Source organism: Corynebacterium sp. Marseille-Q2823, from assembly GCF_903645345.1.
GTDB classification, from domain to species: Bacteria; Actinomycetota; Actinomycetes; order Mycobacteriales; family Mycobacteriaceae; genus Corynebacterium; species Corynebacterium hiratae.
Genome location: NZ_CAHJXS010000009.1, coordinates 1 through 57671, shown reverse-complemented (window position 1 = coordinate 57671; position 57671 = coordinate 1). Strand labels below are relative to the sequence as shown.

Genomic DNA, 57671 nt, shown 5'->3' with positions numbered 1-57671 from the left:
GCCAGGGAACCTGAGCCTTCCTTGGGCAAGCCCATTGTTTGCCCAGGCCACTGCCCGTTCTCAAAGCCATCGTTGTTATCAGCCATGCCCACCAATCTAGCCGTCGTCTCTGCTAAGCAGAAAATTTGCCTCCACGTGCCCCAGACACCCCAGCGACAAAGCCAATACCTGTAAACTAGTCGGGAGTACTACACGTCAACCAACAGGAGACCACCGTGTCCTTTGAGACAATCCAGGACGTCATCGCATTCATCAAGGAAGAGGACGTCAAGTTCGTTGACATCCGGTTTACGGACGTCCCCGGCACTGAGCACCACTTCTCTATTCCGGCCGAGGAATTTACTGAAGACGCAGCTGCCGAAGGCCTCGCCTTTGATGGTTCTTCCATCCGCGGATTTACCACCATCGATGAGTCCGATATGACGCTGCTGCCGGATCCGAAGACCGCCTTCGTGGATCCTTTCCGCACCGCGAAGACCCTGAACATCAAGTTCTTCGTCCACGACCCGTTTACCTTGGAGCCCTTTAGCCGCGACCCGCGCAACATCGCTCGCAAGGCTGAGGAGTACCTCGCTTCCACCGGCATCGCGGATACCTGTAACTTCGGCGCTGAAGCTGAGTTCTATATTTTCGACTCCGTGCGCTACAGCACCGACGTTAACCACGGCTTCTACGAGGTTGATACCGATGAAGGCTGGTGGAACCGCGGTTCCGAGACCAACTTCGATGGCACCCCGAACACCGGTTTTAAGACTCGCGTGAAGGGCGGCTACTTCCCTACGGCGCCCGTCGACAAGCACGGCGAAGTTCGCGACGCCATGGTGGAGCAGCTGCAGAAGGCAGGCTTTGTCATCGAGCGTTTCCACCACGAGGTGGGCAGCGGCCAGAACGAGATCAACTACCGCTTCAACTCCCTGCTGCACGCGGCGGATGATATTCAGACCTTCAAGTACATCATCAAGAACACCGCGGAGCAGTTCGGCAAGACCGTGACCTTCATGCCTAAGCCGCTGGCCGGCGATAACGGCTCCGGCATGCACGCCCACATGTCGCTGTGGCAGGATGGCAAGCCGCTCTTCCACGATGAGGCCGGCTATGCAGGCCTGTCTGACATTGCTCGCTACTACATCGGCGGCATCCTGGCCCACGCACCGGCGGTTCTGGCGTTCACGAACGCAACCCTGAACTCCTACCACCGCCTGGTTCCGGGCTTTGAGGCACCGATCAACCTGGTGTACTCGCAGCGCAACCGCTCGGCTGCCATCCGCATCCCGATTACCGGCTCCAACCCGAAGGCAAAGCGCATCGAGTTCCGCGCGCCGGATCCGTCCGGCAACCCCTACTTCGGTTTCGCCGCCATGATGATGGCAGGCCTCGACGGCATCAAGAACCGCATCGAGCCGCACGCCCCGGTGGACAAGGACCTCTACGAGCTGCCGCCGGCAGAGGCTGCGTCCATCCCGCAGGCACCGACCTCCCTGGAAGCGTCCATCGCGGCACTTGAGGAGGACAATGACTTCCTCACCGAAGGCGATGTCTTCTCCGAGGACCTCATCGAGACCTACATCAACTACAAGCGCGAGAACGAGATTGCGCCGGTGCGCCTGCGCCCGACTCCGCAGGAATTTGAGATGTACTACGACTGCTAGAGGTAAGCTGCCTTAGCTGCACTGCTTTGACAGGTATGACAGGCTTCGACGTTTCGCTTGATTCGTCGGAGCCTGTCGTCGTGTCAGCACCTAATGCAACACCCACACTGTGCTCTCCCCTACTGACGCGCTCACGATGGCGCAATCTCACGTGCTGAACAAGCACAGTACAAGGGACATGTGCGCAGTAAATGGTTACTATTCCCCTCTGTGACTGATAGATTCCGCCAATTGCCCCCGCCCGGCCCCGCATGGGGCGGCAGCCTCATGGGAACGTCCATCGTCTCCCGGCTGCTCGTTGAGGAAGGCATGCTCACTGGCTCTGCCATCTTCGCAGCGCTATCCTGCGTCATCCTTCTCGTACTGACGGTGGGTTTCGCGGTGTATCGGCAGCCCAGCTTCGCGCGGACTTCAATGGCTGAGTGGTCGATGTACTTCATCGGCATCCTGGCGCTCGGCGCAGCACTGTCCGGGTTGACGGATATCGGAACCTTCCGCCTAGTGGGCTTCTGGATCGGTGGCCCGGTCACCGTTATCACGTGGGCTATTCAGCTCACCCGCTTCGACGGTCAGCCGCGGTTTACCTGGGGCCTGCCGCTGGTCGGCCCCATGATTTCCTCTTCCGTCGCCGGCTTCCTCGCCCTCGACTACGGGCGCGCCTACCACGTGATGGGCACCGTTTTATTCATCATGTCTATCTCCACTGCGGTCCCCATCTTCATCCGCGTGTATTGGGCTGCCTGGCACGGCAAAGTCAATCTCACCGGCGCCAACTCCGCGACGGCCTGGGTTCCGTTAGGCGTGGTGGGCCAATCCACTACCGCCATGCAGATCCTTTACCCCGGTAGTTTCTCTGTCTACTACGGGCTCACCGCTATGGTGATTGCCATCCCCCTCGCGCTTTATGCCATGGTCACCTTCTACCCCAACGTGGCTCGCTGGGTGGATTACTCGCCCGCGTGGTGGGCGTGTACTTTCCCGCCCGGAACCGTCAGCATGGGCGGGCACCAGGTAGCGCTGGTGAATGGCTCGGAGCTTCTCGACGTCATCGCGCTCAGCATCCCGGTGCTGCTTGTCGCACACTGGTCTGCCTGCTCCTGCCGCTTCATTGGCTGGCTCGTCGAGGGCCGGCGCGCACGCACAAGCGGGGCCAGCCCACTCTCGGACTAGCCCCGCCACGTGAAATGCTGGACGCTTAGGAAGCCTTAGTTCTCGGCCTTCTCAAACTGGATGACCTGGCCCTGGCTACCCAGTGCGTAGTTGTTTCCCTCCAGGGGGAAGACAACGGGCTTGGCCGAGAGGATAGCCTTGAGCGCATCGGCGTCGGCCATGGCATCCGGGGAGCATGCGCGCAACGTAGAGTTCAGGTTCTCCACCACAATGGCATCGGTCTGATCCAGCTTGTAGCTAGCGCCACCGGAGTTGCAGCCATCGTTGTAAGCGAGGGTTCCATCGGAATTGAAGGTCACGGAAATCTCTGGGTTCTTCTTTGCGGTGAAGGTACCGTTGAGAACCTTCTGGGCCTCATCGGCCGGCAGCTTGTCTTGCAGACCGTCGACGTCCTCGTACTTCTCAATCAGCCCGGAGCCTTCCGGCGCCTCGGAGTCCTCCGGGGTGCCCGGACCGCCAAAGAGGCGGGAGCTCAGCTCCTGGATCTGGCTGGACTGCAGGGAATCGACGGAGGACAGCTCTTGCGCACCGGCAGTACCGGCGCCCAGGACGCCGCCTGCGAGGGCGACGAACGCAGTTGCTGTGGTTACTTTCTTCAGTGTGCGTGAAATCATGGCCCCGAAGCTATCGGCCGCGGCCTCCAACATCAACCCATTTCATGCGTTTCCGATGATATTTTGAGGCAACTCTACAACTCCCCCATCCCCTTACAGGCCGCAGACTAAAACACAGAAAGTGGCCAACCTCCTGCTGGGGGTTGACCACTGATAAGGAAAGGTCACTTACTTCTCTTCAGGGGTATCGACCTTGACGAACTGAATTGCCTGCCCATCTTTGACCAATGCGATGGTGGTGTCATCGATGGAATAGACCTGTGGCTTCTTCGGAACGATGACGTTGAAATCGTGAACATCGACCATCACGTCCGGCTCGCAAGCCTTCATAGTGGTTATGACGTCTTTGATCTCTAGGGCGCCGGTGTCCTCCGCGATAGCGTATGTACCGTTACCGAGGTTACAACCATCAGAAACTCCTACGGTTCCATCCGGTTGGAAGGAAAGCCCGATCTTATCGTTCTTCTTCGCAACGAAGCTGCCGTTGAGAACCTCCTTGGCTTGCTCTGCCGTCAGCGGTTCCGTGAGGCCCTCCACGTCCTCTGCCTTTTCAATCAGGCCAGAACCTTCCGGCGCTTCTGGGTTTTCGGGGTTTTCCGGAGCAGGCTTCGAGCTTCCAAACAGTGTGGAGCTCAGCTGTGCCAGCTCACCGGAGCTGGAGCCGAAGGAGATTCCAGAAGAAGGCTCTGCCGCGGAGGCAACCCCGGTTCCGAGTGCCGTGCCAGCGAATGCGGCGAAGGTTGTGGCGATGGTTACTTTCTTGAATCTGAGTGACAACATGACCCTGAAGCTATGCGGGATAGTTTCATATAGCAATGTTTTTTATGCATTTCACATGACATTGACACGTTCTCCCAATGTCGCCGGAGGCCAGTTTTCCCGCTTGCCACAGCCATGCTGGTAGCAGAAAAGGCCTGGTTGAACCACTAAAACCAGATTAAGACGTGCGCTTGACGTAGCCCATCCGCGGGCGGAAGCCCTGCGGATGCTTCATCTGCGCCACGGCGTCCCCGATGATCATGCGGTGGCGGGCGCTGACAGACGTCGGCATCTGCGCCACCGAAAACCACTGCGCGGCCAGGTTCTCTTCGTCGGAGATAACCGGCTCCGCATCGTCCGGCACGGAGACCCGGATGGAGGTATCCATGTAGAGACACTTATCCCCATTGGGGCAGACTACTGGGCCCACCTGGCCCACGCCGAGAAGTGCTTCGATGCGGCCATCGAGGCCCACTTCCTCCTTGACCTCGCGCAGCGCGGTCGTCGTAATCTCCTCACCCGGCTCACAGATACCGGAGACGGGAGCCCACGTGCCATTATCGGCACGCTGGGCAAGCAGCACCGAGGGCAACTCCCAGATAGCGGAACCCGTGGGCACGGCCCGCACGATAACCGCGGTCACGCTGGGTAAAAAGAGCTGGTCGTGACCAATTTTCTCACGCAGGGACACAATAAAATCAGGAGTGGGCATGGGCACCATCTTAGCGCCTTAGACCTGCGCCAGAATCTCCGGCAGAAGTTCCTCGATCTTGGAGGCAGGTGTAAACGACATCTGTGCTTCCGAACCATCCGCGCACCCCTCACTGCTGGCTGCCGCATCAGTGGTGCCCGACAGCACCCCCACAATCACGTCCTCATAAGGGCTGCCCGGCGCACCATATACCGGAGCCCCGGAATCGCCGTGCGTGGAGCACACCTGGGCGCGCGCCGCGACGGTCTCCACCGTGCGGTCATTAAACTGGAGTTTGCCCTGCCCCTCACGATGTGTCAGCGGGCCGCAGGTCTCACCGGTGATGCGGCCCAGCTTGCAGACGCTGTCAGGCAACATGTGTTCATCCGCTGCGACAACGGTGGTGGGCATGTCCCGCGGGACATAAAACTCAGCCTCCCTGGTGATTTCCACCAAAGCGAAATCCAGCTGGTGCGTCTTCGGCGCGCTGAGATCGGAGTAGATAATGGTGCCGACGGGCTCTGCCGGGTAGACAAATTCACCGTCGGCAGCGCCTGCCCACACGGTATCCCCCGGCTCACCGCAATGGGAAGCGGTGACGGCGATGGTGCGGGCGTCGTCAAGCACGAAGCTCCACGCAACCGTGCACAGGTTGAAGTCAAAGGCTTCGCCGGGCACGGGCTGCGTGGTCGAAATATCCAACGCCGCGCCCGGTGGCACCGGGGAGGAATCCGGCGAATGCACCTGCGGCTCAGCTGGCGCCACGGTGGAGTAGACAGCTGAGCTGGAGGCTGCCTTCTGTACGGGTCCGGCTCCCATCGGCACGGTGCACCCGGCCAGCGCCAACCCCGCTGTGCTCAGTATCCCAAGGAGGCGCCGGCTAGTCTTCCGTCGCGGATGCAGCCTCACCCGAGTCCGCCTTATTCTCCTTATTTTCTTTCTCCATCTCAGCGACCTGCTTCATGTCGCGGATGAACTTCTCCGGATCAAACTCGGTGAAGTACTCCGGGCCCGAGAATTGTTCCTGTCCCATTGTCTTAAACGTCCGTGTTGCTGATGTACTGCGTGATGTAGTCCTTCACCGCCGCTGCATCATTGGGCAGATCCGTGACGTAGCGCTCGGCCTCCAGGATGCCGGCGAAACGCTCCGGCACCTCCGGCTCGCTGCCGATGGCCTCTTTGATGGTCTCCGCAAACTTCACCGGCAGGGCGGTCTCTAGGCAGATGATGGGGGTGTCGACCCCATATTCTTCCTGTACCGCGCGGGCGACCTTGATGCCGTCCGCGGTGTGCGGATCCACCAGCACGCCGTAGCGCTCGTGGACATCCTTGATGGTGGCGAGGCGATCCGCGTGGGTGGAGGAACCGGACAGGAAACCGTACTCCGCGTGGGCGGCCTCAAGCGCCTGCTTATCGACGTTAAAGCCGCCTTCCTTCACCTTCGTCCCGAACAGCTCCTTGATCTGTGCGGCATCGCGGCCCAGCAGATCGAAGGCGAAGCGCTCGAAGTTCGACGCACGGGAAATATCCATCGACGGCGACGAGGTCTTGTGGGTTTGCTCCGAGGAGCGCGGACGGTAGCTGCCGGTGCGGAAGAACTCATCGAGCACGTCGTTTTCATTGGTTGCCACAATGAGGCGGTCGATGGGCAGCCCCATCTGGCGAGCGATGTGGCCGGCGCAGATATCGCCGAAGTTGCCGGTAGGCACGCTGAAGGAGACTTTTTCGGTGTTTTCCGTAGTGACCTTGAGGTAGCAGTTGATGTAGTAGACCACCTGCGCCATGAGGCGGGCCCAGTTAATGGAGTTGACCGCACCGATGCGGTTCTCGGCTTTGAAGTTGGCGTCGGCCGATACCGCCTTGACCACGTCCTGGCAATCATCAAACACACCATCCAGGGCGATGTTGCAGATATTCGGATCATCCAGCCCGAACATCTGGGCCTGCTGGAACGGCGTCATACGCCCGGCCGGGGTCAGCATGAAGACGCGGATACCCTTGCGCCCGCGCATCGCGTACTCCGCCGAGGAACCGGTGTCACCCGAGGTTGCACCCAGAATGTTGAGGGTTTCGCCGCGGCGGGCCAACTCGTATTCGAAGAGCTCGCCCAACATCTGCATGGCCATGTCCTTGAAGGCGGCCGTTGGCCCCTCAGAGAGGTGGCCAATGTAGAGGCCCTCCCCCAGTTCGCTAACGGGGACGATTTCCTCGTGGTCAAACTTGGGGTAGGTGTAGGCGCGCTGGGCAATTCCTTCGAGGTCTTCTGCGGGAATATCATCCACAAAAAGCTTGAGCACTTCCGCGGCCAAGGCCGCGTAGCCACCCTCCGCCAGCGTCTGGCGCCAGTTAGTCAGGGTGGCGTCATCGATGCGGGGGTAAGTTTCCGGCAGGTAGAGGCCGCCATCAGGGGCCAGACCTCCGAGGAGGATATCCGTAAAGGAGGCGGGCTGGCGGTCGGTATCGCGGGTCGAAATGTACTTCACCCCCTGCATCTTAGTTGGTGACGCGTAAAGTATCAGCCATGTCGGTTCCTCATCCTCGCAATGTAATTACCACTAAGGCTCTCTCCGTGTGGGTAGCTGCGGTGTTGGTCTACATCGTGGCAATTACCGGCCGCACATCTTTTGGCGTCGCGGGGCTTGAGGCCATTGATCGCTTCGAGGTCGATGCCTCGCGCATTGCTGTTTTCACCTCTGTACAACTGGGCATTTATTCACTGGCGCAGATCCCGACGGGCATGCTCATCGATAAGTTCGGCCCACGGCGCTTGCTCGTCATTGGCTCCATCATTATGGGTCTCGGCCAGGTACTTCTCGGTTTCACGAGTAATTATTGGGTAGCCATCGCCGCCCGCCTGCTCATCGGCGCGGGTGATGCCACCGCCTTCCTGTCGGTGATGCGCATCCTTCCCTACTGGTTCCCGCTGCACCGCACCCCCATGTTCACGCAGGTCACCTCCTCCCTGGGACAGCTGGGTCAGTTTATCTCTGCCCTACCTTTTGCCATGCTTCTGGGCTGGGGCGGATGGACCTTGGCCTTCGTTACCTTGGGCGCGGTGGGCATTCTCATCGCTGTCGCCGCCGCGGTGGCAGTTGCTGATTCCCCGGAAACGCTCGGAATCGTAAAGAAGCCGAAGGAAAAGCCGAACGCGCAGCCAGAAAGCATGGGCGCGCTGCTCTCCCAGGTTTTCCGTTCACCCGTAGCCTGGCAGGCATTCTTCATTCACTGGGTCGGTCTTGCCGCCACCAACGTGTTTGTCATGCTGTGGGGCATGCCCATGATGACGGCGGGCATGGGATTTTCCAAGACCAGCGCCGGTTGGGCCCTGACGTGGTTTACCGTGTGCATGGTTCTGGTGGGCCCTGTACACGGCAGGCTATCTTCTAGGACGCGAGGTTTCCGCCCCTGGCTCGCCTTGGGGTTTGTGGCTATCCACTGCGCGGTGTGGGTCCTGTTCTTCCTCTTCGGCGGCAGCTACCTCTCACTGATCATCCTCATCAGCGTGGTGTCCTTGTGCACACCGGTGGCAAATTATGGATTCGACATTGTCCGCGAAAACCTCGACCGTAAGGTCGTCGCCACGGCAACGGGCCTGGGCAACATGGGCGGCTTCCTGGCCACAGTCATCGGCGCCCAGTTGGTCGGCGTAGTACTGGACCACTTGGGCAATGGGCCGGATTATCCGTTCTCTGATTTCCAGCTAGCCGCCTGGGCAGTCTTCGGCGTGTGGTGCATCGGCATCGCAGGTGTCCTCATCACGCACGTCCTGCGCTGCCGAGGCGAGGAGGACGGCCCGCACGCCAAAATCATCCAGGTGAGCTAGTACAAGGCTGGGCTACTGGAGGGACAGGGCACTCAACGACGCCCCAAGGGGCACCCCGTTGGCCACTTCGAAGACGCCTAGCCCACCGCCGATGGGAACGAGGATGGCAATACTCACTCCCACTACGGTCCTGAGAAGTTCGCGTAGTTTTCGTCGTTTCTCCACCTCAACGCACCAACCTTTATCGTTTCGTTATCTGTGCGTGTGAGCTTAAGAGCCATGGCTGCAAGGCAAATCCTCATTGACTGCGCATCTCCTGCCAGTCCCTGTGACTTCAGTGCCAGCGTTGCCAGCTGGGACTATTCAGCCGGGGTCGACTCCACGAAGATCGGTCCCTCCACCGGGGCGACGATGCCAGCGTCGAAGGCAGAAAGCGCCCCCTTGGCCTCTTCCTTGGTGATGGCGCCCGCCTCAACGGCCTTGTCCAGATCGGCTTCGAGGACCTGGCGGGACCTGTACCTATCCGACGCCACTGAAAGCAGGCCACGCGGGACCGATTCCGACGGGATCCCCAGCGCCTCCGCCAGGGCCACGATACGGTCATTTTCGGTGGGGTCGAGGTGGGCATTCACCGACTGATCCTGCGGCACGCCACCATTGACGACCTGCTCCACCGTCAGTGCTCCCTCCGGTACGTGATTCCTCTCCGTGACCCACCAGCCTGCGCCGACGACGGTGATGACGGCCGCCACCACGAGGACCCATACGGCGATGATCTGCTTGGACTTCACGGGCATAATTCTAGGCTTCCCTATAGCTCATCGGATTAATCCACGCTCGGCCCAAACGTCCCAAAGGAAGTCCCGTGCGGAGGGTGCGGTGGATCAAGGCGCTCAGAGAGGGCATCGATGATGGAACGGATGGTGGACTCCGCTGCGGAGCGGTCAAGGTTGGTGCGACGTGGCGTATCAGGTTTCGAAACGTCGGGGCGGACGCGGGGCTTGGCGACGTCCACGTGCATCACCGTCCCCTCCACGCTCAGCGCGGCTGCGGGATCACACCCAGCAGCGCGGGCCGCGGCAAGGAAGGCTTCAAGGTCCGCGAGGGTGGCATCGCTCAAGTCGAGGGATAGGTTGAGGCTCATAGTGTGCTCCTTAGAAGGCTGGGAAAGTAACTGCTGCCCAGGCTATCGGCTTAGCACCGGTATGAACAGGGCACGGAACCAAGATCAGGGATAGATCCGGGTAGGCTCAGGGCCCGGCTAAGGGGGTAGGACAGCTGCTTTTAGTCGTGCTCGAAGGATTCCGCCTCCCCCCAGAACACCTCGTCGACCACCTTGCGGGCGTGGCGGGTGATCTTGAGGTAATGGTCGAGAAAATCCTGGTTATGTTCGGGATCCCACCCTGCAGCGCCAGCCACCTGCGCCAGCTGCGGCCCCGGTGCTGGCAGCTGGTCCACGCGCTTGCCGCGAACCAATACCAAAGCGTTTCGGGCATCGGTAGCCAGGAGCCAGGCTTCCCGCAGCTCCTGTACTTGGTGCACGGGTATGACTTCATTGTCTTCGAGGGCATCGAGGACGCGCAGCGTGGACGGCTCATGCAGCGCCGGTACCTCGTGGGCATGCATCATTTGGAGCAGTTGGACTGTCCATTCAATATCCGTCAACCCACCGCGCCCCAGCTTGGTGTGGGTATTGCGGTCCGCGCCACGCGGTAGGCGCTCGTTGTCAACGCGCGCCTTCATGCGGCGGATGTCACGAATGGTCTTCTCGCTCACGCCCTTCGGCGGGTAACGGAAAGCATCCACCATGGTGAGGAAACGCTGGCCAACGTCCTCATCACCCGCCACAAAGGCAGCGCGGAGCAGCGCTTGCATCTCCCACGGCTCGCCCCACTGTGAGTAGTAACGCTCATAGGACTCAATGGAGCGCGCGACCGCTCCCGAGCGTCCCTCTGGCCGCAAACCTAGGTCAACGTCCAAGGGCGGATCTCCGGACGGTTTTGCCAGGCGGCGGCGCAGCTTCTCAATGATGCCGATGGCCCAGGGCAGCGCCTCCTCTTCGGGGTTGCCTGCAACTGGCTCCGCTACCACGATGACATCGGCATCCGAACCGAAACCCAGCTCCATGCCACCGAGCCGCCCCATGCCGATCACGGCGATGCGAGCCGGTGGTTCGTCATTGTCGTTCTCCAGCCGCCATGCCCTGACCTCGGCGCGGAGCGCTGCCTCCAACACCGCATTCCAGATGGTGGACAGCTCGTAACAGACTTGCTGAACCGGCAGGAATCCCAGAAGATCCGCTGCGGCAATTCGTGCCAACTCCGCGCGGCGAAGAGACCGCGCGACCGAGACGGCCTTGTCCGGATCCGCATGACGCTTGGTGGAATTGACCAAAGCAGAGGACACTTGCTCGGGTTTGGTTTCCAGAAGCTTGGGCCCCGCCGCGCCGTCGGAGAGCTGCTTGACGACGTCTGGCGCCCGAATGATGAGCTCCGACGTAAACGGCGAGGTGCCCAGAATTTTCATGAGGCGCTGGCCGACGACGCCTTCGTCGCGAAGCATGCGCAGGAACCAGGTTCGGTCGTAGGCTGCTTCCGAAAGCTTGCGGTAGTTCAACAAGCCCATGTCTGGATCCGCGGTGTTCGAGAGCCACTCCATCAACGTGGGCAGCAAAATGGCCTGGATGCGGGCCTTGCGCGACTGGCCCGCGGCCAAAGAAGTGAGATGCTCGAAGGCTCTGTCCGGATGGCGATAGCCCAGCGCTGCCAGCTGCAGGAGGGCCGCCTCGCGTGACAGCTTGAGCTCGTCCGCCGACATCGATGCCACGGAATTGAGCAGCGGGCGGTAGAACAAGCGCGAGTGGAGCTCAGAGATAAGCAGGCGAATCTTCCGGAGATGGATGTTCATCCGATCTGCCGCCGACTGGTGGCCCTGCGGGTGGAAACCCGAGTTGATGGCCAGCCACTCGAGCGCCGTGTTGTCATCCTTCGCCGGCAACGTATGTGTTCGGCGGAAGCGCTCCAATTGGAGGCGGTGCTCCAGCAGACGCAGAAACTCGTAGGCCTCAATGAGCTGGGTGCCATCCTCGCGCCCTACGTACCCGGCGCGCACGAGAGCGGCGAGCGCATCGACCGTCGCGAGCGTGCGCAACGATTCATCCGAGCGACCGTGCACCAACTGGAGCAATTGGACTGCGAACTCTACATCGCGCAGACCGCCCTCCCCCAGTTTGAGCTCTCGAAGGCGCATCTCTTCCGGGACGTTCTCGAGCACGCGGCGGCGCATAGCCTGTACGTCTTCAACAAAGGACTCCCGTTGCGAGGCAGTCCACACCATGGGCCCGATCTGGCTCACGTAGTCCTTACCTAGGGGCAGGTAGCCGGTCTGCGGTCGCGCCTTCAGTTGTGCCTGAAACTCCCAGGTCTCCGCCCACCGCTTGTAGTAGGCCACGTGCGAATCCAGAGTTCGGACGAGAGCGCCGGATTTTCCTTCCGGACGCAGGTTGGCGTCGACCTCGAAGAAGCAGGCAGAGCCGATTCGATTGAATTCCGATGCTAGGCGCGTAACCTTCGGCGTCGCCTCCGAGCCCACGAAGATAACGTCCACATCGGAGATATAGTTCAACTCCCCCGCGCCACACTTGCCCATCGCGATAACTGCCAGCTGCGCATCGAGGGGCTCATCGCCATAGACCACACGGACCGCACCCGCGAGTGCGGCCGTCAAGGCGGCATCTGCGAGAGCCGTCGTCAGCCTGGTGACTTCACGAAACCCCACTCGTGGTTGCGGCCGCGACTGCCCCTTGCGGGAGTGGAAGGTACCGGCGAGGTCATGCGCGGCGATGCGCATCATCAGCGTCCGGTATGCCACCTTGAGAGATGCTTTGTGGTCACCAGGGGATGCGCGGTAGGTGCCGGGCGATGTCAGCTCGGGGTTCGCCGTGTCTGGGCGGTCTGGTTGCTCTGCGTACGTCGCCGGTTCCGCCCCCACCTCGCCCAATAGTGTGTTCAGCATTTCCGTTGGGGTAGGCAACGGGCGCTGCAGTTCTTGCCAGGTCTCCGGGTGGGCGGCGAGGTGATCACCGAACGCCGAGGAGCCGCCCAATAGGGCAAGCAGCCGAACTCGAAGGGTTTCGTCTTCACGCATCGCCGGCCCAATCTCGGGCGCTCCCTCGAAAATCCTCATCAAGGTATTGAGGGCCATGTCGGGATCACCGGTTCCGGCCAGTGTCCACAGCAGCTCCAGGGATTCTGGATTATCCCACTCGAGACGGGAAAGATCCTCCGCAGCAGTTGGCCGGGTAAGGCCGAGAGTCGCCGGGGACGGTACTGACGCTGGACGCATGCTTCTCCTAGAAATCCAGGTTGTTGCGCAATTCGAATGCGGTGATCTGTTGCTGATACTCATGCCACTCGTCCCACTTTGCGCGCAGGAAGTATTCAAAGACGTGCTCGCCGAGGACCTCTGCCATGAATTCGGAGCGTTCAAACTCCCGGAGTGCTTGGTCCAAGCTGCTGGGCAGGTCCTTGTACCCCATTGCACGGCGCTCACGGCGGGTCAACTGATGGACATCGTCCTCGGCAGGATCACCGAGCTCATAGCCTTCCCTGATACCGCGCAATCCGGCGGCCAGCAGAACCGCATATCCCAGGTAGGGGTTCATCGCTGAGTCTAGAGAGCGGATCTCCACCCGTCGCGACATTTCCTTGGACAGGCGGTAGGTCGGTACTCGGACGAGGGCCGAGCGGTTGGACACGCCCCAGGTCACCGACCCCGGGGCTTCGCTGCCAAACATCAGGCGCTTGTAAGAGTTGGTCCACTGGTTGGTGATCGCCGTCATTTCCACTGCATGCTCAAGAATGCCGGCGATGAACTGCCGTCCCGTACTGGAGAGGGAAATCTCATCGTCGGGGTCGTGGAAGGCGTTGGAATCGCCTTCAAACAGGCTGAGGTGGGTGTGCATTCCCGATCCCGAGCGGTCTTCGAAAGGCTTGGGCATGAATGTGGCATGCACGCCCTGCTGGGAAGCCACCTCCTTGATGAGGTAGCGGAACGTCATGATGTGGTCTGCCATGGACAGCACATCAGCATGGCGCAAGTCGATCTCCTGCTGCCCGGGTGAGGTTTCATGGTGGCTAAATTCCGTAGCGATGCCCATGGATTCCAGCGCATACATCGACCGGCGGCGAAAACTCGGGGCGTTATCGTGGGTGGCTTGGTCGAAGTAACCGCCGTTGTCGGTGGCAATGAGGTTGTTGATATCGCGCGCATCCTCAAGGAGATAAAACTCGATCTCCGGTGAGGCCTTACACGTGAACCCTTCATTGGCCGCCTCTGTAACCTGCCGGCGCAGGATATGGCGTGGATCCACCAGGGAAGGGTGCCCATCGGGCTGGGTGATGTCGCAGAACATGCGCGCTGACAACAGCTCTGGCTCTTCCTTATCGAAGGGCATGATTTGGAACGTTGAGGGATCCGGCATGGCGATAGTATCGGCCTCTGAGATACGGGAGAATCCCTCCACCGAGGAGCCATCGAAGCCAACACCTTCCTCGAAGGCAGATTCCAATTCGGAGGGGCTCATCACCACAGATTTCAACGCCCCCAGGATGTCAGTGAACCAGAGGCGAATGAAGCGGATATCGCGTTCTTCAACTGTACGAAGGACGAATTCGTGTTGGCTGTTCATGTTTTAAACCCTACCGCCGCGCACCGAAGCCGCGGCTGGGCGTTTGCTCTTTTGCCCCCGCAGCGTCACCTATCGACCCAGTTGGCAAGAGTAACTCGGGGGCAATTTTTTTCGACCTTCCAAACCCTTGTCGCTGTAACATGCTTGAATGGCCCCATATCCAAACTGATGTACGAACAAAGATAGGAATGTGATTTCCATGAACACCAACCACGCAACACTGAGCGAGCGAGGACTCGACCTCATTATCCAGGCGGCCCAGCGAGGATGGTCTCCTAAGGATCTTCTTCACGTCGTGGGCGACTTTTGCCACCCACTCATTTATCGTGCCGCCGGCCAGGTGCCCGCACAGATTAGTTCCACTGCGTTGCGCAAAGAGTGGTTGAGCCTCACTCCGCCTGCTTCGATGACCATGTCCACCGATGAACTGACGCGACTCATCGAAGCAACCATGTTGCTTCCCTTACTTCGTGACGTTGACGTGCTCGTGCCTGAGAGAAATAGCTCCCAGTCAGCGCATGGCAGCAAGGAGGATAAAATCCGCACCAAAATCTCCCACCTTCTGCGGAAGGCCGAATCCACTCCCTACGAGGAAGAAGCCAGTGCGCTCATTGCCAAGGCACAAAGCCTGCGGCAACGACACCGGATCGATGGTGCTCTCGACGCTTCGCCCAGCTCCGTAGTTTCCACGCGCCTTCATATCAGCGCCCCCTATATCAAGCACAAGACCACACTTCTTAGCGTCATCGCGGATCGCAATGGATGCACTGTGCTGCAACTTCACCCCAAAGGGATCATCACAGTCTTCGGCGCTAAAGAGGACGTCCACCATGTCGCCGACCTCTTCGCTTCACTTCTTCGGCAGTGTGAGTGGCACATGCACCACGGAGAACACGCGAAAAGCGCACGCCAGATCGGCAATGTTGCAGCTTTCCGCCGAAGCTTCATTTTGTCCTTTGCCACCCGAATCGGTCAGCTCTTAGATGAGGCAAACACCACGCTGGGGCCGCAAAGTACAGACGCGACATGTTCCGCAGCACGCAATCCGGGGGTTGGGCATGATGCAGTAGTCCTTGCCCACCAATCTTTATCAGCGGTGGAAGATCGCCGGCGTAGCGCAGAAGCGGTAGTAGATCAGCTCTTTCCCAACGCCCGCACCATATCTTTAGCTATGGGGAGCCGAGCAGGCGTGTCCGCCGGGGCATCCGCTGCGGAAAGGTCTCATTTAAGTGGTGATTCCTCAGGGCTGGCAGGACGTGCCCAACTCACTCGTTAGGGCGGGCTCAAAGGCTGGCACAAGTGCTCTAATGACTAGGTAAACTAGTTGGAAGTGTAGAGGTTTTGTGCCTCCTCTTTAAATTTTCGCTCCCCGACGAAGGTGTGTACATGTCTCCGAAGACGTTCCTTGAAATCGAAGCCAAGTTCGCCGTGGATGAAGCCACGCCGGCGCCCGATCTCACCAACCTCGACGAGGTTGCCCGAGTAGCAGAAACCCGCCACCAATCGTTGTCGGCAATCTATTACGACACGGAGGACCTTCGCCTTACCCACGCCAAGATCACGCTGCGCCGCCGCACCGGTGGAAATGATGACGGTTGGCACATCAAGATCCCCGGTGCCGAAGGCCGCACCGAAATTCGTGCCGAACTCGGCGAACCAATTGATGGCAAGTACGAGGTTCCGGCCGAGCTTCTCCACCAGGTTCGCTCAGTGATCCGCAATCATCCGCTGGAGCCCATTGCGCAGGTCGACAACAACCGCACCGAATTGCTCCTTGTCAACGCCGATGACCAGCCGGTCGCTGAGTTCTGTGATGACCATGTCACCGCCTTCTCCTTTCTTCCGGGTGGCTCCCAGAGCACCTGGCGTGAGTGGGAAGTCGAGCTCGCTGGGGAGCTCCCTGGATCCAAGGAAGGCAGCGCTCTACTGCGGCACGCCACTTCCCTACTCATTAGCTCTGGGGCTCGGGTTTCTTCCTCGCCGTCCAAGTTGAAGTCGGCATTGGGTGAATCCGTCAACAATGTCGAGCTTCCCCCGTCACTTGCCACGTCCAACGTGGAGCCGGGCTCGCCCGCGGCAGCGGTTGTGGACGCATTGAAAGCCAACCGCGACAAGCTCGTCGAATATGATCCACGGGTTCGCCGCGATGAGTGGGATTCGGTTCACCAGATGCGCGTTGCTACCCGTGAACTGCGCAGCCACTTGCAGACCTTCCACGGCATTGTGGTGGGCCCCGAAATCGAGCGCATTGAGTCAGATCTGAAGGAACTTGCGGCCATGTTGGGCGTCGCCCGTGACGCCGAGGTCGTGGAGGAACGTTGGCAGAACCTCCTCGCGTCCGAGGATTCCGACGTCCTCGATGAAGCCACCCGCGAACACATTGCACACGACATGGGCCGCGCATACCGCCGAGCACACCGTCGAGTCATCGCGGCGCTCGATTCCGATCAATACTTGGCTCTGCTCGATGCATTGGATGCCTTCCTCTCCGACCCGCCGGTTGCTGGTGAAGACACGCCCGCTGACGCCGACAGCACCTCTGCCAGCGGCGAGGCGGAAGACTCTGCGGTCGACGATTCGGCGTCTGCTGCCCCCACTGAAGAAAAAGAGGAAGAACAAGAGTCAGCAAAGGTCTACGAGCCGAAGCACGCCAAGCCAGATGAGGACGAAGAGCCCCACGATCTTGATACGGTGATGGCCCTGCACCTCAAGCAGGCTTATGACAAGCTGGTCAAGCGCCACAAGAAGGCAGTCTCCAACTGGGATAATACCGAGCTGACGCTACATGAACGTGAAGAGTACTTCCACGATATGCGCAAGGCAGCAAAGAAACTGCGCTATGCGGCGGAGGCAGCTGGTTCCGCAACCTCGTTGAAGACGAAGAGCCTCTACAAGGCCTGCAAGCAGATGCAGTCAGGCTTGGGAGACTTCCAGGATTCGGTGACCTCTCGCGACAAGCTGCTCGAACTGGCAGAGACCGCACGACGCCGAGGCGAGGACACCTTTGGCTATGGTCTGCTCTACCAGCGTGAGCGCGCCATCGGTTTGGAAGCGCTCAACGCCTACTCGGAGAGCTTCAAGGCCATCAAGTCTGCGTTCAAGCCGCTGCGCAAGAAGCTGCGCTAATTCCTCCCCGCTGGGCGCGCTGCAACGCCCGGCAGGTGGAACAAACATTTCAACGGCCCACTCCGTCGCGTTTCTCGCGAGGGGGTGGGCCGTTGGCTTTGAGTTACCGCCGCTCAATGGGGCGTCCTGCAGGAGTCCTGCAGGACTTTAGTAATCGTCCTCAGCGGCGTCCTCGGCATCAGCCGCAGCAGTGCGGGCTTGCGCGATTTCGATGGCGCGCTCGGCTTCCTCGCGGGAATCATAGGGGCCCATGCGGTTCTCCCAACCAGACACCTTGCCCTGGGTCACCTCACCGGTGGACGGGTCGTAGAACCACTTGTTATCAGCCTCGGCCATTGTTTTCTCCATTCTTTTAGGCGCTCGATCAGTGCACCCCACACTACAGACCGCCCATCGACTACGCCCGTTAGAATAGATAGGTCACCTACCTCCTGCCCCGTTTACGGGCAGGATCTCGCCACCAGCAAAGGAGAACCTTCCCGATGCCCCTGTGGACTGCCCCTTCGACCCCGGCCGTCGACCGCGTTCGCGCCGCGCACAGCGACAACATCGGCGCCGAGCCGGCGCATGTCGCCAGCGCCCCAGCCACCTGGGCACTCATCGGCGAGCACATTGACCACTACGGCGGCATCACCATCATGGGCCTGGCTGATCTCCGCGCTGCAGTAGCTGTGAGCCCTCGCAACGATGGCATCGTCAACGTTCGCCTCGAGCACACCAACGGCGAGACCGTTGAGGACCAGATTTCGCTAGAGAAAGTCTCCTCCCTCGCCGCGGAACAGCAGCCCGGCGTCGATTCCGAAGGCCAGCCCATCGAGCCCCCGGCGCCCGAGGGCGCCATCGCAGCGCGCCTCGGCGGCATCATCTACACCATGATCAACCGCCAGCTCCTCACCCGCGAGACCGCCGGCGCCGACATCACCGTGGTCAACGACATCCCAGATTCGGCCGGGCTCGGAGCCGCCGCAGCCATTGATATCGCGACCGCTTTGGCGTTGCTCGGCGGCGCGGACGATCTCCACGACGCGCCTCTTCGCGCCCGGATCGCAGAGGTATGCTCCCAAGCTGTCGGCACCTTCGCCCGCTTCCCTGCGCTGCGCGCCCGCCACTCCGCCGCACTGCGTGGCGCGGGTGACTCCATTACCATCATCGACTACGCCGACGGTTCCGTCACCCAGGCACCGCACGTGGTCAACAAGGACATTGCAGCTTTTGCCCTCGCCGTCCCCGGTGACTTCGATTCCGCTGAGGCTGTTGCCGAGATCCGCGCCCGCGAGCGTTTCATTGACGCCGCCTGCCGCGCCTTCGGCACTGCATCGCTGCGCCTCCTGCCGGATGCGCCCCAGCGTGTCCTCGAGTGGCTCGCCGCCGTCCACAAGGTGCACGGCCCCGAAAACCAGCCCACCATCGACCAAGCCACAGCATGGCTGACTTTCTACTCGGAAGAAACCGAGCGAGCCGAGAGAATTGCCCGCGCCTTGCGCTCACGCCGCGGCACCGAGCTCTTCCCGCTGCTGACCCAATCGCAGTCGCTCGATGGCCACTCTCGAAACTACGCAACTGCCAACACGTCGTGGCTGCCGCGCTCCGCCACCGGGATTCAACCGCGGTCATCGCTACTGCCAAGCACCAGGCCCGAACTTGCGGCCGACTCGACGGCTGCTTCGTCCTATCGGCCTGCCCGCCATTACCGAGGATTAATCCGCCGGCCACGCAAAGAGCACATCGCGCTCGGCAACATCGGCCTTAACCAGCGAGACGGTAGTCTCGCTGCCGGTGGGCGGTTGCCCCACGGCCACTCCAATCACCGGCGGATCCAGCACGACGAGACGCGCTTTCTCGCGCTTTTCTCCGCCGTCGACAACCACGGCTTCAAAATTGGTGCCGACCCACGGTGCCAAGACCGTAGCCTCTGTCAGGTTGAGACACGCCTTATCCACTTGGGAGGCGAGCTGCGAGGTCGAGCGCATTGTGGAAATGACATCCCCGGCGCGTTCGCGTACCCACTCCGGCACCTCATAGCCGCCGCTCAGCGCCAAGCACACCTCCGTGGCAAATCGGTCGATGAGGCGGCGCAGCGGGGCGGTCACGTGCGCATAGTATCCGCCGATCCCCGCATGTACGTCCGCCTCACCGTCCTCCAGCCACACGTAGTCCGCCCCGCGCAAAAGGCGCTGGGCCTCGCGCATCACCGCCATGCCACGCGGTGAATCCGCGTCCACGGAATGGAGGAATTCCGAGATGCTGCTCTCCCCCAACTCAAAGCCCAGAGCCTCAGCCTCGGTGCGAAACGTTGCCTCAGCTTCCGGCGTGGCCGCGGACAGCGTGCGCAGGAACCCCACTCCGTGTTCTTCCATGAGGCGCCCGGCACACATGCCGGTAAGCAACGAGATTTCGGAGTTATAGTCCATCACCTCATAGCGCGGCTCCATCACCAGCTCGTAGTGCCCCTTCTCCGCATCTTTCGTCTCGGATACGCGCTGCGAGGGAAGGCGCAGGTTGATCGCCTCGCGGCGCAACGAGGAGGCCTGGCGCAGCTTGCCCACCTCCGGCAGCAGGGCGATAGAAGAATGCAAAGTGCCATTCTCCAAGTCCGCATGGGCCTGGTCGTAATCCAGCCGGGCGCGGCTGCGCACGAGTGCGCGCTCCACCGAGAAGTCCTCCACCTCACCCGCAGTGTCGAGGTCGAAGGTCCAGAGGACGGCGGGGCGGTCGACGTCGGCAAGCAGCGAGGCCCTATCCTCGGAGAGCTCCGCCGGGTGTAACCGCGCCGGCTCATCGGGTAGGTAGATGGTCTGGCCGCGCTTCAGGGATTCGGTCTCCAGCTCGGAGCCCGGTTCGATGAAAGCGGCAACATCGGCAATGGCGTACAGCACGCGGTAGCCGCCATCGCGGGCTTCGATGAAGACGGCCTGGTCCAAGTCCATGGAGCCGGCCGGATCAATAGTCACCAGCGGGATGTCGCGGGCATCGCGGCGCTGCTCGGCGTAACGATCCTGCGCGGACGCGGCCTGCGCGGTGACTTCTCCTGGGAAGTCGGTGGGAACGGAGAATTCCTCGGCGATGGGGCGAAAGTCCAGGGGCGCGGCATACAGCTTCATGCCGTCCCATTGTTCCAAAAAATAAAGATATGGGCGCGAATGAGCCAACCTATAAGCCGGATTCTGTGCCGCGCACCAAGGCGCGGTGGTAAACATCCATCCAGGCCAACCGTTGCCAGTTGGCTCAAGCAGCTACCTTCAGGCTTCGGCGAGCAACCTACTAACGCCTGATCGGGCCCGCAAGCGTGGCGGGCCGTGATGCCTTGCTCCCAGTGGGGTTTACCCAGCCACCGCCATCGCTGACGGTGCTGGTGCGCTCTTACCGCACCCTTTCACCCTTACCGCTTGCCTATCGCCACACCGAAGCGAAGCGAAAGGCGCGGCGGTCTACTTTCTGTTGCACTTTCCCGCGGGTCACCCCGGGTTGCTGTTAGCAACCACCGTGCTCTGTGGAGTCCGGACTTTCCTCGGCCCGCGCCTAGCCCCAGAAAGGGGCCGGTTCGACGGAACGCGTTTACCCGGTCGGCTCATTCGCGCCTGTTAGTTTATCGCAGCGCGCCCAGATGCCCCACATCGTTAAATCGGTGCAGGGTGCTACCGCCATCGAAGAACTCAACTTCGCTCAGCGAAGCCAGCTCCAGGAACAGGTGGTTGGGGGTCTGCGGTCCAGAGTCGAGCGCTTGGCGCACGAAGGACTTGATGGGGTTGACGTGGGAGACTACGAGCACGGTTTGCCCCGCATAGCGCTGCTGCAGCTGGCGGCGCGCGGCGCTGACGCGGCGGTGCACCGCGCGCAGGGACTCCCCGCCCGGGCAGGCCACGGACGTATCCTTCAGCCAGCGCGCGTGGAGCTCGGGGTCGGCGGCGTCGGCCTCGGCAAAGGTCTTGCCTTCCCAGCGTCCGAAGTCCACTTCGATGAGGGCCTCGACGGTCTCCACCCGCAGGTCCCGGCCCTCCACCACGGCCGCGGCCGTTTGCTGGCAGCGGCGCAGTGGCGAGCACACCACGGCATCGATGTGGGTATCCATCAGCGCTTGCGCGGCGGCGAGCGCTTGCTTCTTGCCTAGCTCGGTGAGCTCGGGGTTCGCCCGCCCGGAGTACTGCTTGGCTGCGGACATCGCTGTCTGACCGTGGCGCAGCAGGATGAAGCGGGTGGCCGGGCCACACTCAGGGCGCCAGTCGGCCGCGGTCGATGACGCCGTGCTTGGCGACGCCTCCCCGGCCTCCCCGCCGGCTTCAGCGGCGTCGCCGGCCCCCATATCGAGGATGCCCACGGGCTCGCCCTTCGCGGCGGCGTCCATAGCGACGTTGGAGAGCTCATCGGCCACCGAGTTCTTGGCGCGCGGGACCCACTCGAGGCTGAAGCGCGGAATCTGGTTGAGTAGGCGGCGCGCCTCGATGGCGAGCTTCTGCATGTCCGGATGCTTGATCTTCCAGCGCCCGTTCATCTGCTCCACCACGAGCTTGGAGTCCATGTAAAACTCCACCTCGTCCGCGCCCAGTTCCACCGCGGCCTCGAGGCCGCGCAGCAGGCCGTGGTATTCGGCCACGTTATTAGTGGACTTCTGCCCCACCACGTAGGCGATTTCCCTAAGCAGCTGCGAGCGGTCCTCGTTGTAGACCGCCGTTCCAGAACCGGCTATCCCGGGGTTGCCGCGGGAGCCGCCGTCAGCGAAGATGACGAGCTTCATGAGGCCGGGCGTACCAGGTAGGAGCCGCAGTCACTGCACTGCGGGACCTCGTCGGCCGCCGCGTTGCGCACCGCGTTCTGCTCGGCCGGCGGCAGCACGATGAAGCAGCCGCCGCAACCGCGCCCGGTGAAGGCCGCCGCACCCACACCGTTTTCTTCGCGCACGGTCTCGTACTCCGCCACGATGTCCGCGGGCAGCTGCTCGCGCAGCTCGCCGATGCGCACCTGCGGATCCGGTCGGTTCGCCGCGGCCTCCTGGGCGGCTTCGGCCGCGCGCTTGAGCACTTCGAGCTTGCGCTCGGAATCGGAGACCTTCGCGCCGTGGACATCCAGGTTGGCACGCAGGGCGTGAATTTCGTTGTGGGCTTCTTGCAGCTCGCTCATGAGATCCGCGATGCGGGACTTAGCCGCATAGAGATCGTGTTCCAAGTCCTTGCGGGTCTCCGGGTCGGTCGCGGCACCGAGCTGGGCCTTATCGTCGCGCTCGCGCTGGCGCAGCTTGCGCTCGTCGGCCTGGATGCGCAGGATCTCCATCTCCATATCGTCGACGGCGAGCTGGGCGGAGCCGGAGGCGTCGAGAAGCCGGGCGTGTGCGGCCTGTGCCTTCTCGTATTCCTCTTGCTCCGGGATGGTGGGGGTTCCACCGTGCGCCTGGGAGCGCTCCAGGGTCGCCAGCTCCAGCAAGATGCTCTGCAGATCCTGTGACAGTTTCATTTAGTTCTCCTTATGCGCAGAAATCGTCCATGGGTCGGTGCGGACATCGATGATCTCGGTGTTCACGCGCAATGCGTTCTCCACAATATCGCGCGCCTGGGTGGTCCAGGGAAACTCGCTGGCCCAGTGAGCGGTGTCCACCACGGCTGGGCCTTCAGGTTGGGCCAGGTGCGCAGCGCGCAGATGTTCATCTACCGGGTGGTGGCGCAGATCGGAGGTGACGTAGACGTCCACGCCGAGCGCTGCTGCTTGGTCCAGGAAGGAGTCACCCGAGCCACTGGAGACGGCCACGCGCTTCACCACGCGCTCCGGATCACCGGCCGCACGCACTCCCCACTCGGTTTCTGGGAGGGCATCGGCCACGCGCTGGGTGAATTCGCGCAGCGTCATTGGTTGCTCAAGCTCACCCACGCGCCCCAGGCCCAGCGCCTCGTCGAGGTTCTCATAGGGCTCGACAGGGACGATGGGGCGGCCGGGCGTGATGCCGACGAGTTCGGCCAGCTTGTCGTTGACACCCGGGCGCGCTTTATCCGCGTTGGTGTGCGCGGCCAGGAGGGCCACACCGTTGCGGATAAGAGTGTGAATGACCTTGCCCTTCGGGGTATCCGCCGCCACCGAGGTCACCCCGCGAAGCAGCAGCGGGTGATGCACCACAAGCATCTGCGCGCCGAGCTCCACGGCCTTGTCTGCCACCTCCTGGGTGCAGTCCAGAGCGAAGGCCACGGTGCGCACCTCGTCCGCGGGGTCACCGCACACCAGGCCGACTGCATCCCACGACTCAGCGAGCTGCGGCGGGTAGGCCTCGTGGATAACGCGGCGGATCTCGCCAACGGTCGTGTGTTCTGCCATCTCGTTTGCTCCTTATACGGCTTCAGGTTTCACGTCAGTCGCGTCGCTGCTATATCCTAGCTTTCGTTCGTCAGCGCACCCCTCTAGCTTAAGGAGCCTTTGCATGACGCCTCCGGAGAACGACAACCAGCTCCACATCGTCTTCGTGTGCACGGGCAATATTTGCCGCTCACCAATGGCGGAAATCATTACCCGTGATGCCATGGAGACCGATATGCTCGATCTCCTCGCCCGCGTGGACTCCTGCGGCCTCGGCGGCTGGCACGTGGGCCAGGGCGCAGACGAGCGCGCTGTGGCTGAGCTGCGCCGCGGCGGGCACGATGGCGCTGGCCACCAGGCCGCCCAGCTGGGTCCGGAGCACATGGACGCGGACCTGTTCGTGGCCATGGATACCGGCCACCGCGATGCCCTTATCGAGCGCGGCATCCCGAAGGACAAGGTGCGCCTCATGCGCAGTTTCGACCCGAATTCTCCGGAGGACGCCATCGTGGAGGATCCGTTCTACGGCACGGAGGAGGACTTCGCCCGTACCCGCGAAGAGATCGACGCCGCCGTTCCAGGTCTGCTCGAGTGGATTAAGACGAACCACGGCTAGATAATCTTTTGCGGCTACTAGACTGGTCAACATGCTCAAGACATTCCTCAAGCCTGGGTGGGTGCTCTTTCTCATCTTCATCGTCGCCTTTTCCTATTTGTCTTTCACGGTGCTCGCACCGTGGCAGCTGAATAAAGACGACCAGATTGTGGAGCGCAACCACCTCATTGAGGAGGCCTATGACGCCGACCCCCAGCCGGTCACCGAAGTCTTTTCCACCGATGGCTCCCTGCGCAAGGAGTGGGAACGCGCGGAGCTGACCGGCCACTACCTTCCGGAGGATGAGGTGCTGCTGCGCCTGCGCCCGGTGGAGTCCGCTCCGGGCTTCCAGTCGCTGGTTCCCTTTGAGACCGACTCCGGCGAGACTTTCCTGGTCAACCGCGGCTGGGTACCCACGGATGAGGGCAATTCCGTTCCCCACATCGATCCGGCCCCCTCGGAGAAGGTGACCATCGTGGGCATGGCGCGCTACAACGAGCGCGAGCACACCTCCGCCCCCATTGAGGAGCAGGGCTACACACAGGTCTACTCCATCAATACGGAGCAGATCGCAGAGCTTGTCGACGTCCCCCTCGCCCACGACTACCTCCAACTCTCCCCCGATCAGCCAGGTGAGCTGCATGCGCTGCCGGTGCCGAAGCTGGACCGCGGCAACCACCTCTCCTACGGCTACCAGTGGATTGCCTTCGGCGTGATGGCGCCACTGGGCTTTGCGTATTTCGTGTGGTCCGAGATTCGGGAGCGCCGCCGCGCCCGTGAGGAAGAGGCCCTGATGGCTGAGGCCACTGCGGCAGCTATTGGCACCGGCGCCGGCTCCCCCGATGCGACTGCGGACACTGACGTCTCGGAGCTTGATCACGGAGACCCCTCCGGCGAGCACTCCGACGCCACAGCGCCTTCTGCCCCGCCTTCGACGCCAGCAACTACCTCGCAGCCTTCGCGCCGCTCCCGCTCGCGCTATGGCTCTGCCAAGCCGGACTTCTACGAGAAGATCCGTGAGCGCGGTCAGGAGCGCTACTAGCCTCGGCCCCCAAAGGGGACGATCATGAGCGCGGTTGCGTGGGCGCGAGAAGCGACCGAAACCGAGATTGCCGACTTTCTTAACATGGAGATTGCCGACAGTATTCTTGAAGCAGCTAGCTGCACCGCTGAGAACTGCATTCCCAACTGGGACGAAGACATGCCAGAAGCAGTGTGGCCAATCAACGGTAGTGAAGAAGAATGTCTCCGAATCGGCAAGCAGGCAAACGGACTCTACTGTGTCAGGATCTTCTCCATGAGATTCTATCCAGGGCACTGCCAAGGCATCTACGGTGACGAATATCGCAAAGAAAACGTCGCACTCAACCGGATCAATCTCCGCGAGTGGCCAGGCGAACACTAAGACAAACGGTGCCCACCTTATGTTGGTGGGCACCGTAAATTCATCGCCATAAGCTAAACGCAATCACAGACGGGACAGAACATGACCGCAGCAATCTTTCTCCAGACGCTACCAAATATGGGTCAATGCGGATACCGATGCACCTTCCTGTGCTCGAACCAGGCCCAAATCAAAGAAGCCAAGAACAACAGTGGCGTAACCCACGCCAGACGATGCCACCAATGTGCTCCAAAGTATGATTCATCAGCACTTAGTCCTGCTAGATAATTGATTACAAGCGTTGCGATGAACAGCACTACAACGACAGTAACGCTCGACCAGTAGGCTGCGCTTTTCTGTTTACGCGTCAATGCCATCCTCCTCAATACATGTTTGCTGTTTTAGCGCAGGTTTGTGTGGTTAGTCGTCTCCCTCACCCGGATTACATCGTTCGGCTATTGTTCTAGGAAGTCCAACATCAGGGCGCCAATCCTCCAAGTTCCAACTAGGCTTAACTCGGGCGACTTGAGATAGCGGGTGACACACAAACTGGTTGTGGAGGCTTCCAGTATCCGCAACCCCCTTGGATTTTGCTTCATTCCAACCTGCAGTTTCAGGGATTGGTGACCGCATTGCCCTTCCCAAGACCGTAGGAAAGACCTTGTATCGCGTACCTTCGGGCTGTTTTACAATGTCCACACGGTCGATTAGGGACAGACCAAAAGCAGCCCTGATTGGTTCATCATCACTTTCGGCGGCTGCACGCTCCGCAACTTGGTTGGAGGGAAGATCAACGACCGTCACCACAGTGTCTTCGACCTCAAATTCAAGGCCAGCTGGTGCGACTGCGTAGAGCCCCACTTCACCGCCAGGTTTTAATACTTCAAGGAAGTTGGAATCGCCCAGCAGGTTAACTTTGGTTCCGGCTGGCCCCTCAATGCGAAAGCTATCCCCCGCCTTCAGTTGCGCCTCTGTTTCGCCACCACTGGAATCGGTGTTAGCTCCAATCACTGACACATCGCTCCCCTCTACGGGAACGTACTTGTTTACCTCATCTGCGGAAGCCTGCACTGAAAATGTCGAACTCAGCGCAAACAATGCCGTGGCGCTCACGCACGTCAGCCCCTTTTTTAACATGATGACCTCTTTTCCAGATTTCCAAGATGCCCGGCGCGTCACCGGCTTACCTCAAACCTACGGCTAATGAAAACTGTAGTCAATAACCATTTGCTAACAATGATCATTCATCTGCATAAACACTGGTCACGCTTTTGTGACCTAAGTCAATTTCGTAAGTATTAGTCCCACTTGCGCATGGTGCACCGTTACACATCCGTCCATTCATAGAGGGGAGTGGATATCAAATTGGGGCGAGTGGCACCCTTTTGAGGTATACCCCAACCGAACACTCCACGGGCATTGCCGGCCAAATCATCGGCTACGCCCGCGTCAGCACTACCGACCAAACCCCGAACGCCAACACCCCCACCTCAAGGCAGCCGGAGCAGTCCGCATCTACACCGACCACCAAAGCGGCCTTCGCCCTAGAGCACCCGCAGGCGCCCTCCGAGCACGACGAAACCCCTCTCCGACTTAACGGAAAGGGGTTTCATTTGGTGCGGCCTGAGGGGATCGAACCCCCGACCTACTGGGTGTAAACCAGTTGCTCTTCCAGCTGAGCTAAAGCCGCAGTGCACTTGGTGTGCTCGAACAAGATTAGCCCATGGGCACCCGCAGCAACAAATCGGGGTGTGATTCGCCGCTGCGAATGCCGCGTGAGCAGGTACATCCTGCGATTATTCCTTAGGGCTTCTTGGTGTAGCCGCGGGCCACGAGGCAGGACCCCTGCCACTCGCCGAGGCGCTCGGCCTTGGTCTGTACAAGGCCGGCCAATTGTGCAGATTCGGAGATCTCGCCTGGCTCCAAGTTGCCTGGCTTTCCAGCTCCTGGGGTCAGCAGCCAGATGCGGCCGGAATCGCCCAAGGGACGGGTGGCATCCACCAGCCCATCGACCAAGTCGCCGTCCTCCGCGCGCCACCACAGCAGCACAAGGTCGCACAACTCGTCGGTCTCTTCCTCGAGGAAGTCCTCCCCCAACACGTCCTCGATGGACTCAGAAATCGTGGAGTCACAGTCTTCGTCCCAACCAAGTTCTAAGGCAATCTGGCCCTCCTCGATGCCGAGCTTGGCTGCGAATCCCGTCACTCGTTGAGTTCCTTCCGATGAAGTAGTTGATGTCATGCAGAGTATTTTAACGTCTACGGTGCACTTTTTCGCGTCAAACCTCCCCCGTTCCTCCCCAGAGGTGGACATTTTCCCCCATAAAACCACCCGTGGGGGCCTCCGAGTAACCCACCGCGAAAGGGGCGCGTATCCTAGAGCAAGATCTGTATACTACGACCCAGGAGGATTTAATGGCCGACTTGGACGCCCACAACGGCGACTCCAACTTTCCCATCGTTCGCGATGGCGTGGCAGCATACCTGCATGACTCCGACCCCGAGGAGACCCGCGAGTGGATGGACTCCCTCGACGGTCTTCTAGATTCTTCCGATCCGGAGCGCGCCCGCTACCTCATGCTGCGCCTTCTTGAGCGCGCTACCGCCAAGCGCGTGCCGTTGCCGTCGCTGACGTCCTCGGATTTTGTTAACACCATCCCTACCTCCCTGGAGCCAGAGTTCCCGGGCGATGAGGAGTTGGAGAAGCGCTACCGCCGCTGGATCCGCTGGAACGCGGCCATCATGGTGCACCGTGCACAGCGCCCGGGCATCGGCGTCGGTGGCCACATCTCCACCTACGCAGGCGCTGCCCCGCTGTATGAGGTGGGCCTGAACCACTTCTTCAAGGGCAAGGATGATCCCTCCGGCGGCGACCAGGTCTTCTTCCAGGGCCACGCCTCCCCGGGTGTCTACGCCCGCGCCTTCATGGAGGGCCGCCTGAGCGAGGAAGACCTCGACGGCTTCCGCCAGGAGCACTCCCGCGGCGAGGGCAATGGTCTGCCGTCCTACCCGCACCCACGCCTGATGCCGGACTTCTGGGAGTTCCCCACCGTGTCCATGGGCCTGGGCCCCATCAACGCCATCTACCAGGCACGCTTCAATAAGTACCTGGAAACCCGCGGCATCAAGGACACCTCCAAGCAGCATGTCTGGGCCTTCCTCGGCGACGGCGAGATGGATGAGCCGGAGTCCCGTGGTCTGCTGCAGATGGCTTCCCTCTATGAGCTGGATAACCTGACCTTCGTGGTGAACTGTAACCTGCAGCGTCTCGATGGTCCGGTGCGCGGTAACACCCAGATCATTCAGGAGCTGGAGTCCTTCTTCCGCGGTGCCGGCTGGTCCGTCATCAAGATTGTCTGGGGCCGCGGCTGGGACAAGCTGCTGGAAGCCGACAAGGACGGCGCCCTGGTCAACATCATGAACACCACGTCTGATGGTGACTACCAGACCTTCAAGGCTAACGACGGCGCCTACGTGCGCGAGCACTTCTTCGGCCGCGATGAGCGCACGCTCAAGCTGGTAGAGGACATGTCCGATGATGAGATTTGGGCACTGCGCCGCGGTGGCCACGACTACCGCAAGATCTACGCCGCATACGACAAGGCGTTGAGCTACGCTGGCACCGGCCGCCCGACGGTCATCCTGGCCCACACCATTAAGGGCTACGGCCTGGGCCACAACTTCGAGGGCCGCAACGCTACCCACCAGATGAAGAAGCTGACGCTGGAGGATCTGAAGCTCTTCCGCGACAAGCAGGGCATCCCGATCAGCGACGAGCAGCTCGAAGCAGATCCGTACCTGCCGCCGTACTACCACCCGGGCAAGGATGCTCCGGAGATCAAGTACATGCTGGAGCGTCGTAAAGAGCTGGGCGGCTTCCTGCCGGAGCGCCGCGAGAACTTCGAGACGCTGACCACTCCGGATCTGTCCAAGCTGCGCTCGGTCCGCAAGGGTTCCGGCAAGCAGGACGTCGCCACCACCATGGCGCTGGTGCGTACCTTCAAGGAGCTCATGCGCGACAAGGAGCTGGGCAAGCGCGTCGTGCCGATCATTCCGGATGAGGCCCGCACCTTCGGTATGGACTCTTGGTTCCCGACTCTCAAGATCTGGAACCCGCGTGGCCAGAATTACGTTCCGGTGGACCACGACCTCATGCTCTCCTACCGCGAGGCCACGGATGGTCAGATTCTGCACGAGGGCATTTCCGAGGCCGGTGCCGCAGCCTCCTTCACCGCAGCTGCTACCTCCTACGCCACCCAGGGCGAGGCGATGATTCCGCTGTACATCTTCTACTCGATGTTCGGTTTCCAGCGCACCGGCGATGCCTTCTGGGCTGCTGCCGACCAGCTGGGCCGCGGCTTCATCATCGGTGCGACCGCCGGCCGCACCACCTTGACCGGTGAGGGCCTGCAGCACATGGACGGCCACTCCCCGATCTTGGCGTCGACCAACCCGGCCGTGGAGGTCTACGACCCGGCCTTCGGCTACGAGATCGCTCACCTGGTTCCGCGCGGTATTGAGCGCATGTACGGCGAGGACAACGAGCCGATCATGTACTACATCACCGTGTACAACGAGCCGGTCAAGCAGCCTGCTGAGCCGGAGAACCTCGACGTCGAGGGCCTCCACAAGGGCATCTACCACTACAACACCGCCGAGTCCGGCTCCATCCCAGCCAACATCCTGGCCTCCGGTGTGGGCATGTACGAGGCCCTGCGCGCCCAGGAGATCCTGGCTGAGGACTTCGATGTCAAGGCTTCGCTGTTCTCCGTCACCTCGTGGGTCAACCTGGCTCGCGACGGCGCTGCCCGTAACCAGGAAGCACTGCGCAAGGGCACGGAGCCGACCGAGGCTTTCGCTACCTCCCAGCTCAAGGGCTTCGAGGGGCCGTTCGTCGGTGTCTCCGACTTCGCTACGGACCTGCAGGAGCAGATTCGCCCCTACGTCCCGGGCGACTACATCGTCCTGGGCGCAGATGGCTTCGGATTCTCCGATACCCGCGAAGGCGCTCGCCGCTACTTCAACATCGACGCCGAGTCCATCGTCGTCGCCGTCCTCGAGGGCCTGGCCCGCGAGGGTAAGGTGGAGCGCAGCACCGTGGAGAAGGCAGCTCGCGAGCTGAAGCTCGACGACCCGACCGCCACCATCTCTACGTCCTCCGACGAGGACTAAGGCTGATGAGGATTAAGGCTTAACAGCCTCAAGCCCTCCGGCCCCTTCTGCCCCATTGTGGGTAGGAGGGGCATTCTTTTTGCCTAAACCCAGGGCGGCCAGCTGTCGTTGTTGCCAAAGTTCGAGCCAGATCTTGAATCAGACCTGACTTAGGTCATGGGTGGGTGAGTAACGTCACTCTTGACACTGTTACCTGTTGGTTTTCGTCGGTGGGGAGGAATTTTTCCGCACTAAGTGGGTAGTGCCGGGGGTGTTCAGTAGTCTGATTTTTGTGAGTCCTTATATTCGCACTGTCAAGACCGCTTCTGGGGCGATGGCGGTGCAGGTGGTGTTCTCTGAACGCAAAGGTGCGAAAAGGATGAAGCATATCGGCTCAGCGCATTCAGAGTCTGAGCTTGCGCTTTTGCGGGCTGAAGCTCAACGCATCGTCGATGGTGACCAACTCGCATTGGACTTCGGCGAGGTTAGACACATCCCTCCGGCAACAGGCAGCGTTTCCAACCCGCTGCCTGTAGTCGGTCAGCGGGCCGGATACTTGCTGGACTGTATTGATGCGTGTTTCAACGAGTTAGGTCTTGCTGCAGCAAGCGGTGATGATCCGGTGTTTCGCGATCTGGTGCGCGCTCGGTTGATTAATCCTGGCTCAAAGTTTGATTCGATCGAAACCCTTGCTGAAGTTGGGGTGACAAGCGCAAGCTATCGCACCATCCAGAGGCGTCTTTCCTCCTTCGCTACCGAATCGTTCGGGGAGATACTAACTCAAGCGTTGGCCCATCATGCAGGTATTGGGCCAGGCGCATTCATCTTGTACGACGTGACTACCTTGTATTTTGAAACCGATACTGCTGATGAGCTTCGTAAACCCGGGTTTTCCAAAGAGCGCCGTGTAGAGCCGCAAATCCTTGTCGGGCTGCTTACTGATGCCACTGGGTTTCCACTGCATGTGGGCGCGTTTGCTGGCAACTCGGCAGAAACCCACACGATGCTGCCGATGATCACACGGTTCCAAGAGGCTTACCAACTCGATGAAGTTACCGTCGTTGCTGATGCGGGCATGTTTTCAGCGGCGAACAAACAAGCATTGATAGATGCAGGGCTGCACTACATTTTGTCGGTGAAAACCCCCACCGTGCCTGAGGTGATCGAAACCTGGCGGCGGGACAACCCCGGTGAAGACTACACCCACGGCCAGATCTGGACGCAAGCCTCGGCAAGTGATGGGCGCAAGCACGCTACCCCAAATTCGGTGACGCATTACCAGTACTCTCACGACCGGGCTAGGCGCAGCCTGCGCGGAATCAAAGAGCAAGTCGCGAAAGCCAAACGCGCTGTTGACGGCGATATCGCAATCAAGCGCAACCGCTATATTGATCTTTCCGCCCCGAATAAGAAGGTCAACTACGCTCTTGCTGCCAAGCACCGAGCCCTAGCCGGAATTAAAGGCTATGAAACCGACCTGACTACTCTTCCCGCTAGTGAGGTTATAGGGCATTACCGCAGGTTATTCAACATTGAGAAATCATTTCGGATGTCGAAATCAGACCTGAAAGCACGCCCAATCTACGCCAGGAAACAAGACTCGATCACAGCACATCTCCATATTGTGATGGCCGCACTAGCCGTGGCTCACCTGATGGAGACCCGCAGTGGTCAATCCATCAAACGCCTGGTGAGAACACTCAAGAAATACCGCAGCTTTCAACTCGTCGTGGGCGGCGAAACCATTCACGCCGCCGTACCACTCCCGCCCGACCTCACCGCCACCATCCAAGCAATCACCGGCCGCGAACTTCCGCACTAAATTGGCCTAAGTCAGGTGTCGTTGTTGCCAAAGTTCGAGCCAGATCTTGAATCAGAGGCTCTAACTTTGGCAGAACGGGCAGTTCGACCACCACAGGAGGCTCAGCCACCGCCAACAAAAGGCCCTGCCGCCGTCGACAAAGGACTTAGCCGGCATTATCGCTCGGCTTAGTCGCCGCCGAGCACGCGATCGAGGACCCGGCCCAAGGCCTTGGAGACCTCGCTGGGCTCTTCCAGGATGACCATGTGGCCAGCACCGTCGATGACGGTCAGGGTGGAGTCCGGCCAGTGGCGGGCAATCACCTCCGATTGGCGGTGCGGGGTCACGATGTCATGCTGGCCCACCACGATTTCGCCCGGCACGCTGCGCAGCCGGGCCGTTGCGCCGAACTCAGAGTGCTCCACCAAGTCATCGAAGAAGCCCGCATAGCTCGACATCGGCGTATCCAGCAGCATCGCCACGTGGAATTGCAGCTTGTCCATTTGTGGAAAGCCCTGCAGCAGCGCCGCGAAAGCCGGGGCGATGACTGCCGCTACCTCAAAGCGCACCCGGTTGAGCCGACGGGGCAGCTTCAAGCACGCGCGGTAGACCGCGCCGAGGGTCTTCGATTCCAAGATGCGAGCCACGCCTGCGGCGGCAAAGCGCTGCATAGAGGTGGCCACCAGCGCCATCCCCTCAACGCGGTCAAAGATCTGGCGCGGTGCGCGGCGCAGCAGGTTAAGCGCAATCATTCCGCCCATCGAGTGCCCAAGCAGCACCAACGGCCCCTCGGCGGCACGCTCAGCGATGACGGCCAGCACATCGTCGGCCGCGCCCCGAACCGTGCACTGCGCGGGGGCGACGTGGGTGGATTGGCCGTGGCCGCGGACGTCGACAAGCAGGCAGCGCACCGTGGGATAGTTGCGGCGCACGTCGTTGACCTGGGAATAGAAGCTCTCAGCAGACAGGCAATAGCCGTGGATGAAGACCGCGGTGACCTCCGCATCCGCAGGGCCCACCTCGTACCACGCCACGCGCACGCCGTCGTTGTCGACGAAGCCCGAGTCGCTCACCGCAGTCAGGCCCGGTTCAGTCGTGAGATCATGCAGCTCATTGTGGACGGCGTGCTCGATGGCACGCATGCGGGGGCGAACCCGGCGCGACCAGCTGCGCGCGACGGCGGAGGAACGTGCTCGAATAACCATGACATTTCAATACTAGACTGGGCCCCATGGCTAATGACCTTTCAGCGCAACTCCAAGCCCGTTTCGGCTCCGCGCCGGCCGAAGAGCAGGATTCTGCACCCGCCGGCGACGCCTATAGCGAACTGACGCGCCTCATCACGAAGGTAACCGGCGTGGAGGAAGGACTAGAGCGCGAAGCAAAGCTGGAGGACCTGGGGGTTGAATCACTCGAGCGCATCGAATTAGCCGTGCGCCTCGAGGAAGCCTGCGGGGTCCGCCTTAATGAAGAAACCATGCTCTCCGTAACCACGGTGGGCGAACTTGCTGACTACGTGGAGGAACACTCGTGATTTCTTACCTCTCTGACATGGACGGCGTCCTCATCAAGGAAGGGGAGATGATTCCCGGCGCGGATAAATTCATCCAAGCGCTGAAGGACAACAACATCGAGTACATGGTGCTGACCAATAACTCGATGTCCACTCCGCGGGACCTGTCAGCACGCCTGCAGAACACCGGCTTGGACATCCCGGCCGAGCGCATCTGGACCTCAGCGACGGCCACTGCGGCCTTCCTCTCCAACCAGGCGGGGCTGTCCACGGCTTATGTCGTGGGCGAGTCCGGCCTGACCACCGCGCTGCACGAGGCCGGCTGGATCCTCAATGACCGGGACGCCGATTTCGTGGTCTTGGGCGAGACCCGCACCTATTCTTTTGAAGCCATCACCACGGCCATCAATCTCATCCGCAACGGAGCGCGTTTCATTGCCACCAACCCGGACGTCACGGGCCCCGCGCCGCAGGGCGTGCTTCCGGCCACGGGCGCTGTCGCGGCACTCATCACCGCGGCGACCAACCGCGAGCCCTACTACGTGGGCAAGCCGAACCCGGTCATGATGCGCAGCGCCTTGAACAACATCGGCGCACACTCGGAAAACACCGTCATGATCGGTGACCGCATGGATACCGACGTCAAGTCAGGCCTCGAGGCCGGCATGCGCAGCATCCTGGTGCGCTCCGGCATCAGCGATGACCGCATCATCGAGCGCTATCCTTTCCGCCCGACGCGCATCATTGACTCCGTGGCGGACCTGCCGGAGCGCATCTTCGATCCCTTCGCGGACTAGGCCTTCACCGACTTAGACCGCACGCTTGACGACGCCCCGAAAACCGTACTCCCCCGCCAGCATCTCCACCGCGCGGCCCAGCGCTTCCAATTCGCTGGGCGTTCCGGTGAGCACTTGCTGGCAACCGATTCCGGTGCAGCCTGCGTTGTCGGCTTTTATGCCGACAACGTCCCACAGCGGGTCCCGGCGCCAGCGGGTACACCACTGGGCGGTCAGCGGGTCATCGCCGGGGACGATGAATTCGCTTTCGCTGCGAATACAGCGAGCCATGGCGCGCTCGATGGCCGGGCGCAGGCTGCGCGGCATGCCCGAGATCTGCAGCACGGCGGTGCAGACCTCACCGCAGGCGCGGTTGGGCCACGTATCCGCTGGGCTGCCAAGTGGGCTGGCTGAAGGGGCCGGCGCGGTTGCACCGGCTACCTGCGGGTGAACGCGTTGATTCACTCCTTAAACTCCTTTGACGTGCGAGTGATGGCACGCCGGCATGCGCCGACGCAAGACGAGCTTCGTCTTCCCCTACGAACTAGTCTTCATCACGCCACTCGCGCCGAGGCGCGAACACCGATTGGTGTGGCCACGGTATGTGGCCACTCGGTGCGTCGTTGTGTGCCCACGATTTTCCCCCGCCACTTAGGCCACAACAACCCTCAACCTGCACTTAAGCCCCCGCTGCCTCAATATCAGGTTGAGACTTTCGCCCGGAAATTCACCCCATTAACCACATTCGCCACATGAGGGCTCACGAGCATCATGTGCGCGCGGTCGCCACAGGTGCCCCACTACCCCCGTTGTGGCGCCTGTCGGTGCGCCGCTACGCCATCCAAGTTCTTCACCGCGGCTATGGCTAGCGCGCCTGGCACTCCTCCCAGATCGCCGTATTGGTCTCGGCCCACAGCGGCTTGCACCAGTGTCCGAAGTCGCGGTCCGTGAGCGCCACCATCGCCCACTCACCGGCCACCCACAGGTAGGTTCCGCTCATGCCGAAATGCCCCACGGCATCGGCTGGCAAGCCGCCCATCCATTGCTTCTTTTCGCCATGGATTTCAAAGCCCAACCCCCACGTGCAGTCCTTGAAGCTGCCGTAGCCCGGCACAATCCCGCGCAGCCCGGGGAACTGGACGCTGCGCATGTCTTCCACGGTGGAGGAATCCAGCAAACGCGGCGCGTACACCTCGGCGGCAAAGGCGGCTAGGTCCTCCACACTAGAAACCAAGCCGTGCCCGGCCGAGCCTTCCAGGGTGGTGGCCTGCATACCCAGCGGAGCGCACACGCCTTCCGCAAGGTAGTCAACAAAAGGAATCTCGGTTGCAGACTCGACTACCTCGGCGGCCCACTCATAGCCCGCCGAGGAGTAGATACGGCGCTCGCCCACCGGTTTTTGAGGCTCGCGTGTATCAAAGCCCACCCCCGAGGCATGGGCCAACAGGTGGCGCAGCGTGGAGCCTTCAGGACCGGCAGGCTGATCCAGCTCCACAGCGCCCTCCTCCACTGCCACCATCACCCCATAGGCGGCCACCAGCTTGGTCACGGAGGCTACTGGGAAGCGGCGGGAGACATCACCGACCTGTTCTACTACCTCACCGCGGTGCAGCAAGGCACCGGCAACGGTATCGACGGGCCAGGACTCAAGAGAAGAAAAAGCGCTCATGCGCTCCAGCTTAACGAGGATCGCGCTCGCAGCCTACGCCATCACCATCGCGGTCAAACTTGGATCGGAAGCCCGGGTCACTCGGGTAGATGGGGCGGCCCAGCGCGTTCCACACATCGGCGCAGCGAGAGTAGTAGGCCGGAGCCGGTGCCGGCTTCGGTGCGGGGGCAGGTGCAGGCGCAGGGGCGGGAGCCGGCGCAGGAGCCGGTTCCGGAGCTGGCTGCGGTGCGGGGGCAGGTGCAGGTGCCGGAGCAGGTGCGGGCTCCTGTGCCTTCGGCGAAGGAATCACGCCCGGCAGCGGGTTCGGGATGATTCCCTGCTGCACGGCCCAGAACACGCCGCCGGCGATGGCCGCGAGAAGCGCTGCGCTAATGCCCAGGCCCAAGGCAATCCTCTCACCCTGGGAAGACTGCTCGAATTCGGCGTCATCTTCCTCCTTGCTGGAGGAGCCAGTGCCTTCGGTGGAGGAGCCCAGCTCCTTGCTGGAGGATTCAACATCCAGCTCCGAAGACAGGCCGGACTCGAGGTCGCCCGTATCAGACGGAGAGGAAACCGCGGTGGGGGCCTCCTCGTAGGAAGCACCGGTCTCCGCCTGAGCGGGGACGACAACGGACAGGGAGAGAGAAACAGAGACAGAGGCGGCGAGAACCGCACGAGAGAACTTCTTCATAAGCATAAGTTATAGCCCGTAACTCACCCCGCAAGAAATTACTCCACCCCAAGGGGTAAAGCACACGTGAAGCCACGGAAAACCACACCTGACCGGCGGGCGAATTCTCTGCCCCCAAGTTGCGACACCGCCTCAGCGGAGAAACCGTAGAGCCATGCGCCGCTCTCTAACTCGTCGCCGCCTCCTCCACGCCTCCGGATTAGCCACAGCCACCGCTGCCTCCCTCGTCGCCTCTTCAGCCTCGGCAGCCGATCCCACGTCCACCTCCTCCCTCGGGCTAGTAGAGCCGCCCGCGGGCACGCTGCCCTTCGTGCACGGAGTGGCATCCGGCGATCCGATTCCGGATTCAGTCATCCTCTGGACGCGCATCACGCCCACCGAGGAGGCACTGCCGGGCAGCGGCGTAGGGCCCTCGGTCACCGTGAAGTGGGAGGTGGCAGCGGATGGGGAGATGAGGGACGTTGTCAAGCGCGGCACTGTGGTTGCCTCCGCAAGCCGTGACCATACCGTCCACGTGGACCCGCACGGCCTGCAGCCGGACACCGTGTATTTTTATCGCTTCCTCGTCGATGGTGTCTCCTCCCCCATCGGGCGGACCAAGACCGCACCTGCGGCCACCTCCTCGCCGGAGCAGCTCACGTTTGGGGTCGCCTCCTGCGCGAACTGGGAGTCGGGCTTCTTCAGCGCTTACGCGGACATCGCCCAGCGCGCGCACTCCGGGCAGCTGGATTACATGGTGTTCTTAGGCGATTACATCTACGAGTACGCCGCCGGCGAATACTCCGGGTTTGGGCCGGTGCGCCTGCACCACCCAGCGCACGAGATCACCACGCTGGCGGATTACCGCACGCGCTACGGGCGCTACCGCACCGACCCCGACCTGCAGGCAGCGCATGCCGCTCTGCCGTGGATCGTGGTGTGGGATGACCATGAAACGGCCAACGATAACTGGGCCGGCGGCGCGGAGAACCACGACCCCGCCACGGAAGGAAGCTGGCAGGAGCGGCAGACGGCGGCCATGTGCGCCTATTTCGAGTGGATGCCCGTGCGCGCCACCGCGGCTTCCGAGGACGGGCATCTGTACCGCTCACTGACCTTCGGCGATTTGGCGGAGCTGACCATGATGGACCTGCGCACCTACCGCGACCAGCAGGCGCAATGGAACCCGGTGGCGTTTATGAAAGAGGGCCGGAGCATGCTGGGCTCGGAGCAGTATGACTGGCTGCTGGGAAAGATTGAGACCTCGCAGGCCACGTGGAATCTGCTGGGCAATTCGGTGATGTTTGCCCCGCTGAACCTGGTGTCACTGCAGGAGAATTCGCTGACCGCACAGGTGGCTGCTGCCCTGACGAAGAACATCACAGGGATTCCCGTCAACGGGGACCAGTGGGATGGTTACTCCGCAGAACGCCGCGCGCTTATCGACGCCCTCCGCGCCTCCCCTGCCCACGCCCTGTTCCTCACCGGCGATATCCACACCGAATGGGCGCATACGATTAGCAAGGGCGAGGAGGTGGTTGCCGCGGAGATGGTGTGCGGGTCCGTGTCGGCGCCCAATATCAACGAGGCGCTCAACCTACGCGCGGGCAATACTGTCTCCCGCCTTGCCGAACAGGTATTACGCCAGGCCAACCCGCAGTGCCACCACGTCGAGCTGGATAGCCACGGCTATTGCTTCGTCACGCTGAGCCGCGAGGAGGCGCAGATGCACTGGCTGCGCGTGGATGATGTACTCAGGCCGGGTTCCCCCGTGAGGCAGGCGCATGCGCTGACCTATAGGCCGGGCGCGGGAGTTGTGAGCTAGCTTGCTTGCGTTAACGATCGGTGGCGATGGGCCGATACATAAGGTGTAGCGCATTACGCCGCTGCACTTCCCTATCACTCATATCTCTCGTGCGCCCTCTCCAAGCGTCTCTCTCACCTCTCTCTGTGCAGCGCCTCTCGGCCCCCTTCGGGTCTACATCTCGGCGGAAGGCTCCGAGGCCCCTTCAGTAGCGGTAGCCTGTGCGCCCTCAGTGGGCGCGGGAGTTTCGGAGACCCCTTCCTCCGCTGGTGTTTGGGTTGTCGGTTCCCCTGGATTCACAGGTGCGTAGACGGCTTCACTGTCCGGGGTGTTTTCAGTGACTGTGCCCTGCACGCTTTCCACCGGCTCCTCGGGCGTCGAGACATAGGTAGGCTCGTCCTGTGGCGCGGTTTGTGGCGTTGGCGAAGGTTCGGAGGGCTGAGTGGACTCGGACGTTGTCTCTGATTGTCCCATCCAGCGCGAGGGTGATAGCCACCCGGCATTCTCCACGCCGTCTGGGTTGGCGGACGCTAACAGCAGCACACTGATCGCGCCGAGCCCGGCGATAAGCCCTGTGGTGGAGCGACGCACGCGCCCGCCAAGCGTCCAGAAGGAGTCCCACTTGTTCTCCGGCTTATCCGCGCGCCAGATACCGCGGCCGTAATCATCCTCTTCCTCGTCGTCGGGTTCGGCCGAATAGGCCGGGCGCCCTGGGCCGTCATCCTTGCTGTCTTGCGCTTCGGCGGCCGCGTCAGCGACAGCGTCAGCGGCGATAGCTTCCGTCTCGGACGCCGAGCTCTCTTGTCTCGACTCGGTGTTAGCGCCTGCCGCCGGCATGACGGTGGTGGGGGCATCGGCATCCACCGCGCCGCCCAGCACCTCCAGGACTTCACCCGCGACGTTTTCAGTGTTAGGCAGCTTGTACAGATCCCAGAAGGAAGAAAGCAGCGCCGAGCGGATCGCGCGCTCCACCGCCCACTGGCGTGCGGGGTTGACCTGCACCAAGACGCGGTACTTCACCTGCCATGGCTGGCCGGCCACCGTGGGAGCAACCAACCCAGTAGCGGGCAGAACGTCGAGCTCACCAGCCACGTCCGCGCGGATGTCCGGGGTATCGATGGCGCGTTGTGAAATCTTCTCTACCTGTTCGGTCAGCTCCTGCACGGAATCGCCCTCATGGACCGGGATGGCAATATCCACCACCGCGCGCGACCACTCTTGCGAGTAATTTGTGACCACGCCCGCCGAACCGTTCGGCACCATGACAACTTCACCGGTCGGCGTACGCACCGTCGTCGTGCGCAAGGTCAGCGAAACGACGGTGCCCTCCACGCCGGTCACTCCGTCGAAGCTGACATAGTCACCCACACCGAATTGCTTTTCCGAGAGGATAAAGAAACCGGCGAGGAAATCACCGATGATCGACTGGGCGCCGAAACCGACGGCAGCCGAGACCACGGTTGCCGGGATGGCCGCGCCCAGGGGAGGCACTCCAACGTTGGCCAGCGCCGCCAACACGAGCAGGAAGTACGCCACCGCCTGTGCCACATAGACCAGCGCGCCGGCCAGCGCCAAGCGCGCCTTGGTGGACTCTTGGTTTTCATCGAGGCGGGACTCAATAACCCGCACCGCCAAGCGGCCGATGCGCGGGATGAGAATCGCCAACAGCAGCATTCCTAGCAGTGGCAAACCATGGTCAACGAAGGCCTGCCAAATGGCGAAAAAGTAATACTTCAGCATTGCGCCAAGCCTAGTCCTACAGCCTGACAGAACCCTTGGAATCTCAAGCGCGGTGGATGAGATAGTAGTTCGGAGTGGGCTTCCACGTGTAGCCAGCAGGGATGATGTCCTTGCCGTAGGCGCTGAATGCCTTAGTCGTCCACAGCGGAATCGCCGGCATCTTCTCCAGCAACAGCTCCTGGGCCTGCAAGTAGTACTCCTGGGCCTCCTCCCGGTCCTTCGCCTGGCCTACCTTCTTCAGCAACTCGTCGTATTCGGTGCTGCGAAAACCTGACTCGTTTTCTGAGGAATAGGAGGCAAACAGCGGCACCAGGAAGGTCGACTCATCCGGAAATTCCGCCTGCCAAATCGTCCTGAAAGCACCGGTAATGTGCCGCGCTGTGACCTCTCGACGCAATTCCTTCAAGGTCCCAAATTCCTTGCTTTCGGCGAGCACACCGAGGGTATCCGTCACCTGCTGAGCCACCGCATCGACCCACGTCTTGTGGCCGCCATCGGCGTTAAACGCGATGCTGAACGTCCCCTTAAAGGGGTCTAGCTTCTCCGCCTGTTCCCACAGCTCGCGGGCTCTATCCGGCTGGTAGGTCAGCACGTCAGCACCTTCCGGCGCAGGCGGTGGGGAGCCGAAGAGCGGCGCTACGAAGCTGTTGGCCGGAGTCACTCGGTCGTGGAAGATGTCCCGCGCAATCTTTTCTCGGTCTACCGCCATGGACAGGGCCCGGCGGCGCAGGCGGCCAGCCTCGCCGCGGAAATTGGCATCGTTGGCGGGAATGGTGATCTCCATGATCGAACCGCCAGGCTTAGTAAGGGCCCGCGCGCCGAGCTCCTTTTCGAAGCTTCCGAGCTTCTCCGCCGGGATGCGCGTCAGCACGTCCAGCCGGCCCGCCACAAGATCCTCGTAGGCCTGCTCCTCCGAGGCGTACACGACGAACTTAATGCCCTCATTCTGCGGGTGTCGCGGCCCTTTATAACGCGGGTTCGGCACGAGGGTCAACGCCTTCTCACGTTCCCACGAGGCCAACAGGTATGGCCCGCTGCCAATCGGGTCCGTGCCGCGCTCACTCAGCTTGTCCTGATCCGCAGAGCGCATGGGGAAAAAGACGGAATAACCCAAGCGTTCAATGAAGCCCGCCGTGGGGCGCGAGAGCTCAATGCGGAAGGACTTCTCCCCCGTCACCGTCAGCCCGCGCATCTCCTTCCTGCCTTCATTGAAACCGAGAATCGGCGCAAAGTGATGTGCGGAAAGCAGGGACTGGCGCACTGCCGTATTCCACGTATCGACGAAGTCCTGCGCGCTGACCTTCGAGCCATCGGAGAACACCGCGTCTTCACGAATCTGCACGTCAAACGTGGTGTCATCAACCTGCGTGACGGATTCCGCCATGTCGTAATGGGCGCCGCCGTCCTTATCCAGGTACATCAGGCCCGAGTACACCAGGTTGATGATGGTTTGGCCTGGCACGTCGTTGGAATCGGCCGGGATGAGGGAGCGCTGCGGCTCCGAGATATCGGTAGTAATGAGATTCATTCCCGAGGTATCCATGCGCTCCGGTTCCGTTCCGCAGCCCGCCAGGGTGGGGGCCGCAACGCCCGACACCGCCAGCGCCGCGAGCATACCCAGAAAAGAACGCCTCGACGTCACGCGTCCATCACCTCACTTTCATCACTAGGTTAAAGCATTTCTCAGGTTCTAATCATCTCTTTTTTCATATCGGCGCATGAGTCTTTCCACCAATTCATCGGTGAGCTGATCATCAGCCAAGATGCGATCCAAAAGCTCGCGCGGCGTTGGCCCCTCAGCGCTCTGTTCCTCGTAGGAGTCACCGCTTAGGTCCACACCGAAGTCGGAGGACTCCGCTTCCGCGACGGCCGGCTCCATCATCTCCGACATCTCTGCGACTTCCTCGTTGAAGGAGTCGAGGAACTCGGAGGCATCGATGGCGGCTTCCGCACGGCGCTTGCCGGCTCGGACTTCGCGCTCGATGCGGCGTTGCAGGGCCTTTTCCATCTGGTTGTGGCGCCAGGAGCGAAGCTTCGTGGGCTCTAGACGACGCCCCACGGCACGCCCCTTGCTTTCCGCCTTGCGCGCCATGACCATGACGTAGGCCGCGGTGTCATTGACCGGCGCCCACTCCTGGCGTGCAGGCACGCGCCAGCCCGCCCAGATGCCCAGCATGGTGAGGACAAAGGACACAACCGGCCCGAGAATAACCCCCCACGCCAAGTAGCCGACCGAGTCTGCGCCCAAGACCACCAGCGCGCAGGCCACCGCGGGGATCACGGTGGGGGTGTTATCACCAAAGACGGCGGGCTCGCGCCCCATGGCGATGTCACGGATCATGGAGCCGCCCGTAGCCGTGAACACGCCCATCATGATGCAGGGAATCAGGGGCAGGCCGTAGGCGATGGCTTTGAGCGCGCCTGTCGACGCCCACAGGGCCGAGACCACCGCATCACCATGCGACTGCACGTAGTCCCATGTCTTGCCCTTGAAGTAGACAAAGCGGGCGATGATAGCACCGGTGAACGCCAGGTAGAGATACTCCGGCTGGCTCATCGCGGCGACGGTGCCGCGGTTGATGAGCACGTCACGGATCATGCCGCCGCCGAGGGAAGAGAACATCGCGATGAAAAAGAAGCCCACGATGTCATAGCCGCGCTGCCGGGCCATGGTGCCACCGATGATGCCCATGAGGAGGACACCAATAATGTCGGACCAGTAGTACAGCGACTCGATCAATGGGTCCATCTCGACAACGCTCATGGTGGTCATCGTATCGGGTAGCGCGCGGATTCTCGCATTAAGACTCTAGTGCTTTAGACGGACCGCCTTGTTGGTAGGGACTAAGGCTTAAGAAAAGAAGCTAATGCACGTAGAGCTCGTTGTAGGCTTTCTCAATCCAAAGGACATAAAACACTTCCCCGTCGTTTACTTTTCTTGCCCACGGCTAGCAGAAATAGTTCTTCAGATCGGCATCCGTTATTTCCAGCCCGCGTTTGCCCTCGACGAAGTTCTTTTTCCAAGGAGATTCAGTGTGGGTTTTATTCCGCAATGCCCATGCGGAGTAGGGGCCATATTTGTCCCACACCTCAATCAAATCCCGCTCAACGTCGCGGTAATCATCCCAGTCGAAATCATCCGAGATGAACTCATCGGGGTCGATGGGAAGCTTTCCGTAGTGCTTAACGTCATGGTAGACGTCTACAACTACTGGGCCATGTGCCCATGCTTCCATGCGTTCAGGAAAAAGCGGCAGGCCATCAGAACTGCGCATATGCAGCCCTTTAGCGTAGTAGAGAAGCTTCTGAAGCTTAAGCTGCGTTATCTCAGCATCATCAGTTTCATCAGCCCACGCTACAAACCATTCGGCGATTTGCCGCGCCTTAAATTGTTCCATGTCTGCCCTCCTTCCAGTTCCCGCCAAGCGTACAACAGGCCCCAGACATGCCACCATCCCAACGCTCGAAAAGGCGTAAAGGGGCCCTCCCCAGGGGCAGCATACAAGCGGTAAGCAATGGAAGCTTTGCGTGGTGGGGCTACCGGGGCTCGAACCCGGGACCAACGGATTATGAGTCCGTAGCTCTAACCGACTGAGCTATAGCCCCGCGTATTCCCTGTCTGCATTCCGCACCAGCACCGAGCCAGCACTCACGCACACAGCGAATCCGCTCCCAGCAACATTAATCGGCAGGCCCAGAAAACGGCAATTTAGGGCTCGTCCTGGCTGAGATCCTCGCCAAGGTTTGCCTCGTCCAGGTCTCCCGGGCCTGAACTCTGCGCCTGGTCTTCGTCAGCGACCTTCTGCCCCTTCACCGACACAACGACCCCGATAACGTAGGAGGCGATCACCCCGAAAACGCTGAGCCAAAAGAGTATCGAGGACAGGTCTAAGGCCCACCGACCGACAATCTGGGTGAAGGCGGATTACACGCTCTCGTCGGTATCGCCGTAATCGACCAAAAAGAAGCCGGCCAGGAAGAGGAACACGGTCACAGCAATGAATGCCCACGACTCGCGCCACCCGAAGGCCTTGTACGTTCCGCCCCCTTCATCTTCCTTCGGGGTACGTACGGGGATGAGCCACAAAACTAACAGCGCAAGGACCACGATGCCGCCGGCCGGAAGGGTAAAGAATGCGAGCCATCCGCCGACACCAAATATGACCCGCCCCAAAGCAAAGAACGCCGCGCCTAACAGGCTCATGACAAGCGCCGCGACGGAGCTGATCTGAACGTTCCGATACTTCATGCCAAAAGCCTAGCGTGCATCGCCGCTACTTTCACCTACAAAACTGACGACGCTCAGCCCTAGACCCACTACATACTGGCTTCGGCCTCTGCGTCAGTTACCAGGCCTATTCTTTCTTTTTCATTTTCCTAGCTTGCCTGCGCTCGCGTCTCCGAGCACGTTTTGCTTTGCGAATGTCGACGACCCAACGCGGAACAAAAGGCCACGGAAGCGGTATCCCGAACGCGCCCGTAAACCCAATGAGTGCGATGAGCATGGCCGCCATGAACAGAGCACCTAACACTTTTTCGACAGGCTCGGGAAGGCCCATACTTACGACCAGCCCCAAGGCACCGCCAGCGCCCATCAAGAGCGTGCCATAAGGATAAATGAAGAGGAGGCCATCACTTTCTGCGCCTTCCGGCTCGGCTGAGTCGTACCATTCTTCCGATCCTGGAATCCGCCGCACGTACCGGATGTAGAAGGTCCAGTAGGCCACCATGACCAACACTAAACCGATGTATAAGAGCAGATCGGTAATAGAGCTGTCGATAGGATGTAGCCTCCTGTGGTTGCTTTTGCGGTGTGTAGTAAAACGCTACCAGCGCCGGCTGGGTTAAGGCATGGGGCGAGAACGAAAACTCAGCGCCCGACCTAGGAAAGACTTATCTGATGAAGAATCTGGGAGCTTGTAGTCTCGTGATCATGAGGCTCCTTTCCTTTAGCGTGTCCAACTTCCGCAGCATCCGCGCCACCCAAACGCTCACGCTCTACCACGACTGGCAGCACTCCACCGGCCCGGAAGAAGGCTGGGCGCAGGTTAGCGATCCCATCTCCGTACTCATCGGCCCCACCGCTTCCGGCAAAAGCATCTCAACGCCCTCGCCTTCGCCTGCTCGCCATCGAGTCCTCCGCCACCGCCTGCTGCCGACGCCCCACCCAACCAACTCCCACGCCCCGTACCGCCTCAACCCCGCACGCAACGCCTGCCCAGCACCTTTGAGCTGGAGTTCGAACTCGATGGCGTGCGCTACCTCTACGGCTTCAGTGGAGCTTTACCGGCGTGCACGCCGAGTGGCTCAGCCGCGTGCCCTCGACCCGCTGGAGCCCCTGCTTCGTGCGGACTCGCGGGGAGGACGTGCAGTGGACTAAGTCCTTTATGGATGAAGGGGACGTCGCCAAGCTTGGCCCCGTCGATGGCACCGAGCTGCTCTTGTCCGCTGGACTGCGCGATGAGCACCCCATCCTCGCCCCGCTGGCACGCGCCCTGGTGCACGACGTGTCCTACCTGCCGCACGGCCATACCTCCATGAGTACTGCCTCCCGCATCACCACCCTTATCCGTGAGGGCAAGCTGCACCTGCATGAGGCTGCCGCGCTGCTGCGCGCGGCCGATTCAGGAATCCACTCCGTGCGGCTGAACCAGGACCACATCCCCGAGCACGTCTTCCGCCAGATGCGCCCGGTCATTGATGCTCTCAGCCGCAGCGCCGGCAGCATCCGGCGCCCCGATGAATTCCAGGACTACTCCGATGCGGAGATCGAGTCTTTGCTGCACTCCATCATCGTGGAACACAAAGCCGGTGACTCCTACTATGCGCTGAAGCTGACCGATGAATCCGGCGGCACGCAGAATTGGATGGCCACCGCTCCCCTGGTCCTGGACACCCTGCGCCGCGGCGGGTTCCTGGTTGCTGACGAGCTGGATTCCGCCCTGCGCCCAGCGCTGCTGGATTTCATCATCTATGCCTTCCGCGAGCCCAGCATCAACGTCAACGGCGCGCAGCTCATCTTTGCCTCCCACGCCTTCAGCGTGCTTGAGCGCTCCAGCGAGCTGGGCTTGCGCCCGGAAAGCTTCTGGTCCGTGGAGAAGACCGACGCCGGCGAATCAGAACTGCTCAATCTTAGCGATGTCTCCCTAGACAACCCCGACGCCACCCACCGCTTCCTACGCGAGCGCTACGGCACCGCCTCCCGTGAGGCTCTCGACGCCCTCAAGGAGCTCGTGAGGGCTGGGGCATAGAAGTGCGGGCTATAGCACCACCGACCACTGGAAAGTCTGCGGCTACAAGCGCTGAGCGGATGAAACTAGCGCTGCGCGAGCGCCTGCAAGGCTTCACGCACAGCGCTGGCAAAATTGTCGCAACCCGCTCTCCTCAGCGCATCGTCTAGGCTCTGAAAGCCCTTCCTTTTCTGCCAATACTCCAGCTGCTGACTCGTACATTCAATCACTAAGTTTGGAGCGGAATCGCGAATGAGCATGAGGAATGCATCCGCATTCATTATCTCGTAGCGCTGCTCGCTGGCAGTAATGGTTATATCCTGGGGCGAGTTATCAGTAAGGATGATGTCGGCTTGTGAGGCGAAAGCCGCCGCGTGGACATGGTAGTCATGACGATCCAAACCGTCGAAAGGCATGTCTCCGGGAAAATCATCAATGATTTCCTCCATCACCGCACCGATCTTCTCGACACGGTCCTTGATAATTCTCCCAGGTGCTGTGGGATGTTTCCGCCGCATCGCCCGTACCGTTTCCGCAAGTACGTCTTGAGACGTATAGAACACAAACATGTCTCCAGATAAAATCTGCAGCGCAAAAAGCCAATCTAGGATTGTACGGCTCACTAAAATGTTTGCGTCAACGAATACCTTTTGCGGCATGTTCTCGAGGATAGTAACCGCGTTAGCCCAGTGCAGTTTCTAGCAGTTCTCAATGCACCTAGGACTGTGAAAAGAAACTCTCGTTCTCCTCTTCGAATGCACGCCATTCTTGGAACGCTTTCACGCGTTCCTCAGCGCGCTGGCGCTTCAACTGCAGGACATCCTCACGCTTAAACCGCGTATGTGTTCCGCGCTTGTGGGTAGCTATCCTTCCTTCCTTTGCCCATTTCATGAGCGTTGGACGCGAGATGCCTAACAGCTCGGCAGCTACTGTACTGGTGAGCTCCTCAGGAATGCGAGAGATTGTGACTTCCCCTCGCTGCGCGACAGAAGCCAAGACCTGAGAAATCAATCGCTGAACATCACGCGACAACGGGACTGGGCGCCCGTGCTCATCTGCTACCCGAAAGCTCGCTGCCTCGAGAGTCTGCAGCGACTTCAGCTCTTTGAGAGTAGTTTCTTCGATCATGAGCCGATCGTTGATGAGTGCAGAGGCAGTCATCAGCGCTCCTTTCCCAGCGTGACACTTACACCTGAAACGCCTTTCGCTTACAAGTGAAACTTCCCTCAAGGATAACCAAGTTGCGCACGAATGGCTAGAGGCCACCTCAATGCTCCACATACTGCGCATGTCCGGCACACCTGTCAGAATCAAGGCTTGTCTTTTGAAGCGCGCAGCCTATCACTGCGACCCCAGTCGCCCTCTGCAAAAAGCTCTGGAGCCTACGCGGCTCCAGGCGACAACGTTCCGGTGACCGGATCGTCGTGCGATTAAGTCTAAGCAATACAACGCCAAGGCATTTAGCCGCATGCCGTCATATAAACTAGTTCCGACGCACAAGGAACACACGCCATGACTGAACAGGAACGCCTCGAAGCGCTTGAAGCTCGCGTTAGCGAACTAGAATCCCAGGTAGCCCAGCTGCTGCAGGCCCTCGATCATGCGCCCTCGCGCCCTAGTCCCGCAGACACACCGCCGCCGGCTAACGTTCATTCTGAAAGGCGCTCACCGGAGGAGAAGATTGCGCTCTTCATGGATTACTTCGCGGGGAGGACAGACGTCTACGCAGTGGCTAAAAATACTGCGGAAAAGAAGGCCTGGTATCCGGCCAGCAATGGCTACTATGACCGAAGAAACCCCGACCTGAAACCCTTAACACCGAAGGTGATCGAAGGGCATTTGCGCCGGGACAACCACTTCCACGTTGGTCTTTACCCACTGTGCACAGATGATAGCTGCCGGCTGTTAGTCTGCGATTTCGACGATGACGACTTCAAGCAAGCCGCCCGCGCCTACTCCGAAGAATGTAAGAACCATGGACTCGATCCACTCATAGAGGTTTCACGCTCTGGGAACGGAGCTCACGTCTGGGTATTCTTCGACGAACCTATTCCTGCCAGCCTCGCCCGTTCCGTGGGCATCGGACTTCTTGCCAAAGCTAGCCCGGATTCCTACTTCTCCAGTTTCGACCGTTTCTTCCCTTCCCAAGACACTCTGCCGGCGAAAGGCCGCGGTTTCGGCAACCTGATTGCCCTCCCATTGGCTGGCCACCATCGATCCGAAGGCACAACGGTCTTCGTCGACAGTGATTTTCAAGCATTGCCTGACCAATTCGAGGCCCTGGCTAGGACGAAGAAATCGGGGCTCGCCGAACTCAAGAGAATCTACGCTGAGCTTCAGCCCGATCCCGAGACATCCCTTCCCCAGGCCCCAACCCGCGCAGAACTAAAGAGGCTCAAGGCTTCTGGGAAAGTCCACGTCACGCACGATTCGCACGTCCACGTCGATTTATCGGGCGTCGACGCCACCACTCGTTCGGCCCTGCGACACCTCGGCGCTATTGCTAACCCGCAGTTCTATATCAAGCAAGCCCAGCGTTTCTCCACCTTCGGAACTCCACGGATCATCGTGCGCTTTGATGAGAAGGACCAGATCCTCACGCTCGACCGCGGCACGCTCGATGACGTCCTCGATATTCTGAAAACCGCAGGATATACCGTCACCCGCCGCGGCCATACGCCGAAACCACAGCGCATCGATGCATCCTTCGCCGGCGAACTACGCCCCTACCAGCATTCCGCCGTCACACAGATGCTCAAACACAAGTCTGGAATGCTCATTGCTCCTCCCGGCACTGGAAAGACCGTCATGGCCTGTGCAATCATCGCCCAGCGGTCAGTGCCCACCGCAGTTATCGTCCCTTCGAGGGAGCTTGCTACCCAATGGAACAAAGCACTCAAGCAGTTTCTTCCAGATGTCCACGTCGGGCAATACTCCGGCGCTAAGAAGAAGCTCAGCGGCGTGGTAGACATTGTCACAGCGCAGTCCATCAGCCGTAGTGATTCCAAGACTGACTGTCTCTCCGGCTACGGCCACATCATCGTTGACGAATGCCACCGGGTCGGGGCTGCAGGTTTAACCAATGTCCTCGCGCAACTCAACGTTCGTTTTATGCTCGGCATGACTGCGACTCCGTACCGTTCCGACGGTCTTGATAAGTTACTGCCTCTCATTTGCGGCCCTATCCGCCATACCGTCGAGCTTGATCGCCCTGGGCAACGCAACTATGTAGTCCACAACACGGACTTCACCTACGATGCTCCTTACCTTTTCTGGCCCGACCTCGACACCGCTCTGGCGGTGGATGAGCACCGCAACCAGCTCATCGCCGATGTCATCACACAAGCCGCGCAGGGCGAGCACACTGTCCTCGTCCTAGTAAAAAGACGCGAACACCTCGCTGCCCTCAGCGCCTTGCTTACCGACGCCCCCTTCCCCGTCCTCCAACTCCACGGCGGACAGAAAGCCACTGAACGGCAGGCCGTGCGTGAACAGCTTGCCACCACACCGCTTTTCGTCCTTTTAGCCATGTCCCAGGTAGCCGGCGAAGGCATCGATCTTCCCGCACTGGACACTCTTGTGCTGGCCGCCCCAGTAAGCTTCCGCGGCGTTGTCATTCAGCAGGTTGGCCGAGTCACTCGCGATACCGATGACAAGGAAAGCATCTCTGCCACCGTCCACGACTTTCTCGATGCCAACGTCCCTGCCCTCGCCTCGGCTTTCAGGAAGAGGAGCTCGACCATAGCCAAGCAGGGATTCACTCGCAACAACAGTTAGAGCTGCCCCATGGTTGACTGATTGCTACTAAGTTAGGGGATATGCACAACTGAAATCATTGTGCGTTGCTCGGGGGAAAGGTTAAAAGTGAGCAATGAAACAAATACGGACGCCACGTTCCTTTGCAAAAAGCGTCCCTTCTCAAATTCACAAATTGACAAGTTAGGGGAGTTCTATGTAGGAAAGCGCAGTACACCGCCCGATTGCCAAGAAGAAATCATCGCTTGGTACGAATGGCTCAAAGACGAAACTACGAAGCTCGTTTCGTCTGCGGTTCAATCCATAGACGCTGACGGTCGAGGACCTTTCGAGGCAGTACAATCTGCCCGAGTCAAAACTAGGTCATCCATCGCAGACAAATTAAAGAGAGGATCCCGCTTATCGGCGATGCAGGACTTCGCCGGTGTTCGTTTCGATTTGGGCGCGTCTCACTCTGTACTGCTAGATATTGCCAAGGCTATCGAGGTTCTAGTCAAGCAAGTCAATGCCGAAGTAACCATCAAGAACTATCTCTCTAATCCCCAGCGAGGATACCGTGCGGTGCATGTATGGATTACCAGCAAACCTACCGGTCGCGTGGAGATTCAATTGCGTACCCAGCTCCAAGCCGAATGGGCGAATACATTTGAAAAACTGGCAGACCTTACCGGCCGACGAATTCGCTACGAAGATGACTACCGCCCAGCGAATCCGGACTTGCAATCTATTTGGGCAAACTTGCTCGAAGTCTCCGACAAGTTCTACGGCATAGAGACAGATCTGGAGGAGGGATACGAATCAGCACAAAGTGGTTTGCAGACCATCGCCGCGACATCACGAGCCATCCCAGTAGACCCACGAGTACACAGAGAACGAGCCAAGTTCTATATGCACATGGCGAGCTATGAGTTAGAATTGGCAGACACTGCCGAGAACAACAATGAGACCCTCAAAGCGCTGAGAAAACTACAAGACGCCCTTCCTGGCCTGCCAATCGAAAGCGAACAGATTAATGACTGATTTCATAATCACTTACAAGCGTCGCTCAGGCGAGTCTTTCATCAAACAATTCTCGGACTCGACGCAAGCGCTTAAGGAACGCCTCCGCCGCGAAGCAGCGATCGACGATCCTGATATTGAGATCGCCCATATTTCAGCACCTTCCCTGGAATCCTTGAAAAAGTCGCATTCCCGGTATTTCATGGGCCGCGTAGAGATAGAAGACGACCAGGTGAACGCAGCTTAAAGCTTCACTCATGGCCCGCCGCCATGGGCGTGATTATTTCGACCTGCACTCTGCAGGTCGAATGCCAGACAGCGGGCTTCGAATATTTGAGCCAGTCTTCGCTGCGCATGTCCGGCACACCTGTCAGAATCAAGACATGTCTGTTGAAGCACGCGCCCTATCGCTGCGGCGTTTGATGCGCGATTCCGCCGCGATCCGGCTCCTGGCCGCGGATAACGCTCCCGTGATTCTGGCGTTGATCGCGGAGTACTTCCCGCGCGGCACCAGGGCACGCCCAGCGGCGGAGGTGTATGAGCTCATGGTCACCGATTTCGAGGTGTTGGCCAGTGAGTTTTCCATGCCTCGCACGCCGCAGAATTACTGCAATGACTGGGTCAAGGCCGGGTGGCTCATCAGAAAATCCGGAAAGAGCTCCCACGGTGAAACGCTCGAACCCAGCGAGGAGGCCTTATCCGCGCTCGAAGCCATTGAGCGCTGGGAGGCACCGGTGACCACGGTGACGGCGTCACGCGTGGAATCGATTAGCTCCGCTCTGCAAAGGCTAGCGCGGGATACGAACGAAGACATCGCCAGCCGCGTGGCCAGCTTGGAGGAAGAACGCGACCGTATCGACCGTGAAATTGAGAAAGCCCGCCGCGGGCAGTTCGAAAGGCTTACCGTCGCGGAGGCAGAAGAACGCGTCCAAGACGTTCTGAACATGGCCATGGCCGTGCCGAGCGATTTCGCCCGGGTGCGCCACGAGCTTGAAGCCCTCAACCACCAGCTGCGCCGCCAGCTTTTGGATCCAGAGGGCTATCGCGGCGAGGTGCTGGAGGAGATCTTCAACGGCGTCGACCACATCGCGGAGTCGGACGCAGGGCGCAGTTTCCGCGGCTTCTATTCCCTCTTGATGGATAGGGAGCGCAGCGCCTGGTTGGACCAGTGGATCACGGAGGTCCTCGACAGCGAAGCCGGGCAGGCATTGGCCCCGGACAGGAGGCAGCAGCTGCGCAGGCTCTTCCGCGATATGGAAGACACCAGCTTCGAGGTCAACCAAACCATGACGGGGCTGGCACGCAGCCTGCGCAACTATGTCTCCTCCGAGCAGTTCGCGGAAGACCGGCGCATGATTGAGCTACTGCGGGAGGCCCGCGGCATGGCTATCGATGCCGCGCAACACTCCGAGCTCAAAGCCTTTCACCGGATGGAGACACCGCTACAGCGCATCGGTATGTCGATTCACTCCGTCTCCCGTATCCGCCTAGCCAACCCGGGACGGGAAGTCGTGGAGGAAACCCCAGTGGCATACCAACCGGACGCAGAAGACCCGCAAGCCTTGTATGAGCTGGTGCGCGAATCAGAGATTGACTTCGAAGAATTGCACGAGGCGATACGCGGGGCCGTCGCCCAGTCCGGCCCCTGCACGGTAGGCCAGGTGCTGCAAGCCCATCCACCAACCCAGGGCCTTGCCAGCGTGGTGGGCTTGGTGCACATCGCCGACCAGCACCCGGTGCCCGTGCTCCGCCCATCGCGTGAGAAGGTCACGTGGACCGAGGAGGACGGCACCGTGCGCTGCGCCCATATCCCTGCCAAGTATTTCGATCACACCACCGTTAAGGAGCTACAGTGACCGCCGCACACACTCCCCGCGTCGATTCCGCCCACGAGCCACCGCTGTGGGAGCACGATAAAGGCTCGCTGACCTACCATTCGCGGCGCGCGTTAGTGCAGCTTCTACAGGGCCCGCTCATTCGCGCGCAGAAGGAACCGGTGCTGTGGGCCGCCATCATCTCGGATGAGGAGAACCTCCGCGCCCGGCTGCATGAGGTGTTCCTAGAACTCGTCGTGGACGAGACCGAGGGCTTCGCGTTTACCCGGATGGTGGAGGAAGAAACCTTGAGCATCCCGCAGGTGCTGCGCACGGATAAGCTCAAGCACATCGACACCGCCATCCTGCTGAACCTGCGCCAAGAGCTGGGGCTTGCGCTGCCCGGAGAGCGGGTCATCGTGGACGTCGAGGACCTCCGGGAGGGAATCGGTTACGTCCGCGCGGTGGACAACCGCGATGAGGCCGGTTTCAACCGCCGCTTCAACGCCGCCATTAAGCGCATTCAGAACGACTATTCACTGCTGAGCGCTACTGAGACCGAGGGGCGCTTCGAGGTCTCACCGGTGCTACGCCAGCTTTTCGACGCCTCCACAGTCACCGCCATCCGTGACGAATACGCCCGCCTGGCGCAGGCTGAGGAAGAGCAGGCAGATGAGGAGAAGGAGGAAACTTCCGATGACTAGCCACACCAGCCTGTACCCCGGACAATTCCGTATCAGCCGCATTGAGCTGATCAACTGGGGCACTTTCCACGGCTACTTTTCCATCCCGGTGGCGCGCAAAGGTTTCCTCATCACCGGCGGTTCGGGCTCCGGCAAGTCCACGCTGCTGGATGCGATGTCGGCGGTCTTGGTTCCACAGAACCACCTGAAGTTCAACGCAGCTTCGCAGCAGGACCTCGGCCGGCACAACGGGCGCAGCCTCGTCTCCTACGTGCGCGGCGCGTGGCGACAGCAGGAAAACGCGCAGACCGGCGAAATCGCCCCGGAGTACCTGCGGGAGGGGGCTACCAACTCGGTGGTAGCACTGACCTATGACAACGGCGCGGGCAAGCAACACACGCTCATTGCTATCTTCCGCCTCAATGGCGGTGAGAACTCAGTAGGCCAGATCAAGAAGTTGTATGGGCTGGTGCCAGGTGATGAGGACGTCGATAAGCTCAGCCCCTTGCTCGCTCGTAGCCTGGACACCCGCAAGATCAAAGCCCTGTACAAGGGACCCGGCGCGTCCTTTACGCCGACATATGCCACGTTTGCGGATCGTTTCCGCAAACGCCTGGGCATCAAGAACGTGGAGGGCCAGCTGCTGCTCCACCGCACACAGTCCGCGAAGTCGCTGTCCAGCCTGGATCAGCTCTTCCGGGACTACATGCTGGACCGGCCCTCGACCTTCTCCCGGGCGGAGGAAGCCGTGGAGCAGTTTGAAGATCTGCGCCAAGCGTACCTGCGGGTCGAGGACGTCAAGGCCCAGATTGATACGCTCGCTCCCCTGCCCCAGCTGCATGCCCAGCGCGCGACCGCGGAGGCAGATAAGCACAAGGCGGAGGCCATGAGCGAGGCGCTGCCGGCCGTGCGCGCTCGCCTGGTGGCAGAGGAGCTGGACTCTCGCATCCGCGCGCTGAACGCCCAGCAGGTAGAGGCCCAGTCGGAAGTGGAATCCCTTGAGGCCGATGTCGCCCACCTCGATGATGCGGAGCGCCGCGCCGCGATGGCCGTTTCCCAGCTCAGCGCCGGCGAGCTCGATGCCCTGCGCGCCAAGATGGAGACCGCTGACATAGAGATTGCGCACCGCTCCAAAGAATTCCAACGCCTTGCTGCTGCCGCGGGCCAATGGACCGAGCACTATGAGCTCAGCCCGCAAGGTTTCGCTGAGCTGCAGGCCAACGCCCAGCTACGACTCTCCGATTTCGAGACCGACTCCGCCGATCTGACGAACCAGCAGCAGGAAGCCGGCGTGGCAGCCCGCGACGCGGCCACCGCCTGCGCGCGCCTGGATAGCGAGCTGCGCTCTTTCAGCTCGCGGCGCACCAATATCGACAAGGCTCTAGTGGAGCTGCGCTCCCAACTCGCCCGCGATACCGGCTATGCCGAATCCGAGCTTCCCTTCGCCGGCGAGTTGATAGACATCAGCCCGCAGCAGGCGGACTGGGAGCCGGTCATCCAAAAGCTCCTGCACGGTTTCGCCGCCACCCTCCTCGTGCCGGAGGAAGCCCGGAAAGCCATTAACCAGTGGGTCAACTCCCGCAACGTGGGCACCCGACTGGAATACCGCACCATCCCGGAGTTCACGTCGGCGCCAGCCTCCGCGCGCAGTCCGCGGCAGCTCATCCACAAGCTGGAGTTCCAGGATCACCCCATGACGGCGTGGGTACGCCAACACATTTCGCACCGCTTCAACTATGAATGTGTGGAGTCGGTAGCGGAACTGGACAAGGTCACCCGAACTCCGGCCGTTACCCGCGATGGCCTGGAAAGCCGCCCCAAGGACAAGGACGGCTCCACGCGTTTCATCAAGGATGACCGCAGGCGCTTTGCCGGTACCGCATGGTACCGGGTGGGTTCCACCAACACCGCCAAGATTGAGCTACTGCGCTCCCAGTTAACACAGGCCAAAGCCACCGCCAGCGCCGCAGCCAGGCAGGTCCACGACCTCAACCGGAAGATGGACATCCTGCGCGCCCAGCGCGATAAAGCCCAGCAGGTGCTGGACACGAAATTCCAGGACATTGACACCGCCTCCGCGAAGGCACGCAAGCAGGACCTTCAAGAACAATACGATTCCCTGGCATCCTCCCCGGAGGCCCAGGCCTTGGCCGCTGCTCATCAGCACGCCAAGGAAAAACTGGATGCGGCCCGCGCCCAGCTCAACCAGGCGCAGAAGCACCTCGGCAATGTCGAAGGCGAGCTGAAGCGCTCCACAGAGCGCCGCCACGTCATCGGCACCGTGCCGGAAATCGCGAATAAGGACATCGCAAAGGCCGTCGAAGAGGCCTTGCACAAAGGCAAACGCACGCTCACCATCGATAACATCGATACCCGGCGCGATGAAGTACAGGCCGAGCTACAGGACGCTGCCCGCGCAGCCGCGCGCCGCATCGAGGAAGCCAACGACACGATCGTCTCCGTCCTCCACGCCTACCTGTCCCAGTGGCCGGCAGAAGCCGCCGACTTGGAACCGCAGGCCAGCTTCGCCGGCGAAGGCATAGAGAAGCTGAAGTACCTACGCGCTGACCGCCTGGCGGATTTCCGCACCCGATTCCTGGAGTTGCTCAACGGCCAAACCGTCCAGAACCTGTCCCACCTGGCTTCCTCTCTGCGCCATGCACGCGGCGATATCGAAACGCGCATGGAGTTCATCAACAAGTCCCTGGAGCGCTCGCCCTTCAACGGTGAGCGAACCCTGCGCATTGACGTCAAGGATGCCCGCGGACAGGTGGTCCACGACTTCCAGCGGGACCTGGATGCAGCTACCTCCCACAGCCTGGCCGAAATCAGCGAGGATGAGCACGATGCCGCCCTGCGGCGCTACCACGCCCTGGACAAGATCTTGAGTCGACTGGGCTCCAGCCACCCGGAGGATATCCGCTGGCGCAACGTGGTCTTGGATACCCGCCGCCATGTCAGCTTCATCGGCCGCGAGCGCTACCCCGATGGCACCACGGCCAACACCTATCAGGATTCCGCGTCGCTCTCCGGCGGCCAAGCACAAAAACTCGTCTTCTTCTGCCTGGCTGCGGCCCTGCGCTTCCGGCTGGCGGAACCGGACCAGGATGTGCCTACCTATGGCTCCATCATCTTGGATGAGGCCTTTGACCGCGCCGATCCCACCTTTACCCGCACGGCCATGTCCGTCTTCGCCTCCTTTGGTTTCCACATGATTCTGGCCACGCCTTTCAAGCTCATCCAGACGCTCTCGCCCTACGTGGATGGCACCATCGTGGTCAACTACGACGAGCCCATCATCAACGGCTGCCCGCAGGCGCGCACAGGTTATTCGCTTATCGACGCCTCCTCTCTCTCCACCCCCAACCCCGAAC

General features: G+C 60.8%; 53 protein-coding genes, 2 tRNA genes, 1 other RNA gene and 1 pseudogene (1 of these 57 running past the window's edge). 22 read left to right on the top strand and 35 right to left on the bottom strand.

The genetic code is table 11. The features are described from left to right. Positions 1–86: the 5' end (the start) of an RDD family protein gene (locus HWX44_RS10450; protein WP_070821379.1), read on the bottom strand. It extends 349 nt beyond the left edge of the window; only the first 86 of its 435 coding nucleotides appear in the window; its start codon is at positions 84–86; its stop codon lies off the left edge, out of view. A 129-nt stretch (positions 87–215) separates the two neighbouring features. On the opposite strand from HWX44_RS10450, the gene glnA reads away from it, so the two are divergent. Further along, positions 216–1649, top strand: a complete 1434-nt coding sequence (gene glnA / locus HWX44_RS10445; protein WP_046647924.1) for a type I glutamate--ammonia ligase — start codon at positions 216–218, stop codon at positions 1647–1649. 210 nt (positions 1650–1859) lie between these two features. Further along, positions 1860–2819 carry a TDT family transporter gene (locus tag HWX44_RS10440; protein WP_175974538.1) on the top strand — a complete coding sequence of 320 codons (960 nt, stop codon included), beginning with the start codon at positions 1860–1862 and terminating at the stop codon, positions 2817–2819. A gap of 35 nt (positions 2820–2854) precedes the next feature. Here the strand turns inward: HWX44_RS10440 and HWX44_RS10435 are convergent, their stop codons facing one another. From HWX44_RS10435 to thrC, 6 genes are all read right to left on the bottom strand, one after another. Continuing rightward, complete coding sequence (locus HWX44_RS10435; RefSeq protein ID WP_239663582.1) at positions 2855–3433, bottom strand: META domain-containing protein; 579 nt, start codon at positions 3431–3433, stop codon at positions 2855–2857. A gap of 168 nt (positions 3434–3601) precedes the next feature. Then, positions 3602–4213: an META domain-containing protein gene (locus tag HWX44_RS10430; RefSeq protein WP_175974536.1), complete on the bottom strand. Its 612-nt coding sequence runs from the start codon at positions 4211–4213 to the stop codon at positions 3602–3604. A 157-nt stretch (positions 4214–4370) separates the two neighbouring features. Beyond that, positions 4371–4904: an NUDIX hydrolase gene (locus HWX44_RS10425; protein ID WP_071410324.1), complete on the bottom strand. Its 534-nt coding sequence runs from the start codon at positions 4902–4904 to the stop codon at positions 4371–4373. A gap of 18 nt (positions 4905–4922) precedes the next feature. Further along, positions 4923–5702 (bottom strand): S1 family peptidase, encoded by a 780-nt coding sequence (locus tag HWX44_RS10420; protein ID WP_254868176.1) that lies wholly within the window; start codon positions 5700–5702, stop codon positions 4923–4925. A 61-nt stretch (positions 5703–5763) separates the two neighbouring features. Further along, positions 5764–5916: a hypothetical protein gene (locus tag HWX44_RS10415; RefSeq protein ID WP_168162647.1), complete on the bottom strand. Its 153-nt coding sequence runs from the start codon at positions 5914–5916 to the stop codon at positions 5764–5766. A 4-nt stretch (positions 5917–5920) separates the two neighbouring features. Continuing rightward, positions 5921–7366 carry a threonine synthase gene (gene thrC, locus HWX44_RS10410; RefSeq protein WP_175974534.1) on the bottom strand — a complete coding sequence of 482 codons (1446 nt, stop codon included), beginning with the start codon at positions 7364–7366 and terminating at the stop codon, positions 5921–5923. Positions 7367–7404: 38 nt separating this feature from the next. On the opposite strand from thrC, the gene HWX44_RS10405 reads away from it, so the two are divergent. After that, positions 7405–8706, top strand: coding sequence for an MFS transporter (locus HWX44_RS10405; RefSeq protein ID WP_175974532.1), 1302 nt, complete (start codon positions 7405–7407; stop codon positions 8704–8706). 299 nt (positions 8707–9005) lie between these two features. On the opposite strand, the gene HWX44_RS10400 is transcribed toward HWX44_RS10405, so the two are convergent. The 4 genes from HWX44_RS10400 to HWX44_RS10385 form a co-directional block, all read right to left on the bottom strand. Then, a complete protein-coding gene (locus tag HWX44_RS10400) occupies positions 9006–9443 on the bottom strand; it encodes a hypothetical protein (protein ID WP_070517377.1) in 438 nt (145 codons plus the stop codon). Positions 9444–9472: 29 nt separating this feature from the next. Further along, on the bottom strand, positions 9473–9790 hold the full coding sequence (locus HWX44_RS10395) for a hypothetical protein (RefSeq protein WP_070510008.1): 318 nt from the start codon (positions 9788–9790) through the stop codon (positions 9473–9475). A 140-nt stretch (positions 9791–9930) separates the two neighbouring features. Beyond that, positions 9931–12990 (bottom strand): bifunctional [glutamine synthetase] adenylyltransferase/[glutamine synthetase]-adenylyl-L-tyrosine phosphorylase, encoded by a 3060-nt coding sequence (locus HWX44_RS10390; protein WP_175974530.1) that lies wholly within the window; start codon positions 12988–12990, stop codon positions 9931–9933. A 7-nt stretch (positions 12991–12997) separates the two neighbouring features. After that, on the bottom strand, positions 12998–14335 hold the full coding sequence (locus tag HWX44_RS10385; RefSeq protein ID WP_175974528.1) for a glutamine synthetase family protein: 1338 nt from the start codon (positions 14333–14335) through the stop codon (positions 12998–13000). Between the two features lie 199 nt (positions 14336–14534). Between HWX44_RS10385 and HWX44_RS10380 the strand changes: the two genes are divergently transcribed. Both HWX44_RS10380 and HWX44_RS10375 read left to right on the top strand, forming a co-directional pair. Next, complete coding sequence (locus tag HWX44_RS10380) at positions 14535–15611, top strand: DUF2786 domain-containing protein (protein ID WP_144013804.1); 1077 nt, start codon at positions 14535–14537, stop codon at positions 15609–15611. 110 nt (positions 15612–15721) lie between these two features. After that, positions 15722–17461, top strand: coding sequence for a CYTH and CHAD domain-containing protein (locus HWX44_RS10375; RefSeq protein ID WP_070545502.1), 1740 nt, complete (start codon positions 15722–15724; stop codon positions 17459–17461). 147 nt (positions 17462–17608) lie between these two features. Here the strand turns inward: HWX44_RS10375 and HWX44_RS10370 are convergent, their stop codons facing one another. Further along, positions 17609–17797, bottom strand: coding sequence for a hypothetical protein (locus HWX44_RS10370; protein ID WP_046647736.1), 189 nt, complete (start codon positions 17795–17797; stop codon positions 17609–17611). Between the two features lie 146 nt (positions 17798–17943). Between HWX44_RS10370 and HWX44_RS13375 the strand changes: the two are divergent. Continuing rightward, a pseudogene (locus tag HWX44_RS13375) lies at positions 17944–18081 on the top strand (galactokinase family protein); the annotation flags it as partial. A gap of 129 nt (positions 18082–18210) precedes the next feature. Here the strand turns inward: HWX44_RS13375 and HWX44_RS13370 are convergent. From HWX44_RS13370 to HWX44_RS10340, 6 genes are all read right to left on the bottom strand, one after another. Further along, positions 18211–18846: a hypothetical protein gene (locus HWX44_RS13370; protein ID WP_254868181.1), complete on the bottom strand. Its 636-nt coding sequence runs from the start codon at positions 18844–18846 to the stop codon at positions 18211–18213. Positions 18847–19158: 312 nt separating this feature from the next. Continuing rightward, positions 19159–20562, bottom strand: coding sequence for an RNB domain-containing ribonuclease (locus tag HWX44_RS10360; protein WP_175974526.1), 1404 nt, complete (start codon positions 20560–20562; stop codon positions 19159–19161). A 36-nt stretch (positions 20563–20598) separates the two neighbouring features. After that, positions 20599–21032: RNase P RNA component class A (gene rnpB / locus HWX44_RS10355), an RNA gene on the bottom strand. A gap of 15 nt (positions 21033–21047) precedes the next feature. Next, a complete protein-coding gene (locus HWX44_RS10350; RefSeq protein ID WP_175974524.1) occupies positions 21048–22193 on the bottom strand; it encodes a bifunctional RNase H/acid phosphatase in 1146 nt (381 codons plus the stop codon). Beyond that, on the bottom strand, positions 22190–22906 hold the full coding sequence (locus tag HWX44_RS10345; protein WP_049156859.1) for a zinc ribbon domain-containing protein: 717 nt from the start codon (positions 22904–22906) through the stop codon (positions 22190–22192). The genes HWX44_RS10350 and HWX44_RS10345 overlap by 4 nt, the downstream gene beginning before the upstream one ends. Then, positions 22907–23755, bottom strand: coding sequence for a Nif3-like dinuclear metal center hexameric protein (locus HWX44_RS10340; protein ID WP_070700668.1), 849 nt, complete (start codon positions 23753–23755; stop codon positions 22907–22909). Between the two features lie 103 nt (positions 23756–23858). Between HWX44_RS10340 and HWX44_RS10335 the strand changes: the two genes are divergently transcribed. The 3 genes from HWX44_RS10335 to HWX44_RS10325 are packed head-to-tail and all read left to right on the top strand — an operon-like array spanning position 23859 to position 25734. Next, positions 23859–24350 (top strand): low molecular weight protein-tyrosine-phosphatase, encoded by a 492-nt coding sequence (locus tag HWX44_RS10335; protein ID WP_046647730.1) that lies wholly within the window; start codon positions 23859–23861, stop codon positions 24348–24350. Between the two features lie 31 nt (positions 24351–24381). Continuing rightward, entirely contained in the window at positions 24382–25371 is a 990-nt protein-coding gene (locus HWX44_RS10330; protein ID WP_175974522.1) for an SURF1 family cytochrome oxidase biogenesis protein, read from the top strand. A gap of 24 nt (positions 25372–25395) precedes the next feature. Continuing rightward, the gene (locus tag HWX44_RS10325) at positions 25396–25734 is read left to right on the top strand and encodes a hypothetical protein (protein WP_175974521.1); all 339 of its coding nucleotides are present in this window, start codon (positions 25396–25398) and stop codon (positions 25732–25734) included. A gap of 399 nt (positions 25735–26133) precedes the next feature. Here the strand turns inward: HWX44_RS10325 and HWX44_RS10320 are convergent, their stop codons facing one another. The 3 genes from HWX44_RS10320 to HWX44_RS10310 form a co-directional block, all read right to left on the bottom strand. Further along, positions 26134–26826, bottom strand: coding sequence for a DUF2599 domain-containing protein (locus tag HWX44_RS10320; protein ID WP_175974519.1), 693 nt, complete (start codon positions 26824–26826; stop codon positions 26134–26136). A gap of 501 nt (positions 26827–27327) precedes the next feature. Beyond that, positions 27328–27403, bottom strand: a tRNA-Val gene (locus HWX44_RS10315). 113 nt (positions 27404–27516) lie between these two features. Further along, positions 27517–27954 (bottom strand): DUF3052 domain-containing protein, encoded by a 438-nt coding sequence (locus HWX44_RS10310; RefSeq protein WP_046647091.1) that lies wholly within the window; start codon positions 27952–27954, stop codon positions 27517–27519. A gap of 173 nt (positions 27955–28127) precedes the next feature. Here HWX44_RS10310 and aceE point away from each other — a divergent pair, with 173 nt between their 5' ends. Together aceE and HWX44_RS10300 are read left to right on the top strand one after the other, a co-directional pair. Beyond that, positions 28128–30884 (top strand): pyruvate dehydrogenase (acetyl-transferring), homodimeric type, encoded by a 2757-nt coding sequence (gene aceE / locus HWX44_RS10305; RefSeq protein WP_071410307.1) that lies wholly within the window; start codon positions 28128–28130, stop codon positions 30882–30884. 271 nt (positions 30885–31155) lie between these two features. Then, entirely contained in the window at positions 31156–32685 is a 1530-nt protein-coding gene (locus tag HWX44_RS10300) for an IS1634 family transposase (RefSeq protein ID WP_444843283.1), read from the top strand. Between the two features lie 167 nt (positions 32686–32852). Here HWX44_RS10300 and HWX44_RS10295 read toward each other — a convergent pair whose 3' ends face one another. Next, positions 32853–33869: an alpha/beta fold hydrolase gene (locus tag HWX44_RS10295; protein WP_175974518.1), complete on the bottom strand. Its 1017-nt coding sequence runs from the start codon at positions 33867–33869 to the stop codon at positions 32853–32855. A gap of 26 nt (positions 33870–33895) precedes the next feature. On the opposite strand from HWX44_RS10295, the gene HWX44_RS10290 reads away from it, so the two are divergent. Beyond that, entirely contained in the window at positions 33896–34198 is a 303-nt protein-coding gene (locus HWX44_RS10290) for an acyl carrier protein (RefSeq protein WP_071407336.1), read from the top strand. Beyond that, the gene (locus tag HWX44_RS10285) at positions 34195–34974 is read left to right on the top strand and encodes an HAD-IIA family hydrolase (RefSeq protein ID WP_046647087.1); all 780 of its coding nucleotides are present in this window, start codon (positions 34195–34197) and stop codon (positions 34972–34974) included. Before HWX44_RS10290 ends, HWX44_RS10285 begins: the two co-directional genes overlap by 4 nt. A gap of 12 nt (positions 34975–34986) precedes the next feature. Here the strand turns inward: HWX44_RS10285 and HWX44_RS10280 are convergent, their stop codons facing one another. From HWX44_RS10280 to HWX44_RS10270, 3 genes are all read right to left on the bottom strand, one after another. After that, positions 34987–35418 carry a hypothetical protein gene (locus HWX44_RS10280; RefSeq protein WP_144013795.1) on the bottom strand — a complete coding sequence of 144 codons (432 nt, stop codon included), beginning with the start codon at positions 35416–35418 and terminating at the stop codon, positions 34987–34989. A 400-nt stretch (positions 35419–35818) separates the two neighbouring features. Beyond that, entirely contained in the window at positions 35819–36622 is an 804-nt protein-coding gene (locus HWX44_RS10275; RefSeq protein WP_175974515.1) for a serine hydrolase domain-containing protein, read from the bottom strand. Between the two features lie 10 nt (positions 36623–36632). Then, positions 36633–37292 (bottom strand): excalibur calcium-binding domain-containing protein, encoded by a 660-nt coding sequence (locus HWX44_RS10270; RefSeq protein ID WP_071407342.1) that lies wholly within the window; start codon positions 37290–37292, stop codon positions 36633–36635. A 154-nt stretch (positions 37293–37446) separates the two neighbouring features. On the opposite strand from HWX44_RS10270, the gene HWX44_RS10265 reads away from it, so the two are divergent. Beyond that, on the top strand, positions 37447–39096 hold the full coding sequence (locus HWX44_RS10265; protein ID WP_158380962.1) for an alkaline phosphatase D family protein: 1650 nt from the start codon (positions 37447–37449) through the stop codon (positions 39094–39096). A gap of 153 nt (positions 39097–39249) precedes the next feature. Here HWX44_RS10265 and HWX44_RS10260 read toward each other — a convergent pair whose 3' ends face one another. The 8 genes from HWX44_RS10260 to HWX44_RS10225 form a co-directional block, all read right to left on the bottom strand. After that, a complete protein-coding gene (locus HWX44_RS10260; protein WP_070821147.1) occupies positions 39250–40815 on the bottom strand; it encodes a mechanosensitive ion channel family protein in 1566 nt (521 codons plus the stop codon). A 43-nt stretch (positions 40816–40858) separates the two neighbouring features. Further along, the gene (locus HWX44_RS10255) at positions 40859–42457 is read right to left on the bottom strand and encodes a peptide ABC transporter substrate-binding protein (protein ID WP_232745382.1); all 1599 of its coding nucleotides are present in this window, start codon (positions 42455–42457) and stop codon (positions 40859–40861) included. Positions 42458–42505: 48 nt separating this feature from the next. Next, positions 42506–43579, bottom strand: a complete 1074-nt coding sequence (locus HWX44_RS10250; protein WP_049156865.1) for a trimeric intracellular cation channel family protein — start codon at positions 43577–43579, stop codon at positions 42506–42508. Positions 43580–43763: 184 nt separating this feature from the next. Continuing rightward, on the bottom strand, positions 43764–44213 hold the full coding sequence (locus HWX44_RS10245) for a Panacea domain-containing protein (RefSeq protein ID WP_070700639.1): 450 nt from the start codon (positions 44211–44213) through the stop codon (positions 43764–43766). A gap of 131 nt (positions 44214–44344) precedes the next feature. Further along, positions 44345–44421 (bottom strand) — tRNA-Ile (locus HWX44_RS10240). A 103-nt stretch (positions 44422–44524) separates the two neighbouring features. Continuing rightward, positions 44525–44665, bottom strand: coding sequence for a hypothetical protein (locus HWX44_RS10235; RefSeq protein WP_175974513.1), 141 nt, complete (start codon positions 44663–44665; stop codon positions 44525–44527). Positions 44666–44740: 75 nt separating this feature from the next. Next, positions 44741–45064 (bottom strand): hypothetical protein, encoded by a 324-nt coding sequence (locus HWX44_RS10230; RefSeq protein WP_175974511.1) that lies wholly within the window; start codon positions 45062–45064, stop codon positions 44741–44743. 106 nt (positions 45065–45170) lie between these two features. Then, on the bottom strand, positions 45171–45545 hold the full coding sequence (locus tag HWX44_RS10225) for a hypothetical protein (RefSeq protein ID WP_254868180.1): 375 nt from the start codon (positions 45543–45545) through the stop codon (positions 45171–45173). A gap of 203 nt (positions 45546–45748) precedes the next feature. Here HWX44_RS10225 and HWX44_RS13365 point away from each other — a divergent pair, with 203 nt between their 5' ends. Together HWX44_RS13365 and HWX44_RS10220 are read left to right on the top strand one after the other, a co-directional pair. Then, complete coding sequence (locus HWX44_RS13365) at positions 45749–46195, top strand: hypothetical protein (RefSeq protein ID WP_254868175.1); 447 nt, start codon at positions 45749–45751, stop codon at positions 46193–46195. Then, on the top strand, positions 46182–47066 hold the full coding sequence (locus HWX44_RS10220) for an AAA family ATPase (RefSeq protein WP_254868174.1): 885 nt from the start codon (positions 46182–46184) through the stop codon (positions 47064–47066). The genes HWX44_RS13365 and HWX44_RS10220 overlap by 14 nt, the downstream gene beginning before the upstream one ends. 65 nt (positions 47067–47131) lie before the next feature. On the opposite strand, the gene HWX44_RS10215 is transcribed toward HWX44_RS10220, so the two are convergent. Both HWX44_RS10215 and HWX44_RS10210 read right to left on the bottom strand, forming a co-directional pair. Then, the gene (locus HWX44_RS10215) at positions 47132–47704 is read right to left on the bottom strand and encodes a PIN domain-containing protein (RefSeq protein WP_046647076.1); all 573 of its coding nucleotides are present in this window, start codon (positions 47702–47704) and stop codon (positions 47132–47134) included. Between the two features lie 58 nt (positions 47705–47762). After that, complete coding sequence (locus tag HWX44_RS10210) at positions 47763–48206, bottom strand: helix-turn-helix domain-containing protein (protein ID WP_070510649.1); 444 nt, start codon at positions 48204–48206, stop codon at positions 47763–47765. A 351-nt stretch (positions 48207–48557) separates the two neighbouring features. Here HWX44_RS10210 and HWX44_RS10205 point away from each other — a divergent pair, with 351 nt between their 5' ends. From HWX44_RS10205 to HWX44_RS10180, 6 genes are all read left to right on the top strand, one after another. Beyond that, a complete protein-coding gene (locus HWX44_RS10205) occupies positions 48558–50822 on the top strand; it encodes a DEAD/DEAH box helicase (RefSeq protein WP_175974509.1) in 2265 nt (754 codons plus the stop codon). A gap of 87 nt (positions 50823–50909) precedes the next feature. Further along, positions 50910–51821 (top strand): hypothetical protein, encoded by a 912-nt coding sequence (locus HWX44_RS10200; RefSeq protein WP_175974507.1) that lies wholly within the window; start codon positions 50910–50912, stop codon positions 51819–51821. Beyond that, entirely contained in the window at positions 51814–52047 is a 234-nt protein-coding gene (locus HWX44_RS10195) for a hypothetical protein (RefSeq protein WP_070545535.1), read from the top strand. The genes HWX44_RS10200 and HWX44_RS10195 overlap by 8 nt, the downstream gene beginning before the upstream one ends. Positions 52048–52183: 136 nt before the next feature. Beyond that, on the top strand, positions 52184–53656 hold the full coding sequence (locus tag HWX44_RS10190) for a DUF3375 domain-containing protein (protein WP_175974505.1): 1473 nt from the start codon (positions 52184–52186) through the stop codon (positions 53654–53656). Next, positions 53653–54318, top strand: a complete 666-nt coding sequence (locus tag HWX44_RS10185; protein ID WP_070679910.1) for a DUF4194 domain-containing protein — start codon at positions 53653–53655, stop codon at positions 54316–54318. Before HWX44_RS10190 ends, HWX44_RS10185 begins: the two co-directional genes overlap by 4 nt. Then, a partial coding sequence (locus HWX44_RS10180; RefSeq protein WP_175974503.1) for an ATP-binding protein occupies positions 54311–57671 on the top strand: 3361 nt, incomplete at its 3' end. The genes HWX44_RS10185 and HWX44_RS10180, both read left to right, overlap by 8 nt.

Bases quoted from the DNA above. Each gene is read 5' to 3' on its own strand.
- HWX44_RS10435 (WP_239663582.1), bottom strand. From the start codon at position 3,433: ATGATTTCACGCACACTGAAGAAAGTAACCACAGCAACTGCGTTCGTC.
- HWX44_RS10430 (WP_175974536.1), bottom strand. From the start codon at position 4,213: ATGTTGTCACTCAGATTCAAGAAAGTAACCATCGCCACAACCTTCGCC.
- HWX44_RS10425 (WP_071410324.1), bottom strand. From the start codon at position 4,904: ATGCCCACTCCTGATTTTATTGTGTCCCTGCGTGAGAAAATTGGTCAC.
- HWX44_RS10420 (WP_254868176.1), bottom strand. From the start codon at position 5,702: ATGGGAGCCGGACCCGTACAGAAGGCAGCCTCCAGCTCAGCTGTCTAC.
- HWX44_RS10415 (WP_168162647.1), bottom strand. From the start codon at position 5,916: ATGGGACAGGAACAATTCTCGGGCCCGGAGTACTTCACCGAGTTTGAT.
- HWX44_RS10405 (WP_175974532.1), top strand. From the start codon at position 7,405: ATGTCGGTTCCTCATCCTCGCAATGTAATTACCACTAAGGCTCTCTCC.
- HWX44_RS10400 (WP_070517377.1), bottom strand. From the start codon at position 9,443: ATGCCCGTGAAGTCCAAGCAGATCATCGCCGTATGGGTCCTCGTGGTG.
- HWX44_RS10395 (WP_070510008.1), bottom strand. From the start codon at position 9,790: ATGAGCCTCAACCTATCCCTCGACTTGAGCGATGCCACCCTCGCGGAC.
- HWX44_RS10390 (WP_175974530.1), bottom strand. From the start codon at position 12,990: ATGCGTCCAGCGTCAGTACCGTCCCCGGCGACTCTCGGCCTTACCCGG.
- HWX44_RS10385 (WP_175974528.1), bottom strand. From the start codon at position 14,335: ATGAACAGCCAACACGAATTCGTCCTTCGTACAGTTGAAGAACGCGAT.
- HWX44_RS10380 (WP_144013804.1), top strand. From the start codon at position 14,535: ATGAACACCAACCACGCAACACTGAGCGAGCGAGGACTCGACCTCATT.
- HWX44_RS10375 (WP_070545502.1), top strand. From the start codon at position 15,722: ATGTCTCCGAAGACGTTCCTTGAAATCGAAGCCAAGTTCGCCGTGGAT.
- HWX44_RS10370 (WP_046647736.1), bottom strand. From the start codon at position 17,797: ATGGCCGAGGCTGATAACAAGTGGTTCTACGACCCGTCCACCGGTGAG.
- HWX44_RS10360 (WP_175974526.1), bottom strand. From the start codon at position 20,562: ATGAAGCTGTATGCCGCGCCCCTGGACTTTCGCCCCATCGCCGAGGAA.
- HWX44_RS10350 (WP_175974524.1), bottom strand. From the start codon at position 22,193: ATGAAGCTCGTCATCTTCGCTGACGGCGGCTCCCGCGGCAACCCCGGG.
- HWX44_RS10345 (WP_049156859.1), bottom strand. From the start codon at position 22,906: ATGAAACTGTCACAGGATCTGCAGAGCATCTTGCTGGAGCTGGCGACC.
- HWX44_RS10340 (WP_070700668.1), bottom strand. From the start codon at position 23,755: ATGGCAGAACACACGACCGTTGGCGAGATCCGCCGCGTTATCCACGAG.
- HWX44_RS10335 (WP_046647730.1), top strand. From the start codon at position 23,859: ATGACGCCTCCGGAGAACGACAACCAGCTCCACATCGTCTTCGTGTGC.
- HWX44_RS10330 (WP_175974522.1), top strand. From the start codon at position 24,382: ATGCTCAAGACATTCCTCAAGCCTGGGTGGGTGCTCTTTCTCATCTTC.
- HWX44_RS10325 (WP_175974521.1), top strand. From the start codon at position 25,396: ATGAGCGCGGTTGCGTGGGCGCGAGAAGCGACCGAAACCGAGATTGCC.
- HWX44_RS10310 (WP_046647091.1), bottom strand. From the start codon at position 27,954: ATGACATCAACTACTTCATCGGAAGGAACTCAACGAGTGACGGGATTC.
- aceE (WP_071410307.1), top strand. From the start codon at position 28,128: ATGGCCGACTTGGACGCCCACAACGGCGACTCCAACTTTCCCATCGTT.
- HWX44_RS10295 (WP_175974518.1), bottom strand. From the start codon at position 33,869: ATGGTTATTCGAGCACGTTCCTCCGCCGTCGCGCGCAGCTGGTCGCGC.
- HWX44_RS10290 (WP_071407336.1), top strand. From the start codon at position 33,896: ATGGCTAATGACCTTTCAGCGCAACTCCAAGCCCGTTTCGGCTCCGCG.
- HWX44_RS10275 (WP_175974515.1), bottom strand. From the start codon at position 36,622: ATGAGCGCTTTTTCTTCTCTTGAGTCCTGGCCCGTCGATACCGTTGCC.
- HWX44_RS10270 (WP_071407342.1), bottom strand. From the start codon at position 37,292: ATGAAGAAGTTCTCTCGTGCGGTTCTCGCCGCCTCTGTCTCTGTTTCT.
- HWX44_RS10265 (WP_158380962.1), top strand. From the start codon at position 37,447: ATGCGCCGCTCTCTAACTCGTCGCCGCCTCCTCCACGCCTCCGGATTA.
- HWX44_RS10260 (WP_070821147.1), bottom strand. From the start codon at position 40,815: ATGCTGAAGTATTACTTTTTCGCCATTTGGCAGGCCTTCGTTGACCAT.
- HWX44_RS10250 (WP_049156865.1), bottom strand. From the start codon at position 43,579: ATGAGCGTTGTCGAGATGGACCCATTGATCGAGTCGCTGTACTACTGG.
- HWX44_RS10245 (WP_070700639.1), bottom strand. From the start codon at position 44,213: ATGGAACAATTTAAGGCGCGGCAAATCGCCGAATGGTTTGTAGCGTGG.
- HWX44_RS10230 (WP_175974511.1), bottom strand. From the start codon at position 45,064: ATGAAGTATCGGAACGTTCAGATCAGCTCCGTCGCGGCGCTTGTCATG.
- HWX44_RS10225 (WP_254868180.1), bottom strand. From the start codon at position 45,545: ATGGTGGCCTACTGGACCTTCTACATCCGGTACGTGCGGCGGATTCCA.
- HWX44_RS13365 (WP_254868175.1), top strand. From the start codon at position 45,749: ATGAGGCTCCTTTCCTTTAGCGTGTCCAACTTCCGCAGCATCCGCGCC.
- HWX44_RS10215 (WP_046647076.1), bottom strand. From the start codon at position 47,704: ATGCCGCAAAAGGTATTCGTTGACGCAAACATTTTAGTGAGCCGTACA.
- HWX44_RS10210 (WP_070510649.1), bottom strand. From the start codon at position 48,206: ATGACTGCCTCTGCACTCATCAACGATCGGCTCATGATCGAAGAAACT.
- HWX44_RS10205 (WP_175974509.1), top strand. From the start codon at position 48,558: ATGACTGAACAGGAACGCCTCGAAGCGCTTGAAGCTCGCGTTAGCGAA.
- HWX44_RS10195 (WP_070545535.1), top strand. From the start codon at position 51,814: ATGACTGATTTCATAATCACTTACAAGCGTCGCTCAGGCGAGTCTTTC.
- HWX44_RS10190 (WP_175974505.1), top strand. From the start codon at position 52,184: ATGTCTGTTGAAGCACGCGCCCTATCGCTGCGGCGTTTGATGCGCGAT.